Below are 47,552 nucleotides of genomic sequence, written 5' to 3' on the forward strand. Positions count from 1 at the left end.
CTGATAGAACTAAAGTATGTAAAGAAGAGTGAAAAAGACAAGGTAGACAAGATAAAAGAAGAAGGAATAAAGCAGCTTAAGAAGTATAGAGAAAGCAGAGGGCTTAAAGAGAGAGAAGACGTAAAGCAAGCGCTACTTATATTCATAGGAAAAGATGAATACCAAGTAATTGAAGTGTAGAGCAAAACGTATGTTCTACAGTGATGTATGGCTGAACCTTGAGAAGTCAGCAGAGGTCATAGTACTTATCTAGACATGAAGAGGTCATACCCAAAAACTTTTTTCTCAAATAAAAAAGCATAGCAAAAATATTGCTATACTTTAATACTGGCTTGAAGATTTCAAACGCCAGTTTATTTTTTATAGAAAGATGCTGAATTAATAATGTAGTTTTAAAAAATTTCATATAAAATATAAAGTATACTTCATATTTTTTGTATAAAAACATAAAGTATATGTTATAATATTATATTAGAGGTGAGAAAAATGCCTATTACAAGCTCAGAAAATATATTAAGGATTTTGTACTCGTATAACCCATGGTGGAGAGAAGGATATTTACCTCAGGATTTGTCAAAACCCGTAAAGAGAGTAGTCTATCATCAGGCATTTGAGTTACTAATGCATCCAACTATCAGAAGATATGTTATACTTTCAGGTGCACGTCGTGTAGGTAAAACTACAATTTTATATCAAATGATAGAGACTCTTTTAAAAAATCAAGTGCACCCAAAAAAGATATTATATGTATCTTTTGATCATCCTTTATTTAAATTAAGTTCTTTTGACCAAATTATTAACCTATATGAAACCACCATAAATGAAGAAAAAGAGGCTTATATATTTTTAGATGAAATTCAATATGCAAGTGATTGGGACAGATGGTTAAAAGTATATTATGACACCAAACCAAACTGGAGAATTATTGCTACAGGTTCAGCTTCTCCTGCACTTATTGAAGGTACAAAAGAAAGTGGTGTTGGCCGCTGGACTGTGATTTCTGTACCTACTCTTTCTTTTTATGAATTTTGCGAAATACTTGGTGTTCCAGAAAGACCAAGCAATCTGCCAAATTTAAACTTAAATGAAATTTCAAATTTAAATGACTCTCAATTAAATGAGCTTATGTTTTTACTTATGCCATTGCAAAAGTACTTTAATAAGTATTTAACAATAGGAGGATTCCCTGAATTTGTGTTTTCAGAAGACCAATTTTTAGTGCAAAGAATGTTAAGAGAAGATGTGGTTGATAAAGTTATTAAAAGAGATATACCTTCCTTGTTTAATGTAAGAAATTTAGCAATGTTAGAGAAGGTTTTTTTGTACTTATGCTTTAATTCTGCAAATGTTATAAGTATTTCAACAATAAGTAAAGAAATTGGAGATGTTTCAACAGTAACAGTAGAAAACTATATTCATCTTCTTGAAAATGCAAATTTGATTTATAAAAGTTTACCTATAGAATTAGGCGGGAAAAAAGTTCTAAAAGCAAAACCAAAAATTTACGTTTCCGATCCTGCCCTAAGAAATGCAGTTTTAATGATAGACAATATACTCTTAGACAGTAAAGAACTTGGAATAACGGTTGAAACAGCTGTTTTTAAACATATCTATAATTTTTACCTGCAAACAAATGCTAGGATAGGTTATTTTAGAAAAGCTAGTGATAATCAAAAAGAGATTGACGTAGTGGTTGAATTACCACATAGCAAATTCTTAATCGAAGTGAAATTCAGAGAAGATACGACACTTTCCGAGAATGATGCCATTGTTGAGATGAGCCAAAAAGAAAAAAATATTGATTCAGCAATATTAGTAACAAAAAGACCAGAAGATTATGGGAAATTTAATATTTCGACAAAGGTACCAATAATAAAAATTCCTGCTTATGTATTTTTGTATTTGTTTGGAAGACGCTAACTTATTTTTCTTGAAAGAATATGAGAACCATTTAAGAGATAGCTCGTAGTACGTTTGTCTCTTGAGGTGCGGACAAAAGTGACAAATGCATGGTAGCTTGAACAAAGTGAAAGCCAGCGTCTAAAGACGCTGGCTCAGTATTTTTATCAATACTACTGGATCTATGCTTGGTCTGCCGTGATCTTCGGAATATTTGTCCTTTACTAAATCATATATGAAACTAAATTCTATTACTCTTTCTATCTTTCTTAAAAGGTGGTCTTTTGGTACTAATTGATCTATGCTTACAAATTCTATTTGATGTCTTGCATCCTGTTTCTTTGTTAACATCTTCCTTCTCCTCTCCTCTTTTGCTTTATACCACTAAAATAACAAGGAACCCTTCTCATCATAACGGGTTCCCGATATTTTGTCAATAGTCTGAATATTCCACCAGGTGTGGAATATTTTTTTTAAAGCTATGAAAAGTTTCCTCAGAAAAGAAGGAAAATGTTGTTTTATGTCGAATATTATCAAATAGTCGATAATTTTTTGACATATTAGAGGCAGGCTTATAAGATTTGATGCTTCCTCAAGCAATAAAGGAAAATATTAAAAGAAAATATGTAGTTGTAAAGATAGATAATAAATTGATAAGGTAAGCATGTTATAGGAGGTACAGAATATAAAATGATTAATGTAGGAATTGTCGGCGGCGGTAAAGGTGGCACAGCATCCTAAAAGCAATACATGGGTTACCGGAAGTTTCTATTGTTGGAATTGCTGATATAGATGAAAATGCGCCTGGAATAAAATTAGCAAAAGAAAAAGGGATAAAAACCTTTCACGATTGCGTGGATTTATTAAAAATACCAGAACTAGATTTGGTTATCGAGGTAACAGGTAATCCTAAAGTACAAGAAATACTGTATACACAAAAACGCCAAGAAACAGTAATAATTGATGCCAATGCTGCTAGGCTGATGATTATTGTTGAAGCTAAAGAAGATATTGCAAAAAAGCTTTATATACAAGCGCAGGAATTAGCTGGTACAGCTGAAGAACTAAGTGATACTATTAAAGAAATAAAAAATGCAGCTAAAGAAGTCGCTGATGGTGCTGAAGAACTTGCCGCGAGAGGCTCAAACTTAAACGATTCTGCCACAAGTGCCAGAGATTATGCTAAAAACATAGGCGATGTTCTTGCATTCATCAAAAGAGTGGCTAGCCAGACCAAGCTTTTAGGCTTGAATGCGGCTATTGAAGCAGCACGTGCAGGTGAACAAGGAAGGGGCTTTGCTGTTGTTGCTGATGAAGTTCGTAAATTAGCGGAAGACAGTGCACAAGCTGTGGAACAAATTAGCAATATTTGCAAAATATTGAGCAATCGGTTGAAAAAATTGTCGAAGAAATTAGTAAAACTGCTCAGGTTACCGAAGTTCAAGCAGGTGCAACACAACAGATTGTAACTGAAATTGTACAATTGGAATATGCTGTCGAAAATTTACGGAAAGTAGCGCAGCAATTAGTAAACTTAAGCTGATGGCTATTTAACCACAAAAAATTATAAAAAATTTCCTTAAAAAAGAAGGAAAATATTATTTTATGTCGAATATATACTAATTGGATTGGTTTATCCATTTTTTTGACATGATCCGATAGAACTTATGAGGCTGTTTCGGCGCCATAAGTTCTATGGGTGGTAATATAGATACAGAAGCGGAGGCGGTGCTTTTTAAGCACTTGCGCCCGTAGGGTGTGTTTTTATCTTTTTTATTTCCTACAGTAGTTAAGAATGATTATGATATAATATAGGTGTGAGATATGATGGAAACTGATAAAAATAAAAAGAATTTAAATGCCCTCATGATAAAGGCTATAAATACCTACTTTCTCATAAAAAAGTATTTATTGAGCTTTTAAGAAGTTTTGTCAAAAAAGATTGGGTAAATGAAATAGACGAATCTAAAGTAATACGAATAAACAAATCCTTCATATTGCAAGATTTTAAAAATAAAGAGGCTGATTTGATTTATCAAGTAAAAATGGAGGATAAAGAAGTTTTCTTTTATATATTGTTGGAATTACAATCAAAAGTTGATTTTCAAATGCCATACAGATTGTTATTGTATATAATTGAAGTGTGGAGAGAAATTCTTAAAGATACATCATTAAACCAGCAAAAAAGGAAGGACTATAAATTACCAGCGATTATTCCTATTGTGTTGTATAATGGTGTTAATAGATGGACTGCTTCTTTGAGCTTTAAAGAAACGATAGATTCATATCAATTATTTGGAGAAAATATAATAGACTTTAAATATATTCTCATTGATGTAAATAGATATAGTGAAGAAGAACTTTTACAATTATCTAATCTTATAGGTAGTGTCTTTTTGCTAGACAGAAGGATAGACAGAGAAGAGTTAATAGAAAGATTAAAAAAATTAACAGATGTACTCAAAAATTTGTCTGAAGAAGAATTTATATTATTGAGAAACTGGTTTATGTCTATTATATCCAGATTTCTACCCGAAGGCAAAAGAAAAGAGGTAAAGAAAATATTCGAAAAGAGTGAGGGGGTGGAAAAAATGATTTCCAATTTAGAACGTAGTTTAAAAGAGGAATTTAAAAAAACTAGAAAAGAAGGAAGAATAGAAGGAAAAAAGAAAGGAAAAATAGAAGGAATACGAATGGTGCTACTTGAACAATTGAAAGAAAAGTTTGAAGACATACCTTTTGAATATATAAATGGACTTGAAAAGTTAGATGACAAAGCATTACTTGCTTTAGCAAGAGATATTTTGAAAATTGAAAAATTAGATGACTTAAGGAAGTATATAAATTAGTTTTACGAGGCATGGCCTTTTATTTTTTGGCGTAATAATGAACTAATTGTACGAAATCATAATTTAGTACAATTGTAAGGTGGTAGAATGTAAAGTGATTATAACACCATTAGGATATATTTTAATACCGATGGGTTTTTTTGTATTTTTTTCATATCCATCATATTTGTTAGGATTGTTGGTATTTTTTTCACCATTTCAGGCGGCATCGGTTATTAACTTTAAAAATTTAAATTTTGGTTTACAACCGGGTTATTTTTTTGCGATATTGTGGATTATATTTGAAATAATTAATATTCTTAGAGGGAAAAAATTTACGATAGTAAAAGAACAGAAAACGATAATTATATTATTAATTAATTTTTTTGTTGTATCAGCGGTGAGTATTGTTATGCCGTTGTTTTTGAGCGATAAAAATATAATTGTTCATAGTCCGAAAGGGTATGATATATTACTTTCCTTTAGTAAGACAAATATTACACAATTGTTATATTTATTAACAAATTTAACTGTAACAGTATTAATATTGTTAGAGTTAAGGAATTTATCAGAAGTGAAAAAATTAATAAAAATATTACTATATTCTTCTTTTTTTGCACTGATATTTGGTATATATCAACTAATGTGTTATCTTTTAAAGCTACATTTTCCGTATTGGCTATTTAATAATAATATTGGATATAGTCAAGGTTTTAATCAAACGGTCGAAAATATAAAAAGAATTAATTCTATAGCCACTGAGCCTTCTATGTATGCGTTTTTTCTGCTTATGATTATTCCGATAATTTTAAGTATGAGAATAAGTAAGAATAACATAATTAGTAAGAAAATGGTTAATATTTTATTGTATTTAACCATTGCAGAAATTATTTTAGCTACAAGCTCTACCGGTTATATTGGTTTACTATTTTTTATTTCAAGCTATACTATATATAATTTTTTACATGGTATAGGAGGAGAGAGAAAATATCGAGAAAATTTTTATTACATAATTAGAACGATTAGTATCATTACAGTGTTGAGTACTATTTTATTAAGTATATATATTCTTGTGTTTGGATTAGATAATTTGATTAATGCATTTGTATCATTGACAGTTGACAAGTTTAATAATCTTTCTGGGCAGGAAAGGCTACAAGGTTTTTTAAATGGTTTAAATTTATTTATTAATTACCCTGTCTTAGGTGTAGGATATGGTTCAAATAGGACATATGATTTAATGACAACGCTATTGTCAAATACTGGTATAATAGGGTTTGTTTCATTTTCAATGATAATTATTATTGCGATAAAGATTTTAATGAAATATATTAAACTTACTGAAAAGGGAGGTAAATCTATAATGATTGGTCTATTATTTTCTTTATTAAATGCAATATTTGCATTTATGATATCAATACCTGATTTAATTTTTCTTTATTTTTGGATAATATTAGGACTTATTTTTACTATACCAAAAGTTGTGGAGGTTTCAAATGAAAATAGCGATAAACGCTTCGATTCTTGATGACAGGCCGTCAGGCTTAGGGGTATATACTTTAAATGTAATAAATTATTTATGCCAGATTATTGAAAAAAGTGACCAATTAATCATATATACTTCTGTTCCACAATATTTTACCGAACAGAGTAATATAAAAGTAAAAAAAATACCTGATATGACACAGCCTAAATATGGTAAACAAGCGGCAATTTATAGATTTATTTGGACGAATACTTCATTGTTAAATTATCTTAAAAAAGAAGAAGTCGATTTGCTTTACTCTACTACTCACCATGGACCATTATTTTATAAAAACCAAATAATAACTATTCATGATTTATTGCCAATTCATTTTAATTATAAGGATTCTTTACAGAGAATATTGCAGACAAATTATTTTAAATTTATATTACCTCAAATAATTGGAAGAGCAAAAAAATAATAACTATTTCGGACTGCACTAAAAGTGATATAATAAAATATTTCAACGTGCAAGAGGAAAAAATTGTAAAGATATATAATGGATATGATAAGAATTTGTTTTTTCCAAGAAATAGTGCAAGAAGTTATATTTATGGAAAATATAAGATAGAAGATTATATATTAGCTGTTGGCGCATCTTATCCTCATAAAAATTATGACAATTTAATTAAAGCTATCACTTTAGCATTAGACAAAAATATTAAATTGATCATTGCTGGTGGTAAGGATGAATATAGAAACTATTTAAAAAAATTAGCAAAAGAATTAAACTTAGTAGACAGAGTTTTGTTTATTAATTATGTTCCCCAAAAAGATTTACCATATCTTTATTCTGCTGCAAAATGCTTAGTTTATCCATCGTTATACGAGGGCTTTGGGTTGCCTCCTTTAGAAGCAATGGCTTGTGGATGTCCAGTAATAACTTCTAATACTTCGTCATTACCAGAGGTTGTAGGCGATGCTGGTGTTATGGTTAACCCTTATAATGTAGAAGAAATAGGTAGGGCTATTGATTTAGTGCTGTCGAATGAAAATTTACGGAGGGAAATGATTGAAAAAGGATTAAAACAAGTTCAAAAATTTTCGTGGAGGAAAACAGCAGAAGAAATTTATAAAGTGATAAAAGAAATAGGTGAGAAGAAATGAAAATATCGGTTATTATTCCTACGTTAAATTGTGAAAATGTTATCGGTTTATTATTAGAAAAATTATGGAATCAAACAATGAAACCGTTAGAAGTTATAGTAATAGATTCTGAATCTGATGATAAAACACGGGAAGTTGCTAGAAAAGGAGGAGCGAATGTTATAAAAATCAAAAGAAAAGATTTTAACCATGGGGGTACAAGGAATTTAGCTGCTGAACATTCAGCTGGAGATATATTAGTATTTCTAACACAAGATGCGTTACCAAGAAATGAATATTTTTTAGAGAACCTAATTAAACCCTTGGAAGATCCTATGATTGCAGCTTCATATGTAGGCAGGTCCCTAGAGATGAGGCAATTCCAACAGAAAAGTTTTCAAGACTGTTTAATTATCCTCCAGAAGATAAAATTAAATCAAAAGATGAAATAAAAACAACGGGTATTAAAACATTTTTTTTTCACAAATGTATGTTCTGCAATTAAGAAAAAAGAATTTTATGAGGTTGGAAAGTTTCCCGACAATACGATATTAAATGAAGATATGATACTAGCTTCAAAACTGATTTTAAAAGGATACAAGATAGCTTATGTTTCAACTGCTGAAGTATTACATTCTCATAATTATGGTTTAAAAAAACAATTTCAACGGAATTTTGACATAGGCGTTTCATTAATAGAAAATGATTTTATATTAAAATATGTAAGTGCTGAAAGCGAGGGTATTAGATTTTTAATAAATGAGCTAAAATATTTAATTGAAAAAAAACAATTTTTTTGGATACCGTATGCCATTACAGAAAATGGAAGCAGATTTATAGGTTATAGATTAGGGTTAAAACACAAAAGTATTCCATTATTTTTAAAAAAGAAATTAAGTATGAATCCAAATTATTGGGTAAGAAGAAATGATTAATATAAATAATTTCAACATTGGAATTAATATTGCAATTTGCAATTGCATTTTCAATCGCAATATTAATTATAGATAAACATAAGGTTTCATAAATTTTTGTATTTTGAGAATAGCGAAAGGAATGAATGTTGACATGCATGGTGAAATAAATATTGCTTATTTAAGTGATTATCCTTTTGGAATAGGTTTTGGTGGTAAAGAAATACAATTATTATCATATATGAAATATACTAATGAAGGGGAATACAATTATAAAATTAAATTATTGGATTTCTGGGATAAAAATTCACTAAATGATGTTAAGATTTTACATTTGTTTGGCTTCAGCAATTGGTTTTATTTTTTGATCAAAACATTAAAGGCAAACAAAAATTTAAGAATAGTGATAAGTCCTACAATGTATTTTGAAAAAAATATTAAATTTGAAGTGGCATCGTTTATGGGCTTTATTTGTCCAATCCCAAATTTTTTTAAATATACTAAATTTATATTTGAAAATGTTGATGTGATTATAACTAATAGTTTTGCTGAAAAAGATTTTTTAGTTCAAAATTATGGACATAACATAGAAAATAAAATTGAAATTGTATATAATGCTATTGAAGGGGATTTTAATGTATTTTCTTCTGACAAAAACGTTAGTTCTTTTGTTGAAAAATACAATATAGATAGTGATTATATCTTATCTGTTGGATTCTTTGATGAGAGAAAAAACACTATTTCTTTAATTAAAGCATTTATAGAAGTATATCCATTAATAAAAAAGAAGTTGGTTTTAATTGGTGATTTCAGGTTTGCTAAAAAACAGAATAAAATATTTTGTGAGCAATTAATAAACAATAACAAAGATAAAATTATTCATATACCTTACATAGACAAAACAAAAAATATAGATTTACTAAAATCCGCTTACTACAATTGTAGCTATCATGTTTTGCCAAGCAAAATAGAAACTCCAGGAATTTCAAATTTGGAAGCGGCTTCTTTTGGGAAAAATATTATAGCCGGTGATTGTAAACCTGTAAGAGAATATTTTTTAGATAAAGCTTATTATTGTAATCCGAAGTCTATTGAAGATATTAAGGAAAAACTCATCGAAGTTAATGGTAAGCCCCAAAATAACAAGGAAATTAAAAAATTAGTTATAGAAAAATACACTTATAATGCTTCTGTGCAGAAACTTATAAAGATTTATGAAAAACTTTTAAATAATTAATATGATATATAACAATTTTTTCAATAATTTACTGGAATACATAAAAGCATGACAGAGAGAAAGCTTGATGTTCGACAAAGCCAGATAATCCTTTAAGATATTTCATTTAATCAACTACTTACTAAACTTATATTTACACGAAAATATATTTTCATTCCTGGTTGTGCTTGCTTAAGCATGAGTGTTTAGTCGGAAAATACTCTAAATTTTTTACTTTGTACGCTTTGCACGTATTTTTATTAAATAACATCATAAAAAACTTAATCAATCTATTGGTGTGCATTCCTGATATAGGGAAACACAAAGAAACAAAGATGGTGTGTGCACCGCATGACATTGAAGGCGAATAGTATTTTGAAGCTTGTAGAAAATGAAGAATTACTAAGAAAAATATCATTTAATGGGCTCGAGAAAATTAAAAGTTATACATTGGATAAATCTACAGATTTACTGGATAAAATTTTATTAAAACAAGTGAGGTGCTTACATGAAAATATTAGTTACAGGTGGAGCAGGTTTTATAGGAAGTAATTTTATTAAGTATATGCTTAATGTGTATAAAGACTATAAAATCATCAACCTTGATAAGCTAACATATGCAGGTAACCTTGAAAATTTAAAAGATGTAGAAAATAATCCGAATTATACGTTTATCAAAGGAGATATATGTGATAAAGAACTGGTAGAAGAGATATTTTCACAAGACATTGATTATGTAGTTAATTTTGCAGCAGAATCTCATGTAGACAGAAGTATTATGGACCCTGAAATATTTGTAAAAACTAATATACTTGGAACAGTGACTTTGCTTAACGCAGCCAAAAAGGCATGGGAAGAGGGAGATAGTTTTAAAGAGGGGAAAAAATTTCTTCAAGTTTCAACAGATGAAATTTATGGCTCTTTAGGTGAGACAGGCTATTTTACAGAAACTACACAACTTGACCCTCATAGTCCCTATTCATCGAGTAAAGCAGCTGCAGATTTAATAGTCAAAGCCTACTATGATACATATAAAATGCCTGTAAATATAACAAGATGTTCAAACAACTATGGACCATATCAATTTCCTGAAAAACTGATACCATTAATGATAAACAATTGTTTAAATAAAAAACATCTTCCTGTTTATGGAGATGGGCTTAATGTAAGAGACTGGCTTTATGTAGAAGACCATTGTAAAGCAATAGATTTGGTTCTTCATAAAGGAAAAGCGGGAGAAGTATACAATATTGGTGGCAATAATGAAAAGACAAATATAGAGATAGTGAAGTTAATTGTGTCATATATTCACGACAATGTAGATCCAACTGTAGATGAAAGCTTGATTACGTTTGTAGCAGATAGAAAAGGGCATGATAGAAGGTATGCTATTGATGCAACAAAGATTAGGACGGAATTAGGATGGTATCCTGAAACTAAATTTGAAGACGGCATCAAAAAAACAATAGAATGGTATCTTCAAAACAAAGAATGGCTTAAAAATGTTACATCTGGAGAGTATCAAAAATATTACGAAAAAATGTATTCCAATAGATAGGAGGAAATGCAAATGAAAGGTATAATTCTAGCAGGCGGGTCAGGTACAAGGCTTTATCCTATTACAAAAGCGATATCGAAACAAATTTTGCCTATCTATGATAAGCCAATGATATATTATCCTTTATCTGTTCTTATGCTTGCAGGAATTAGAGAAATACTGATTATATCCACTCCAAGGGACATAAACACCTTTAAAGAGCTTCTGGGAGATGGAAGGCAGTTAGGATTGCGCTTTGAATATGCTGTACAGGAGGCACCTCGTGGTATAGCTGAAGCCTTTATCATTGGAGAAGATTTTATTGGCAAAGACAACGTTGCTCTTATATTGGGTGATAATATTTTTTATGGCTATGGATTTACTGAAAGACTTGAAAGAGCAGCGAGCAGAAAAGAAGGAGCTACTATATTTGGCTATTATGTGAGCAATCCGAGTGATTATGGTGTTGTGGAATTTGATGAAAACTTTGATGTTATATCAATTGAAGAAAAACCAAAACATCCCAAGTCCAATTATGCTGTACCTGGGCTTTATTTTTATGATAATGAAGTGATTGAAATAGCCAAAAGTATTAAGCCCTCTGCAAGAGGAGAACTTGAGATTACCTCGGTTAATAATGAGTATCTGAAAAGAGGAAAGCTTAAAGTTGAATTATTGGGCAGAGGGATGGCATGGTTTGACACAGGCACGCCGAGTGGGCTTTTAAATGCTGCTAATTTTGTTGAAGCGATTCAAACGAGACAGGGGCTATATATTGCCTGCATTGAAGAAATTGCCTATAGAAAAGGCTTTATAGATAAGGAACAGCTATTAAAACTTGCTGAACCTTTAAAAAAGGTTGGATACGGGAAATATCTTTTAAAATTAATAGATGAAGAGGAAAATGATGCAATTAAAGAAGTAGCGGCTACAAGTGAGATCTTTTATTAAAAGGAGTTGATTTGGCAGAATGAAGATACTTATTACAGGGGCTAGAGGGCAATTAGCTTTACAACTTCGTTCAATTATAGAAAAAGGCAGAAGTGAGATTGGAGAAATAGATCCCATATATAAAGAGGCTGCAATAAAGTATACATCTCATGATGAACTGGATATTACTGATTTAACAAGTGTTTTAAGATTCGTGGATGAGTATAGACCAGATATTATAATAAATTGTGCAGCTTATACTAATGTAGACAAATGTGAGAGTGATGTTGATACTGCCTTCAAGGTAAATGCTATAGGACCAAGGAATCTGGCAAGAGCAGCTCAGAGAGCTGGAGCGAAATTATTACATGTATCTACAGATTATGTTTTTAATGGAACGGGAAATGTTCCTTTTAGGGAATATGATGTTCCACAACCGATAAATGTATATGGAAAAACGAAACTTCTTGGGGAAGAGTATGTAAGAGAGTTTTGTGATAGGTATTTTATAGTAAGAACAGCATGGCTCTATGGGAAATACGGGAAAAATTTTGTATACACTATCCTGAAAGCAGCAAAGGAGAAGGGATATTTAGAAGTTGTGAATGATCAGAAAGGGAATCCAACAAATGCGGAAGATTTAGCCCATCATATTTTAAAACTGGTACTCACGGAAGAATATGGAATATATCATTGTATGGGAAAAGGCGAGTGTAGTTGGTATGATTTTGCTTGTAAAATTGTAGAATACGCAGGAATAAATTGCACTGTAGTTCCTATTACTTCTGATAAGATAAATAGACCTGCCAAAAGACCTTTTTATTCCTCTCTGGATAATATGATGTTAAGATGTACTATTGGAGATGAAATGAGAAACTGGGAAGATGCGTTAAAAGCTTTTATTGAAGATTTGAAAAATACGGGGCAGGAGGATTTGTATGGGAAAGTTTAAGTTTATAGAAACAGAAATAGAAGGACTGTACATAATAGAGACGGGAGTTTTTGAAGATAATAGAGGATATTTTATGGAATCGTACAATTACAGAGATTTCAAAGATGCAGGGATTGATGCAGTGTTTGTACAGGATAATCAGTCAAAATCCAAAAAAGGTGTTTTAAGGGGGTTGCATTTTCAGAAAAAACATCCGCAGGGCAAACTGGTGAGAGTTTTAAAGGGAGAGGTTTTTGATGTAGCAGTTGATTTAAGAAAAAACTCCAAAACTTACGGGAAATGGGTAGGAGTTATTTTGTCTGACAAAAACAAAAGGCAGTTTTATATTCCAGAGGGCTTTGCCCATGGTTTTTTAGTTTTGTCTGATGAAGCAGAGTTTTTTTATAAATGTACCGATTTTTATTATCCTGACGATGAGGGTGGGATAATATGGAATGACCCTGATATAAATATACAATGGCCTGTAGATGGCAATGAAGAAATAATTTTATCAGAAAAAGATAAAAAATGGCCAAGGTTAAGAGATTTAGCGTTTTAATATTATTGAAGGGGTGGAATAATGTGGTATAGAAGATGGAGTATTGCGCTTGACATTGGGGCACTCATTTTAGCATTTGCACTTGCTTTATATATTAGGTTTAATAATTTGAGCATGTTATCAAGGTCTTGGTATGTTACTACTTTTATAATTTTGCTTACAATTGATTTTTTGATTTTGTATTTTAAGGGATTATATGATAAAAAACAGAAGCCTTTGTTTAATCAAATAGGAATAGTGATAGATGGTCTTGTTTATTCTGTATTTATATATTTGCTTATCTCCTATTTTACCAAAATGACATATTTTTCAAGGTTAACGCTTATATACATATTTATTATAGGATTAACTTTGCAAATTACATTTAAGACAATCTTATCGTATTTGCAAAAAAGAAGATACAAAAAAGGATTGGATTTGAGCAATGCATTAGTAATAGGCGATTATACAAAGACACCAAAAGAGCTAATAGATAAACTTAAAACACGTGAATATGGAATAAATATAGTGGGATATTTGTCTAATGATATAAATAGTAACGGTTTGAATAGATTAGGGAGTATAAAAGATTTTAGTGAAGTTGTTGATAAATATAACGTGGAGATGATATTTATAGTTTCTAAGGTAGAAAATGTAGAAGAAGTTATAAATATTGGTCTGGATAAGTACATAAGTATATATTCTATAAATAACAGTATAAATCTTCCAAATTATCCTATGGAAATAGAAATTATTGATGATATGCCTATTTTGAAATTGAAGGATGTATTTATAAGTGGATTTGAAGGACGTATGAAAAGACTTTTGGATTTCACTTTGTCACTTATTGCACTGATTATATTATCACCATTGTTTGTTATAATATCGCTTTTAATAAAACTAACTTCTCCTGGACCGGTGTTTTTTGTTCAAGATAGAATAGGATTAAATGGAAAGTTGTTTAAAGCGTACAAGTTTAGGACAATGGTCATAAATGCCGAAGAGATTTTATTAAAGTGGCTAGAGGAAAATCCTGAAATTAGAGAAGAATATTTGATACATCATAAACTTAAAAACGATCCAAGAGTAACAAAAATAGGCAAGTTCCTAAGGAAAACAAGTCTTGACGAGTTGCCGCAATTATTTAATGTGCTAAAAGGTGATATGAGCTTGGTAGGTCCCAGACTTATCTTGTAAGAGAATTGAATGATACCAAACATTATGCAAGGTTCTTATGGAGAGTTCCACCAGGAATTACAGGCTTATGGCAAATAAGTGGGCGGAATGAGGTAGATTTTGAAGGCAGATTAGAAATGGACATGCAGTATATATCTAATTGGAATTTATGGCTTGATATAAATATTCTTTTTAAGACTATTCCTGCAGTACTTAAAAGAGATGGTGCGTATTAACAAATTTAATGAGAATAAAAATAATAATCCACAATATGGTGCTGTATAATAGACCATTTAAAAGACCTTTATAAAATTTTTCATTAAACATATGCTTACATTCCTTATTTTTTATTATATTTTGCCTTTTTCATTAAATTTTATTCGGGGTTGATGGAAGGTATTAATTAAAAACTTTTGCTTGGGTACTAAGTGAGCTAAGTTTAAATTAATTAAAAAGGATGATGCAAATGATAACAGGTGTTATTATGGCAGGTGGCAAAGGCGAAAGATTTTGGCCTAAAAGTAGGATAAAGATGCCAAAGCAGTTTTTGAATCTTTATGGAGATAAAACAATGATTCAACAAACTGTGGACAGGCTTAAGAAAATTATGCCTGTAGAGAATATCTTTGTTGTAACTAATATTGATTATGCGGGAATAATTAGTGACCAGATTCCTGATTTGCCAACAGAAAATATTTTAATAGAGCCTATGGCTAAAAATACTGCAGCATGCATTGGCCTTGCAGCACTTCATACAGAAAGACTTGATAAAGAGTCTATAATGGTTGTTGTTCCTTCTGATCACGTTATAAAGGATGAAGAAACGTATATTGAAGTATTAAAAACAGCAATAGAAAAAGCAAAATCAGGGGATAATCTTGTTACAATAGGCATAAAGCCTACACATCCTGAGACAGGATATGGTTATATAAAATTCAAGAAGGTAACGAGAGAAATAATAAATAAAAATCCTGTACATAAAGTGGAAAGATTTGTAGAAAAACCTGATTATGATACAGCAGTAAAATATGTAGAAAGTGGAGATTATCTTTGGAATAGCGGTATGTTTATATGGAAGACATCATCAATATTAAACGCTATAGAAAAGTACATGCCTGAGTTACATAAAGCATTGGAGAATATAAGGAAAAATTTTGATGCAGACGATGTAGAAAAAGCGTTATACGATGAATACTCAAAACTTGAAAGTATATCAATAGATTACGGCGTAATGGAAAAAGCTAAAAATGTCTATGTCGTGCCAGGAGATTTTGGCTGGGATGATGTGGGAAGCTGGACGTCTATAGAGAGATTATACGAAAAAGATGATAATGGCAATGTCATAAAAGGGAATGTAGTAGCTGTAGATACAAAGAAATGTATTATAACAGGTGGTGAAAAACTCATTGCAACCTTAGGCATAGAAGATGTAGTTATAGTTGATACTGAGGATGCTCTTTTAATTTGTTCAAAGGATAAGGCACAGAATGTGAAAGAGATATTGAAGGAATTGAAGGAGAAAAAGAGGGAGTATTTGTGAGGAGTTAAAGTAAAGGGTTATTTCTGTTTTTATTTTTGTCGAGATATGTCGAAATTTTCATAATATTTGTGTTATTTTTGGGAAATAAAATGATAAAATGAAAATGCAGAAAATTTATTTTTGCTTTTTCTGTGAATATTGTTTTGTTAATTTCAGTTTGTAGGAGTAAGAGTAAAATCGAGATTCAATTTGAAAAGATAATATTTGAGAGGAGGGTTATCTATAAAATGGCTAAAAAATCAAATATCTTGCAAAAAGTAATAGAAGACATAACAAAAGAAGAGAAAAATAAAATTAATCTTTTTGTGGAATATATAATGACTTTATATGACGATAATTATGGATTGAATGGCAATACAAATTATCTAGCGAATAAATATGATGATATTCTTAAATTTTATGAAGAAAGGATCGGGAATGAAAATGAGGATTAAGCAGGTTAAAATTAATGGTATTAGAGGTTTTTACTATTTAGAAGATAGTCCTCATATTATAGAATTGGACGGAAAGCATCTTTTTTTATATGGAGAAAATGGAACAGGAAAGTCTAGCTTTCTGGATGCAATTGAGTGGTGTTTGACTGGAGAAGTGGAAGAATCGAAAACAAGGAGGGTAGATAAACGTGAATTTCTTATAAATAAATTTTGTGATAAAAAAGATGCTCCTTTTGTTGAAATTATATATGTTCATAATGGTCGAGAGGAAAGTTTTTGTAGAAAAGTAAATAGCAAAACTAAATTTGTATTTGAAGATTTAGCGGGTGACCATTTCATAGATACCAAACGTATAGAAAATTTTGTTATTGATACAAAGCAATCTTTATGGGATCGATTTTCAACCCTATTAGGATTTGAGGACCTGATTGAGTTTGATAGGCGTTTACGAAAATTAAAAAATACTGCCGAAAAGAAATATCAGGAAATTACAGAAAAACTCAGACAGCAAGAAAAGGAATTAGAAGGATTAGAAAATAGAATGGCAGAGCTTAGGGGAAAATTCAAGGATAGTGTAGAGGAAGATTTGGAAATCAAGCTAAATGAGGAAGAAAATCGGAGTAGGAGTGAAAGGTTTAAAAAACTTCAGGAATTTATTATTAATCTTGATGGAATTATTAAGGAATTAGAAAAAAAGATGAATTTAGATGAAAAACTAAAAGAATATAAAAGCAAACTCGCAAATGCTCAAGAAATGATAACAGAAGTAGAGATTTCCGAGGTAGTGAATACGGCTTATGAATATTTTAAAAAAACTGAGGAAGTAACTACCTGCCCTGTATGTGGTCAACCTATTGAATATTATGATGTGTTAAGAAGACTTGAAAATTTAAAAGAAAATTTAAGTAAAATAATTAACTTGAAGAGTGAAATTCGAAAAATAAACAATAGCATCGAGCAAAAACAGCAATCCCTTTTAGAAACTGCGGAGAAAGTAAAGAATTTATATTTCCATCTCTATAAAAAAGAATTAAACATTGAAATTAGCAAGGAAGAATTTTGCAGGAATTTAATTTCGGATTTAGAGACTATAAAAGAAGATGCAAGAAGGGAAAGTGATGCTATAAATGAAATATTGAGATTGAGTCAAGAATGGGGCCGATATAAAGAAATTAAGCAAAATAGCGAAAAGTCAAAAATTTCTAAAAAGACTTTAGAAACAAGAATGAAAGTGGTCAAAAAAATCTATGATGATATATGTGACTTTTATGAAATTTATAGAAGGAAATATGCTGAAAGAATTGCCAAGGAATTAGAAAACATCAGTAAGAAGGAGGTAACTTTAATTTACAACAAAATTAACCAATCAGAAAATGAGGTAGTAGACACTTTTATTATAGAACCAGATATTGGTAATATTGAAGAACCAAAAATTGGTTTTCGTGCGGTTATAAAAGGAACTCAAAAAGTGGTAGATGCTCTTAGTATTTTGAGTACAGGACATTTAAGATGTCTTGGATTTGCATTGTTGGTAGCAAGGATAAAGTCAAATCCTAATAGTTTAAATTTTATTGCAATTGATGACCCTATTTATTCTATTGATCATGAGCATAGATATAATTTAATTACCTATTTAAGGGAATTAGGCAGTCAATACCAGCTTATTATTACAACGTCTGACAGAGTGTTTTATGATATTATAAAGCATCAATTTAATGGGAATAGTTTTAAACCGTACAATACTTCTTTTGGGAGCATTAGTAACTGCCAAAATACAGAGGTTGTTTTAAGTATAGATATTAAGCCTTGTTATAGAAGTTATATTGAAAAAGCTGAAGAATATTCATACATAAATGAAATACGTGCAGCTTCTTTGTATGCAAGATTAGCTTTAGAAACTGTATTATTTTCGTTGGCGGAAAAAGTAAATCTTAAGATTCCTTACAAGAGAATTCATAAAATAACTATTAAGGATTTAATGGGGGCAAAATTAAAAAAGGAGCTAAAAAATTATTTTCAAGACAGAAGTAATGAAATAGAGATGGAATTTCAAAAACTATCTCATCATAGGTATTTCAAGTCACTATTAAACGGATTTCCTCTAGACGAAGAAGTTCATTATCCTCACGAAGAACGAAATAGCTATACAGTAAATGAAGTGAAAGAGGTTATTGAGACTATAAAAAATTTTGCACAGTTTGTAGAAAGTTTGGCTTAAAATTAAAAGATTTATTTGGTACTTTACAATTTTTCTAAAATTTTTATTCATGAGAGTACATTTGGAAATTAATTCAAAGCAAGATTGTAGAAATTTCTTAGAAGGAGAGACAATGATGCAGTTGAATATGTGGGGTAAACCTTTTATTAAAAAAAGGGAATATTTTGTATATCATGATGAAAGTATTCCTAATAAACAATAGTTGTTAATTGGGTTACTTTTTGTTCCAAAAGAAAAAAAGAATATGTTGCTTGACGAATTAACATATTATCGAGAAAAAGAAGACTATAAAGGTGAAATACACTTTTCAGCTTTGCCCAAAAAATTTAAAGGGAAGTTTGAAGCAAAAGCAAGGGTAGCACGTGCCTGGATGGAAGCCTACGAGAACGTTTTACACGAAATGGCATATTTTAGCGCTCTAGCAGTTTATCGAGCAGTCTTGCTTTTGAACATCATCGTTTTAGCAAAGAGTTTCACGAATATAATCGTTTTACAGCAATGGTACTTAAAGCAGGAATTGCATGGCATTTGGTACCGAAAAATTATGATTTTGTAACTATTACGTTTTTTCCTGATGCGAAAGAGCGGAGTACCTGGCCAGAGGTTGGTTGTAAAGATAATTTTGAGGAATATATACTTTATAGAGCAGAACTAGACTCTTATCTTAGTAGATGTGCAGGAAAAGTATATCCTAGAGTATTTATACAAAACATTAAATTGGTTGATTCTGCTAAAGAAGACTTGATCCAATTAACTGACCTTTTGCTAGGTACTGTACAATCAGCTTTGGTTGCAGGTTCTAGACAAGAAACAAAAATAACACTCGGAGAAATGCTGTTGAAGTGGCAAAAGGATCTAGAAAATCCACCGTTGAAACAGAATTATAAATTACATCGTAAATTAAATATATGGGCTTTTCCTGACGAGAATGGACAACCTTTTATTCCGAAAGATTTTGCATTGGAGAAAATTTTAAATGAAAATCAAATTAGCTTGTTTTAGTTAAGATTATTTTGGAAACGATGAATTCAAAAACATTTATTTATGAATTGTTTTTGCAGATTAAGACTGGTTGGAGGTTAATTAAACAATATGGAAAGAACAATAAAAGAATTTCTTGATATTGTTCATGAAGAAATTAAAGATATTATAGACATAAGTGTTCAAGATAATCCTAGTTACCATACGATAAGGAAAGTAAGTGTTAAATTACGTTTTTTGCTGCTAGAAGGAAATTTACAGAAAGCATGGAAAATAGTTGGTTTTCAAAAAGAACCTCAAATTTTAGTGCATCCTCTTCTTGCCGGGAAGGCAGGTCATTTAAAAGATGGAGTGATATTTATAGGAGGGGGAGCTCGTATTAGTGGAATACAAATTATGGAGATTCATATTCATCATAGGGCTTTAAGTGATGAGGAAATCAAAGCTAATTATGAGAGAGAAAAGGCGATTATTAATACTCCTCCTGTACCTATTGGGCTTCGGGCTTTTTTAGATGGTACGCCATTAAAAATAGGTAACCATGAACCCATGACTAGGAGACAAATTATCAAATATATTGTCAATAAACTTGGTGGTGTTCATTTTGATGAAAAAGATAGAGACCAAAATGTAGAGTCACTTAGAGAACAAATTAGAATATTGGGGTAGGATCCAATTTACTTTGAAGTACTAACATATGTTCAGCAGATTGCTGAGTCGCCTGATGTAAAACGATTATTAGAAAAAATAGAAGAATTACTAGCTGGCTGTTAATTTTTAAGAGTAATAAAAATACAAGAATTTTGCTTCTCAAGAAAGGTAAAAGTAGAGATGTAAAAATAGAAGAAATAAAAGAGCGTAATTTAAAGAAATTTAAGGAATAATTTTGTTAATTTAATAAAATAAGATTTCATAAAATTACCAAAATATAAAAAGGGGAGAAAAATGTTTGCCCGTTTTATCGAACAGGATAAAGAAATAAAAAAACTTTTTTATCAAAAAATCAAAGAAAAAGAAGAAAGAGAAAAACAAAAGCATTTAGATAAAATTAGCGAATGACTATTTGGATGGCTTTTAGAGCCTATTGCGGATGTTGCTTATACATGGAGGCGTATTTCCGAAAAAGAACAGGGAAGTAGTGGTGAAAATTCAGTAGGATGGGCATTACATCTATGGCTTCCAGGTAGTGCAGTTATTATAAATGATCTTGTTTTAGAAGTAGAACATGACGAATTTATACAAATTGACCATCTTGTGTTAAATACGAACGGAATTTTTGTATTAGAGATAAAATCATGGGATGGGGCTTTTTTAGGGGCAAAAGATAAATGGCGTATGAAACAAGGAAATAAGTGGGTTGAAGTTCAGAGCTACTAAACAAAACGAAAGACATGTCAAACTGTTTAAAAAGTGGCTAGAAGAAAATTTGCCTGATTTACATGAGAGAGTTAAAGATCATATATATCCAATTGTAATATTTAAACGGGCTAAATGGGTAAAAACCAAAGATTGCAGCATGCCTGTTGTTATTGGAGGAATGGAGGCTGTTGGAGAAATTAGAAAAGTAAAAGGGGGAAATATATCTGAAGAGGATATTAATTTGATTATTGAAGCTGTAAAAAAATGCCAAACCGTTAGATCATGGTGAATGGAAAAAGAAGCATAGTAGAGAAAAAGAAAGAGGTGGAGAAAGATACCAAGTTACAACAGGTAATACTTCAAATGGTAAAATGTATGTAAGAATTGTTGGTACAAAGGAAGATGCTCAAAAAGTTGCAGAGGAGTACAAAAACCAAAATTATACAATAAGCGAAATAAGGCAGGATAAAAAATACAAAAATGTGTTGTTTTTTTATTATTCTTAAAGCTTGAAAAATAGTAAAGATGTTAGGTGAAGCTAAGTAGTTAAATGTTTATTATTAAGGAATTGTCAAATATGTCAATAGCGGATTAGAATTGACCCATTTTTAACGGTTTTAAATTGACCTACCCCCGTTTTTTAATTTAAGCTTTGCCATGGCTACCGTAATATAAAGACCAGCCTTTAACCTATCCTTTAAACGATAGTTATTACCTCTTATATTGACTATCTGAACATGGTGCAGCAATCTCTCCAAAACCGCAGTTGTAAGAATCGGATCCCTCATTAGTTTACCTTATTCCTCAAATCCTTTGCTGGTTGTAAGTATAAAGAGGCAAAGGTTTTAAGTTTTCACTCTTTAATATGTAAATCTGTCAATTAGTAGAGTTAAAATTTGAACTGCTCTTAGGATGGGTTTTCTTTAGGGGGTTCTCTCTGCTCTGAGATACTTTCTTATTGTGTTTTGAGAATGCCATATTTCTCGTGAAATTGCATGAATATTCTTGCCTTTTACTATGAGTTTATGTATCATGATGATAGACCTGTTACCTAGTGTTTTTTATCTCCCTCCGATAAGTGACAGTTATTGCTGTTGCTACTTTTTGCCTTATTCATAAAAGATCATAGTGATGTATGATAGTCCATTTTCTGAATATGATCCATTTGTAAAAATACGTGAAGACGACAAGAAAGTATTTAGAATGCTCGTAGAAAAAATACTTGATTCAATATAATACCTAACTAAAATGAATTGACAAAAATTAGATTAAATTAATTAATTGAATAGTTAATGAGAAGGAAGTCTTTTGTACCAAGCGGAAAAGCTATTAAGACCTTTGCAATAGATTTATTTACAGAAGAATAGGGTTGTCATACAAGATGAAGGGAGTATTTAATGTAGTATGGATGAAAACTACAATGTCAAATACGAAATAAAAAAGGATTGGTGGTTAATTGGCATTATCATATTAATATGGATTTTTACATTTGCCATTTTTGAACGTTTACCGGCTAAAATTCCAATGCATTGGAATATTTATGGCCAAGTAGATAGGTTTGGATCAAAAATTGAGATATTTATTTTGCCTGTCATTATTGCAATAATATACCTTATGATGCTGTTTATACCGCTTATTGACCCTAAAAGAGCTAATTACGGCAAATTTGCTGGAGCGTATAGACTGATAAGAGCAGTTGTAGTAATTATTTTGTCAGCAGAAAAACACTGTTAAAAATTTATGCACCCAAATAGCTTATATCCGGTATACGATTCTTTTTTATAGGGGCTGTAGCATTTTTTAAATAGCCAATATATTATAACAAATTATTTTTAATTAATTTTTGTTGTATTTAGTGGAATACTATTTAGGAATTACCGTAGAAGAGGGGGAACCTGCTAATTCATGGTGTGGAGAGTGCACAACAGTTATACTATTCATTATTATCTCTATCTCTTCCTCATTATCTTTTATCTTTTTTCTAAGCTCAACTCTTGGGACTACTACTGTTACTTCATGTGGAATATTGATATTTGTCTTTCTCTCTACACTTATATTAAGACCATAAAGGCTCAGTGTTATTTTATCGATGCCCTCACTTTTATTTTTCCAAATACCTTTTATGATGTTTGCTAATTTACCAAAACACATTATAGATATCCCCCTATATACATATTATGCATCAATATATATATGTGCTTCACATAGGGGTCAAGTCTAAATTTTTGTAAAAATTTCTCTGGATAAAAGTAGGTAAAACTTTACGCTTGGCAAAATACGGATTTTACTTTGTATTGAAGGAACTGAAAGAGAGAATTTTTATTTTTAATAAGATATGTCGGAATATTTTTGATATTCATATTGGCTTTTAGAGGACAGAATGATAAAATTTTATTAGCTTTAATGAGAAGAGTATGGGAGGTCAAAACAGTTGGAATTAGTAGTAAAAAATGATATTATTTTAATTGGGTGAGATGAATGTTATTAACTATAAAAAAGGTTAAATAGCTATATGATATAAGCAGAATTACATTAATAAACTGGGAAAAGGAAGGATTAATAACCCCAGTTAGAACAGCAAAAGGAAGAAGAAGGTACAAAAAAGATATAGAGAAGTTATTAGGCATGCTGGAAGAAAAACCGAAACCCAAAGTAGTTTTATATGCAAGAGTATCCACAAAGAAACAAGAGGAATATCTTAAGAATCGTAGATGACGCAATAATGAAAGCAAGAGGTGTATTAGAATCATCCAAAGAATTAAGGAGTAATCCAAAGAAAGTCATCTTTGGAGGAAGAGACTTATTTGGAAAACTTCAAAAGCGCCATATAAATGGGAAAGAATATCAAAAGCTAAAAACAAAGTGGCAAGAGAAAAGAAAAGGAAATCTCTACTCAAGAGGGGATAAAAGCAAAAAAGGAAATCTCAACACAAGAATAGAAGTAAAAGAAAATGGCACTTTCTTAAGGATAAATGTAGGAGAAAGAAAATATGTATATGCCAGAATACAAGCAGGATATAAAAAGAATAAAAGAAGAGAAGAACTCCTTCAGGAAATCGCCGAATCAAACATGCCTTACTCTGTAGAATTAAAACTCAAAAATGGCAATATATACGCCTATTTTGCTGTGGAAGAAGAATATCCGGAAGTAAAAATAACAAAAGAAAAAGGAGTCATAGGAATAGACATAAACGCATATCCAGACAACATATCATGGGTAGAAGCAGATGAAAAAGGCAATCTAATAGTTTTGGAAATGTTCCGGAAGAATATGTAAAGAAAATAGAAGGTGCAAACAGAGAAACATTGATGGCTATTGTTGATAATATATTTGAGATAAATAAAATAGAGGATTTAGAAAGGTTTGTGAAATAAAGGTACTAGATTAGTACCTTTATTTTTGTCGATATATTGATATAATTTTGCAAACAGAATTATTCCTGTTTTTATTTTTGCCGAGTAATGTCGAAATATTTTTAATGTTTATGTTGCTTTTTGAGGGATGAAATGGTAAAATAGAAATGGATAAAAACATATTTTTGATTTTAAAGAAGAATTGTAACAGTTCTGCATAAGGAGGAGAATTTTTCGACGGTAGGTAAAGGTACTTGAGGACTTTTACTGACCTCTGCTATAGAAAATATTGTTATATCTAAGATTATTTTGATATAAACCTTTATATGAGCTTATATTTATATAACGAACAAAAAGGAGAGGGGACTATGAAGGTTATAAAAAGGGATGGTAGATTACAAGAGTTTGATTTGGACAAAATTATGAGAAGTATTGGGGCTGCATCAGATGATGCTGGAAAACCTTTAAATACATCAGATTTACATAATATAGCAAGGGATATAGAAAAAAGCATTAAAAAACTTGGAAAAGAACAAATTTCTTTTGATGAGATTAGGACAATTGTTATAGATACGCTTGAAAAAAATGGATTTAAAGATGTTGCAAAGGCATATATGAATTTTTAATGTTTTATAGTGCTTGTAAGATAAGTGGGGCTATTTTTTATATTTTAAAAATCTTTTACGAAAATTTTAAATATAAAATGCTCAATTTTTATTGTTGTTAGGATATGTATAACCCTGGCTCTTTTGCCAGGGAACTTTTATATAATTTATTCTTTTTTTTAGTTTTGCCTAAATATATCGGAATATTTTTAATTTTTGTATTGGATTTTAGGTAACAGAATGGTAAAATTAAAAAGAGAAAAAAGTGGAATTAATCTGAAAACATGGGGGGTGAGTAAAAGCCATCCTAAATATGTAGACTTTATAGTATGGGGAACAATAGGGGGATATAGGGATTTTGATATTGAGATGATAAATAGAGAATTAAAAACACTGTGGCCTTAGAGGGGACAAATTTTGGGTAAGATATCAAAAGCATTGGAGGTGATATTTTATGAAAATTGGTGTTATAAGTGATACTCATGGAGATTATAAGTCATGGATAAAAGCATGGAATTTTTTAAAAGATTCGGACATTATTTTACATGCAGGAGATGTATTATATCATGGACCACGTAATCCAATTCCCGAGGATATGACCCTAAAAAACTTGCTGAGGCGATAAATGCTTGTCCTGTTCCTCTTTTGATTGCGGAAGGGAATTGTGATGCTTATGTTGACCAAATGATGCTTGAGGTGCCTATACAAACACCCTATGTCTTTGCTTTCATTGAAGGGAAGAGATTTATGATTAATCATGGTCACAGTATTTCTGACGAAGATATACATAAGTTGATTATGAAGTATAAATTGGATTATTTTATAATGGGACATACACACATTCCTTTAATAAAGAAGATTGAAAATTGTGTGGTGATTAATCCGGGTTCTACATCTCTTAGCAAAAGGGAAGATAAGATTAATTCAGTAGGGTTTATTGAAGTTGAAAGTGGAAGTGTTCATATAATTGATTTGGAAACTGGAGTAGTTATATAAAATTTTTCCTTTTTTAGATAATAATATTAAGAATGGGGGATGAAGTATCATGATAATTTTGCATATTGCAAAACGCAAAGACTGGGAAGATGGCTTAGAAAAAGGCGAATATAGTCCTAGAAGTTTATCTTTCGAAGGTTTTATACACTGTTCCACAGCTGAACAAATAATAAATATAGCAAATGCTAATTTTAAAAACGAAAAAGGACTGGTTTTATTATGCATTGATTCGTCCAAAGTTAAAGCTGAAATTCATTTTGAGAAAGGTGGGCGTGAATATTACCCGCACATCTATGGACCACTTAATCTTGATGCAGTTGTAAAAACGTGTGAGTTCGAGCCTGGTTTGGATGGTAATTTTTCTCTTCCAGCAGGCGTAGAAGAACTTGTTAGATTATTCAAATAACGTAATTGTATTAAAAATGAAAATCACATAGAGAAATTACTGTACCTGTTACTCAATTTGTGCCTCTTGCAGTTGTAAAAGGTGCAGATTAAAATTTTAAGATGAGGTGAACAAATGATTACAAAAGTCAAAAATTTATTTAAAGGTAATCATCGCCCTAAACTTATGGCTTTAGATTTTATTAAATACATAGGACCCGGATTACTGGTTACTGTTGGTTTTATTGACCCGGGAAATTGGGCTTCTAATGTTGCTGCAGGGTCATCCTATGGTTACAAGCTCTTATGGATGGTAACTTTATCGACCATTATGCTTATTATACTTCAGCACAATGCTGCGCATCTGGGAATTGCTACTGGATACTGCATGTCTGAAGCTGCAACTAAATATTTAAAGCCTTTTACTTCGAGGTTAGTTCTTGTCTCAGCTGTCTTTGCAGCTATTTTGACAGCGATGGCGGAAATTTTAGGAGCTTCTATAGCTCTTCAAATGCTTTTTAATATTCCTATAAAAATAGGGAGTTTGATTACTCTTGTTTTTGTTTCATTGATGCTTTATACAAACTCCTACAAAAAGTTAGAAAAATGGATTATAGGTTTTGTATCTCTTATTGGCATTTCTTTTATATTTGAGCTTTCGCTAGTTGATGTGAAATGGGCAGAGGTAGCTTCAAGCTGGGTGAAACCAGAATTTCCAGGAGGTTCTATGCCTATAATTATGAGTGTACTTGGTGCTGTTGTTATGCCCCACAATTTGTTTTTGCACTCGGAGATAATACAAAGCAGGCAGTGGAATTTAGAAGATGAAAAAGTTATTGTAAAACAGCTTAATTATGAGTATTTTGATACTATCTTTTCTATGATAATAGGGTGGGGAATAAACAGTGCTATGATTATTGTTGCAGCATCGGCTTTTTTTACCAATAATGTAACTGTAACGGAGCTTAATCAGGCACAGCAGATGTTAAAACCTCTTTTGGGAAATGCATCAGCAGTGGTTTTTGCTTTGGCTCTTCTTTTTGCAGGAATTTCTTCGTCTATTACAGCTGGTATGGCAGGAGGAAGTATTTTTGCGGGGATATATGGAGAACCTTATGATATACACGATGCACATACAAAAGTTGGTGTAGGAATTACATATATTTTTGCAGTGCTAATAATATTCTTTGTAAAAAGCCCCTTTCAAGGACTGGTTTATTCGCAGATGTTTTTAAGTGTACAGCTTCCCATTACAATTTTTTTGCTCATTTATTTGACTTCTTCAAAGAAGATAATGGGAAAGTTTGCAAATACATTGCTTTATAAGGTATTGTTGTGGACTATAGGAATAATAGTGACGGTTTTAAATGTGATGCTTCTTATGAGTTTTGTTGGATGATTGATATAAATGCTATAAAATGGTGGAATATATGTAAAGAATTTTGTGGGGTGAGGAAGATGAGTATTACTGATGAAGAGAAAAAAGAAAATACGTGAAAATTGGCGGTTAAAGAGTGAAAAAGAGAAAGAAATGCTAGAAATACGAAAAAAGGATGCATTAGATAAAGCGCATAAGATTGCTAAATTTTTAAAAGAAAAATATAATGTGAGTAAAGTTGTCTTGTATGGATCACTGGCAAGGGGATTTGATTTTTGGGAATTTTCGGATATTGATATTTTTGTAGATGATTGGGATGATGATAAGTTTAACTACTGGACAATGTTTGTTGAGATAGAGAGGATTGCAAGGCCTTATAAAGTGAGTATAGTTACACAACGGGATGTTACGGGGGGCTTTGTTAAAGGAAATAGAGAAAGAGGGGAGGGAAATAGGGTAGTGGATGTGGGTAAGGTAAATAATACTAATTGTGTTAAAATAATAATTTGGTGGGGTGATAGTATGAAAGTTAAGTTTACTGTAGTTATTCAAAAAGAAGAAAATTGGTATGTAGCAAAGTGTATTGAAAACAGTGTTGCATCTCAGGGGAAAACTATAGAGGAGGCCTTAGATAATCTAAAAGAAGCGTTAGAGTTGTATTATGAAAATGGAGAGCTTGACCTGGAAGAAAAGCCGCTATTTATAACAACAGTGGAGGTAGCAATATAATGGGATCGAAATATCCAGTTAGTTATTGTACCGTTCCATTATGAGATAGCCAAAGGAACGTTAAAAAGTATTCTCGAACAGGCAGGAATATCATTAGAGGAATTTAAAAAACATTTATGATGGTTTATTATTGGAAAGGAGTGAGATTTATGCCAATTGTAAATTTAATTACAAAAGAAAAAATTGTGCCAGAAAATAAGGAAGTTTTAAAGAAAGAATTTGCCGATGTGATGTATGAAGTTGCAGGGAAAAGTGAAAATTGGCTTATGGTAAGATTTACTGAAGAAGAGGATATATTTTTCCATGGACAACCTCTTGAAGAGGGTGGCATTGTAGAGATAAAGCTTGTTGGCAAACTTCAAAGGGGACAAAAGGAAGAAATATCAAAAAGGATTTGTGATGTTCTAAATAAGGTTTTGGGTTATAGAAAAGACAACATTTATATAGTTATCCAAGAGGTAGAAGGACAGAATTGGGGTTATAATGGAGTTACTTTTTAAGAATGGAATCTTAAAAGTGAAAATGATGTGAAGATTTTTTGAATCCTTATTATTTCCATAAATTTGGGAAGTGATAAGGATTTTTGTTTTAAAGAGTCAAAAAATAAATTGAAATGATGGAGTATTAAGTTTACAATATATTATGAAATATAGATGCAAGGTGAAGTGTTATGGAAGATAAACTTGATTTGAATGTGATAAAACCGATTGAAGAGGTAAAGTATTTGTCTGCGGAAAATGCTTCGCGATATCGCCTCATCATGAGGTATTTTTATGAACAGTACCAGAAATTTAAGTATTGGCTGTACAAAGAGGATGTATATGAGTATGTAAGTCAATTTGATGTGTTTTCCGACTATACAATGGAAAAATGTGAGCAGGATTTAAAAGCACTTACTGAATGGAAAAACCTTATTGCGACACAAGATACCAGTAAAGCTTCTACGATTGACGAATTTAAAAACAAAAAATTCAGGTATCAATTAAGTCCATATTCTATTGAGATAGAGAGAATGACTATAAGGCTGGAAAGCATCGTCGGTTATGGTGGGTCACTACAGCCGTCTTTATTTGAAAGGATTTACCGCAATTTAATAAAGATAAATGAAATGGCGAAAAAAGAGGATTTACAGGAAATAAACAGATGGTGGGAAGACCTCAATACCGACTTTGAAAATATAAATCACAATGCGACAGATTACATTGCAAGTCTTCAAAGCTCTAACGCTGATGAACTTATGAAGTCAGAACAGTTTATCATTTACAAAGACAAACTTATAGAATATTTAAGAGATTTTATAAAAGACCTTCAGAGATTTTCTGTTGCCATAGAGAGCTTTTTGAAAAAGGTGAGTCCGGAGGTTGTCAATTCCGTTGTAGATAAGTTATGCCAATATGAAATGAGTATCCCAAGAATTGACAGGGTTTTAAATGAAGAGAAAGTAAAAGAAGATTTGATGGATAAGTGGAATAACATATCTTTTTGGTTTACAGGTCATAATTTTGAAGACAGCGAGGCAGTAAGGCTTCTTAATATATCAAACGAAATAATCAGAAAAATAACAATGTATGCGGCGAGAATAGCAGAAAACAGGATGAAAGCTGCCAGTAGAAAGAATGAATATATTGCTCTTTCTAAAATGTTTGCAAAAGCAGGTAGTATTAAAGAAGCACACCTTTTGTCTGCGGCGGTTTTCGGTTGCTTTTACACAAGGCACATAAAGGGTGATTTTGAAAGAAAGACAGAAAGTGTAAACCAGAGTGTATGGGAAGAACCGCCCTTTAAAGTGATTATAAAGCCAAAAACAAGGAGCTACGGTAATTATGTTAAGACAAATGCGATTATTGATAGAAGTGCTGACAAGACGGAGATGCTGATGGAGTATCTCAATCAGAAAAATATAGAAGATGAAATAATAGCAAGTTGCATTGTTGGCAATAGAATAAGGATAAAGGATTTACCTGTTGTAAAACCTTTTGTGAGGGCAACGATACTTAAATGGATAGGAAAAGCGATGGCAAGAAATGGCTTTACAGGAAAAACAGAAGATGGAAGAACATACAGGCTTCATATACCAAAGAATGGAGAGAGAGCAATACTAAAATGCACGGATGGTAATCTTGATATGCCTGATATTGTAATTGAATTTGTGGATTGAAGGTGAAAATATGGAAGAACTTCAGATGCTTCTTGAAAATTTTTGGATATTGAGAGACGATAGGGAAAATTTCAACAAAATAAGAGATGCTGAGAATAAAATAAAACCTTTTGTTGAAGAGAAGTTAGGATATAGATTGATTATAAACCCATATATTATTAAGTTAGAAAAAGTGCCGTCAGATGTTGAAGAGTGGATGGGGATAGATGCATTTCAAATGCCTATGGATTATGCATTTTTGTGTTTGCTCTTAGCTTTTTTGGAGGATAAAGGACCTGAAGACCAGTTTGTACTGTCTAATATAACGGAATACATAGAGGCGCAGTATGATGGACCTGATAAAGTAGATTGGACGCTTTTTCAGCACAGAAAGTCACTTGTGCGGGTGCTCAATTTTGCTGTAGATATTGGCATAATTAAAATAGATGATGGTGACCACGAGAGGTTTTCAGAAAGTGAAGATACTGAGGTTCTTTACGAAAATACAGGTATTTCAAGGTATTTTTTGAGGTCTTTTAACAGAGAAATTACTGAAGACATGAAGATTGAGGATTTTTTGCAGGAGGATTTAAATCTTTCAAACTCCAAAGATGCGGTTATACAGAGAAGACACAGGGTGTACCGAAAACTTATTCTTTCACCTGCTGTGTATAGTGAAGGACCTGATGACCAAGACTTCATGTATATAAAAAATTACAGAAACACCATAGCGAAAGATTTAGAGGAGTATCTTGATGCAAAACTTCACCTCCACAAAACTTCTGCTTTTGTCCTCTTTAATGACAACAAATATTTAATGTCCTATTTTCCCGACAAAAACAAAAACATATCTGATATAATGCTGCAGGTAAGTAAAATTATAAGGGAAATGATTGAAGAGGGAAAACTCGCATATAATCCTGATGATACTATAGATATAACTGAAGCAGAATTTATAAATATTATTTTGAAAGTAAAAGAAAGATTTAGTGATGGTTGGTATAAGTCTTACAGAGAGATGAGTGAAAAGCAGCTTATAGAAGAGGTCATTGAAAACATGGAAAGCTTTAAGATGATAAAAAGAGTTGAGGAATTGCATTCTATTAAAATATTGCCTATGGCGGCAAAGTTAATTGGGGAATATCCTCCAGATTTTGAAAAAGGAGAAGATGCAGATGAGTGAAAAATTAGCCGAAAGATGGATGATTAACAGGATTGGGCTTCTTAATTTTTGGTATTATGATGATGAAATATTTGAGTTTGCAGACGGAAGGCTTCTTTTAAGAGGTGCTAATGGTTCTGGAAAGTCAGTGACAATGCAGAGTTTCATACCTTTAGTATTAGATGGCAACAAAAGTCCTGAAAGACTTGATCCCTTTGGCTCAAAGGCGAGGAAGCTTGAGGACTATCTTCTTGGGGAAGAAGAGGTAAGTGGGCTTGATGAAAGAACTGGCTATCTTTTCATGGAATTTAAAAAAGAAAAAAAAGACAGCTACATTACAATAGGCATGGGACTAAAGGCGAAAAGGCATCAAAATATGGACTTTTGGGGCTTTGTAATACTTGACGGCAGGCGTATAGGTATCGACTTCTTTTTATACAAAATGGAAATAGGCGATGACGGCAAAAGAGTAAAAGTCCCACTTACCAAAAAAGAACTTAAAAATAGAATAGGTGAAGGCGGAGAAGTAGTTGAAAGCCAAAAAGAGTACATGGAAATGGTCAATAAATACATTTTTGGCTTTAGTTCTATTGAGGAATACGACGAGCTCATAAAACTGCTGATACAGCTTAGAAGTCCAAAGCTTTCCAAAGACTTCAGGCCTACTGTGATATATGAAATTATGAAGCTTCACTGCCTTCACTCACAGATGATGATTTGAGGCCTCTCTCAGAAACCATAGAAAACATGGACCAGATTAAGATGCACCTTGATGTTCTTTACAGGAATATGGCTGCAGTAAAAAAGCTTAAAAACGAGTACGACAACTACAACAAATACATTCTTTATGAAAAGGCTGGGGATTTAGTAAAGGCATACAGCGATTTATACGCATCAAAAAAAGAATACGATAATTTAACTAAAGATATTGAAAATTACAGAAGTACAATAGCAAACTTAGGAAATGACATCATTTCTCTTGAAAGTGAAAGAGAAGCTTTAAAGAAAAAGGAAGAACAGCTTTCAAGTGGTGATGCTAAAAGAACCCAAAAAGAATTATTAGAAGAAGAGGATCGATATAAGCAGTATTTGGAGGATAAGTCTAAAAAAGAAGAAGAACTCCGTAATAAACAAGATAAATATTATGGTTTAGAAAGAAAGATAAAAAACATTGAGGAACAAAAATACAAACTGGAGAAAGAACTACAAGATAGATTAGAGGATATATCTTCAATTGCACAGGATATAGATTTCATGGAACATGAGTTTTCTGTAAGTGAACTTAAAAAAGTGTATGGAAAAGAATTTGATTTTACTTATTGGAAAAATGAATTAAAAAAGCATAAAGATAAAATAAAGCGTGCAATGAGTGCATTGAGAGAAGAAATAGAAGCAAATAAAAGGTATGATGCCGCACTTAAAGAGCAGGAAAGGCTTAAAAAAGAAAGAGAAGGAAGGGCTAAAAAGCTTAATGAGGCAGAAAGGCTTTTTGACGAACAAAAAAGAGAATACGTTGAAAGAGTTTATAGTTGGTCACAGGGCAATGCAGAGCTTAAGCTTTTAAGTAGCCAATTGGAAGGCTTAAGCCGTGTCATACTGGCGTATGGAGAGGATAAAGGATTTGACGATATTTTGGCTTTTGTGAGAAAACCCTATGAGGAAATACTAAATGGAATTCAGCAAGAAATTTTAAGATTAGAAAATCAAAGAGAGGTAAAAGAAAATCAGCTTCATGAGAAAGAAAAGTTATTGGAGGAATGGAAAAACAAAAAAGACCCTGAGCCTGAAAGAGATGAACAAGTCATAAACAACAGAAAAAGGCTTAAAGAAGCTGGAATTCCTTACATTCCTCTTTACATGGCGATTGATTTTAAAGAGGATGTGGATGAAGAGACAAGGGGCAATATAGAAGCTGCGATAGAAGACATGGGTCTTTTGGACGCTCTTATCGTGCCAAAAGAATATTTTGAAAAAGCTCTTCAAATGGACAGCAATATGGCGGATAAATATGTTATGCCTGGAAGCTTTAATATGATGTTAAATGTATCTCAGTATTTTAGAGTAGTTGACAATGAAGAAGGAGTCTCACCAGAAGATATTTCAGATGCTTTAAGCAATATATTTGTATCAGAAGAAGGCGGGACAACTTATATCGATTCAAATGGCGCATATGGAATAGGAGTAATAAAAGGGAAAGCACGGGATAAAGTTAAATCAAAGTACATCGGGAGTGAGTCTAGAAAGCGCTACAGAGAAGAGCTTATTAAATCTATACAAGAAGAAATACAGGCTATAAAAGCTGAAATATCTGCAATCGATGAGGAAATAAATGCAAAAAAATTAAGGATACAGAGGCTGGATTACGAATATTCGGCATTTCCCGGGAAAGAAGATATTGAAGAAGCATATAGATATTTAAAAACGGCAAAGGCTGATTACGAATACACCTCTCATAAACTGGATGAACAGCTTTTCACAGTTAAAAACTGTTTTGAGGACCTTCAGAAAAAGAAAGCTGTTGTAAGAGAATTGACATCTGGCATAAACATACATCCAGATATTGATACCTATTCTTCTGCCTATGAATATGCGGAAGAATACGCTTCAGGGCTTAATGAAGTAGAAATACTATACAATAAATATGTTTTGCAAATTTCAAACGAAGAAATGTTATTGCAGCAAAAACAAGATTTAGAATACGATATTGATAACTTAAAGTACGAAATAGACGTACTGGAAAACAAAATACAGAGTTCTGTTAAGAAAATTGAGATGCTAAAAGAGACATTAAAAGAACTTGGACTTGAAGAAATTGAAAAAGAACTGGAGATTTGCCTAAAAAGGCTGGAGGAGATACCTAAAGAGATTACAAGTAAATCAGCCGAAAAAGCAAAACTTGAGGAGAGGCTACAGAGAAGCTTAAAAGACCTTTTAAACATTGAAGAAGAGATTAATCTTAAAGAGAAAATTTACAATATTGTTGAAGAGGGTTTAAAAAAGGAATTAGCACTTGGCTTTGTCAAGCAAGACGTTGAAATGGAGGATATGTTAAAATTAAGCAAAAGCATTCTTTCTGAATACAAAGGCTTTTTTGACAAAGCGGGCTTTGACAGAGAAAAGTTTACAGAGAGACTTCAAAATGTGTATTTTGAAACTCGCAACGAACTTCTAGAATATGGGCTTTCAATTGGCAATATCTTTGACGAAGCTTGTGAGGGAGACAATGAAAGAATAAAAGAGGCAAAGAATAAGCAGAGAAGGCTCAATATTACGGCAAATATAAATGGTAAAATTGTGTCTTTATATACGCTTTATTCTAATATTGAAGAAGATATAATGGCGAATGAAAGCTTTTAAGAGAGACTGATAAGATTCTTTTTGAAGAGATTATAATGCACAATGTGGGAATTAAGATAAGAGCAAAGATTTTTAAAGCAGAAGAATGGGTAAAGAAAATGAATAAACTCATGTCTGAAAGGGATACTTCCAGCGGACTTAAATTCTCTATTGAGTGGAGAAGCATTCCTGCTTCTAATGAAGAAGAACTTGACACAAAAGAGCTTGTGGATATTTTAAAATCTGATGCTGATATGCTGAAAAAGGAAGTCTTCGATAAAGTTGTAAATCATTTTAGGTCAAAAGTAGAAAGAGCCAGGAGGGCAATGGAGGAAAAAAACAATACAGAAACTTTTCACAAGATTATGAAAGAAATATTAGATTACAGAGATTGGTTTGAATTTAAGCTTTACTACAGAAAAGAAGGGGAAAGCCGCAAGGAGCTTACTGATAATGCTTTTAATAAGTTGAGCGGCGGAGAAAAAGCGATGGCCATGTATATACCTTTGTTTTCCGCGGTTTATTCAAGATATGAGGGAGCATCGCCGACTGCACCTCGCATAATATCTCTAGATGAAGCATTTGCAGGAGTTGATGACACAAACATAAGGATATGTTTAAACTGATTGAGGATCTGAGGTTTAATTATATAATGAATTCGCAGGTTTTGTGGGGAGATTATGATACTGTTCCCAAGCTTTCAATTTATGAACTTGTAAGGCCAAAAAATGCAAAGGCTGTATTGGTCATGAAGTATTTGTGGGATGGAAAAGTAAAGCATCTTATACTTCCTGAAAAAGAGGAGGTTGCTGCTACAAAAGTGGGTGCTATAAATGAATAAAGAAGAACTTAAATATTTTAAAGAAAAAAAGGGATACAAGAGGATTTTTGAAGGTATACGGGAAAAGTACAGAAGTTTAGGACGGCTTGGAGGCGTTGTAAAGCTTGATAATCTTACGGAAGATGAAAAAGAAGTACTTACAAACCATTTTAAAAAAGACTATAGGACAAAAAAATCTGCATCCATTGATGTAGCAAAGTTTGAAGAGTCGCTAAAAAATACGCGATTTGAGGAGTATACGCTAAAAGACATACTGGAATACTATTTTGGCGAAAAACTCACCAGCAAAAAAGAGGATATGGAAATATTGGCAAAAGAAAGAGAAGAGTTCTTTAAAGAGCTCTTCTCTAAATACCAGGAATGTAAGTGCATTGATTGGCTAAAAAGTTTGTATGAAGGAACCGCTGTAGGGGTAAGGGCAGTAAATCAGAGGTATTTAAATGATAAGGACGGATTAAAAAAAGATATAATGTACGTATGCGATGCCATAAACAATTTGCCTGTTTATAAAGGAGAAAAGAAAAGACTGCCGGTGTTTTCTTCCCAGATTGCACGTAATCCTCACTATTTTGATTCAAATACAGAAGCGGGAAGTATGTTTATAAACGCTTTATGCACTTTAATGGGGCTTAATGAAGTGAAAGGAAGTGAAGAAATATCAGAACTTTATTACAACGTTGGTATTTTGATAGATGAAATATCCAATTATGTCACACTCTCAGGACTTTTGGCATATGAGGGCGATACGGAAAATCAAGTATTTAAGGCTGCTTATGAAAGCAATCAAGTCTTGCAAGTTCCTCTTTTAAATTTGAGCAAAATTGAGAGAATCGTAAGCCCTTCTAAGAAAGTGTATGTTGTAGAGAATCCTTCAGTTTTTACATCTTTAATAGATGCCACAAGCAAAGTATTTCCTGTTGTATGCACATATGGCCAGCCAAAACTTTCTTCTCTCCTGCTTTTAGATATGCTTTATAAAGAAGGGACAGAGATATATTACTCGGGAGATTTTGACCCAGAGGGGCTTATGATAGCAGATAGATTATACAAAAGGTATAAAGACAAGTTTCATTTTTTAAGGTACGATGTAGAAGATTATTTAAAATCTCTTTCAAATGAGGTCATAAATGATGTAAGGCTTAGTAAGCTAAATAAAATTGAATCACCTTTACTTTTTGATGTGGCAAATGAGATGAAAATAATAAAAAAAGCAGGGTATCAGGAGCTTATAATAGATGATATTATAAATGATATAAAATTGATTGAAGAAGGTAAGGGGGAGTGGTAAAATTAAGGTAATAAGTATGCCTTCTTAAAGAGGTGTCTTTAGTGGTTCAGAGTTGCGGTACTTTTAGGGAATGGATATGATCCTATGGACAAACTTGCTTTAATTGGCGATTTGGTTTCAATATTTAAAAGAAATGATATAGATTTGGTAGTATTAAATTCTGCAAATCCAGTGCTTAAGCATCAAGTAATAAAGCACGGCAAACTTATTTTTGAAGAAAATGAAGATGTAAAGGTGGAATTTGAGGTTAAAACTCTAAGAGAATATATGGACATGGAATATTTTAGAAAAGTGCAGATGGATGTTATTAAAGAATGGGTAAAAAGTGTTGTAGGTGATAATAGAATTTAAGGTACAAACGGGAGATATTTATATGAGGTCATTTCTAATTAGAAGTGTAAGAAAGAAGGGGATAGAAGTGTATAAGGCAAGATTAAAATGTGAAGTAATAACGCCTGTGTTTATGGCGGGGGCAGATGGAAGGACACCAGAATTAAGGCCTTCTGAGTTTAAGGGGATGATGCGCTTTTGGTGGAGAGCGGTAAAAGCAGAGGATGATATTGCTAAACTTAAAAAAGAAGAAAATGGAATTTTTGGTGGGACAGGAGAAGGAGAGGGAAAGAGCAAGGTAACAGTAAAAGTTTTCTGTGACAAAATTTTTTGGGAAAAGGCTTTACGAGTGAAAGAAGCAGGTATAAAATATCTTTTATATTCTACTATATTGCCAAATAGGGAGAGAGGATACATAAAAGAAGGCTCTACTTTTTATATTGAGATTAGTACCTTTGAAGAAAAGTATTTAAATCATGCTTTGGCTTCACTATGGTTTGCCATATATTTCGGAGGTTTTGGAACACGAAATAGAAGAGGAGGAGGCAATATCATAGTAACAGAGGTGGACGAGCACGTTTCTATTGATTTTATTCCTAAAGGGAAAAATTCTGATGAAGTGGCAGAATGGTTGGTAAAAAATTTCGAGATAGCGAAAAAGATTATCAATGGTTCAGACAAGACCTATTTTGCTTCAGAGTATAGCAATCTAAGTATCTCGCGGCTTATAATAAGTAACATTGGCTTTACTTCATGGAAAGATGCACTTAATGATATTGGGACTATATTTAAAAATTTCAGGGTAAGGACTGAGGGACAAGTATTTGAAAGCGCTGTTTTTGGTCTTCCTGTAAGGCATCGCAGTGTGGAACAGTTATTGGTGTAAAAATTGAGAAGAAGTCAAAAGAAAAATTCCAAAGAAGAACTTCTCCCATTATAATAAAGCTTATTAAGGTGGAAGGAAAGTATTATTGGAGTGTAATAAGGCTTGCTGGTCAGTTTTTACCAGAGGGTGCTGTGTTAAAATTTAATGATAAAACTCAAAAACCAGAGTATGCTCTTATTGAGGAGTTTTGGGCTCAATTGAAGGAGAGAGGGGAAGAAAAAATATTATCTATTCCCGATTCTATGAAAGAGATAGTAGACAAGATAAAGGAAAACATTGATCCCGAAAAGATATATTTGTATGGATCAAGAGCAAGAGGAGATTTTAATAAGAAGTCTGATATTGATATAGCAGTTGAGTCAGACAAAAGTGTGGAGGCCATGGATATGATTGGACCTTTTGACATTGTCAATCTGAAAAAAGTCAATAAAGAATTTAGAGAAAAGATATATAGAGAAGGAGTTTTACTTTATGAGAGAAAGGGTTGAGAAATTTTTAACGATTTTGCAAAAGCTTTTGAAAATCTTAAAAAGCGACGGAAGTAGCAAAGGATGACTTGGATATAGATGGAACTATTAAAAGATTTGAGCTTTGCTATGAGTTGGCTTGGAAGTTGATGAAAGAGTATCTTGCAGATTTAGGAATAATCGTAAAAAGCCCTCGTGAGGCCTTTAAACAGGCTTTTATTAACGAATCTTATTGAAAATGAGGAAGTTTGGCTAAAAATGATTGAGGATAGAAATTTACTTGTTCACACTTATACTCATGAGCAGTCAAGGGATATTTTTCAGCGAATAAAAGATGAACACGTCGCTGAATTGGGGGAATTTTACAAATCGATACAACAAAAAATTGAAAATGATGAATTCTAAAGGTGATTTTTGTAGAATAAAATGGTATAATTATGAATATAATAGCAAAATTGTTTTGTTCTTGCAAAAGGAGAGAGGGAGATGGAAAGCGAAGGGATATTGTCAAATAGTGAAATCGAAAAGAAAATAAAAGAAAAAGTAGAAATTTGGGAAACGAAACCAGCAAAAGAAGCAGAAGATTATTATTACCAGGAAATATTTCCTTTGGTAGTAAAAAAGTTTCATTTAGAAACTGATGTTTCCTTTAAAGAAAAATATGAAAATTTGATTTTGTCATTAGGATTTTCTTTTGAACCTCTCGTGCTTACAATTTCTTTTATTAAGCCCAAGCAAGTCTTGTTTTTATACACAAAAGACTCAAGAGAGAATCTTGACAAAGTAATCCAATGGGCGGGATTGCTTCCTTCCCAATACGTTGCCGAAGAGATTGAAAAAGACAATCCGGTAGAGATCTACCGAGTTTTAAAGAAAATTTATGTAGAAAAATGGAATAAACCCGATAAAACTGCCATTGATTTTACAGGTGGTACTAAAGCTATGTCTGCGGGGATGGCAATGGCAGGAGCCTATTTGAAAATCGATTTGATTTATGTTGCTAGTGAATACAATAATAAAATGCGAAAGCCATGGCCAGGTACAGAAAAGTTAAAGGTCGTAGAAGACCCTTATGAAGTTTTTGGGGACTTGGAAAAGGACAAAGCTATAGCACTTTTTAATAAAGGCGATTTTGCTTCAGCGTATAAAATTTTTTCTGAGTTAGAAGAAAGAGTTGCTTATAGAGATTATACTTTCTACAAAATGTTATCACAAATCTATTCTTGTTGGGATAACCTTTCTTTTAATGAAGCCATTGAGGGATTTGAAAAACTCTTTAAAATTTTAAAAAGTTGGAAACCAATTGATAAAGATATAATTGGCTATAAATATGAAGAAATATTGTACAAGCAGCATGAACTCATTAAACCACTAAAGGAGATTGACTTAAAAGATAAAAATAAGGAATGGGAGTACGTTACAAATAAGCATGTATATATACCTCTTCTTTTTTCAATTTATACTAATGCTTTAAGGCGAAGTTATGAAGGAAAATATGATGTGGCAATTCTACTATTGTATCGCATTTTAGAGCTAATCGCACAGGTCAGACTTGCAAGTTATGGTTTTTCTGTTTCTCTTCCAGATTATTCAAAATTGCCCGTTGGTGGAAATGAATTATTAGAAAAAATGAATGAAAATATTAAACCTTTTAGAAAGCGTTCCAAAAATTTTAAAAACTATTCCGAACTTCCACAAAGCAGTATTTCATTATTTGATGCTTATGTTTTATTAAAAGCTATTGAAGACAAATTGGTAGAAGATATAGAACTAGGTTTGATATATCGTAAAGTTAAACTGAGGAATAAATCAATTTTTGCTCATGGATTTGGCATTTTAATGGAGAAGGACTTTAATGATTTTCATGAAACAGTAAAAAAGATTCTTATTCGTTTTTGTGAAATAGAGAGAATAGAATTTGAAAAGGTATGTAAGGACTACAAATTTGTTTTATTAGAATGAATCAAATTTAAAGGAAAGGGTGGTTATATATGTTTAAAAAAGCTAAGCCATTTTTTATTTACACTGAAACTCCTACCATGTGGGAAGTGGTTCGGAGTTAGGATATGTTGACCTTCCAATTCAAAGAGAGAAACATTCTGGATTCCCTAAAATTGAATCCTCAGGGTTAAAAGGGGCTTTGAGAAGCGCTTTTAAAGGGGATGAATCTTTAAGAGAAAATGTTGAGCATATATTTGGGCCAGAAGATGGTGACCTTTATGCAGGAGCTATAGGCTTTTTAGATGCTAGAATTTTGTTGTTTCCTATAAAGTCGGCAAGAGGAATTTTTGGTTGGATTACTTGCCCTATGTTCTTTCAAGGTTTAAAGAGGAAATAAGTTTGTGCGATAGAAATGTGCTAAAGGAATTAGAAGGTATTGAGACTATAGAGCCTAATTCTATAGTTGAAGGTTCTAATCTTAAGCTCCAAAATAAGGGAAATAACAATGTAGTTATATTAGAAGAATATTCTTTTAAAGTAAAATCAAATAATAAATTGCAACAATTTTCTGAATGGCTAGCAGATACTCTTTTTCCCAAAAGTCAAAATGGACAAAATGATTTCTACAGTGTTTTTAGAGAAAAGATGAAAAAAGATATAATAGTAATTTCAGATGATGATTTTAGAGATTTTACAGAAATGTCTACAGAAGTTATAACTAGAACAAGAATTAATCCAGGCAAAGGCACTGTTGAAAATGGAGCTCTTTTTAATGAAGAATATGTTCCGGAAAATACACTATTTTATTCGTTGGCATTGGCTTCTATGCTATTTATAGATGAGGCCGAAAAAGAAAAAATAAAAAAAGAAGAGAAATCAAAAACCAGATGAGGATTTTATACTGGATTATTTCCTTAATGGAATAAGGAAACATGAAATTATTCAAATTGGCGGTAATGCTACTATAGGAAAAGGTATTGTCAGAATTGGTGCCTTAGATAGGAGTGATATTGAATGACCGACAAGGATTCTATAAAGACAACAGTAAATGAGAGGGCAAAGTTTGCCTATGAATGTGTTAAAAAAGTAGCTACTTATGAAAAAGAAGAGTTTAAAAATAATTATAAATCCTATGCCAAAAAATTAATGGCAATAATAAAAACAAATGGTCTTGGTGCTACTTTGGCATTTATGAAAGCAAAAGGTAGTAGTGCATATCAAGAACTATATAACAATATAGATAGTTGGCTTAAGTCTGAAAATTGTCCAGTCAGTAGTTTGTATAGTAATTCAACAGCAGATATGGTAGAAAAAATTATATCACTTGAAAGTGATGCCTATCGAGCTATTACAAAAGAAGTCATGGAATTTATAAATTGGATAAGAAGGTTTGCTGAAGGGATGATTCCCGATGATAAATAGTAATAGATTAAAAATACCTTTCGATACGAGCTATTACTTGAAAAATGCTATGGAAAAGGTTGAAAATTTTAACTTATTATTCAACAAATACATAGAATTTAATAAAAAGAGCGAAGTAGAGAAAAAGAGAATACCTGAAGCAAAAAAAGAATTTTTTGATAGCTGTATTCAATTTACAAGGAAGCAAAAATACATTATAGATAAATATAAATTGCAAGGGTATGAAGTAGCTACTTATGAGTTTAGACCTTATGATAAAATTGTTGTTGGGCTAGGGCAAGAGTCTGTCAGAGAGGTTTCTATGACTCTTCACTGGATATATGGAATTCCTTATATTCCGGGACAAGCTATAAAAGGGGTAATATCTAACTGGATTAAGTTCAGTGATGAGGAAAATAGTAATGATGATAATTTTAAGAAAATTTTTGGTACTGAGGGTGAAAAAGGAAAAGTAATTTTCATGGATTCATATCTTGTAAATGATGATTTTTATTTAAAACAGGATATAATGAATCCTCATTATTTCGAATATTATTCGCAAAGCAAAAATCCTTCAGCTCCTTCTGATTGGCAAAATCCCAAACCTATTTTCTTTTTAATAGTTGAAAATGCCATTTTTCATATTTCCCTAATTTTTTTAGAAAAGGAAACGAAGGATTTAAAAATAGCAAACAAGACTATGGAAGAATGGATGATAGAGGCATTTAGATATGGGGGAATTGGAGCAAAGACATCACTGGGTTACGGCACAGGAGAATTAACTTTAATTAGGGAAAACGAGAGAAATGCATAGAGTGGAGTTATGATCTTAATTGGAGATTAATTTGGACAATTTTAGAAGTAGAGCAAGAAGAGGAGCAGATAAAATAGTTTTTGGATAGAAATAGCAAAAGATAATGGTGGTGAGTGCTTTTTTAATTTTGGTAGGAGGGAATTACCAATGAGTAAGAAAGAAGAGTTATTTGAAAATAAATTGAAAGCATATTTTCATGATTCTCCAGATAAGCCATTTATTTTGTTAACAGGTGAAAACCATGAGAAAAGAGCTAAGGAAATATCTAAAAAAATAGATATTCCTTACCACAAAACTATTGCTTCAGATGTTTTAGCTTCATCTATGGAAAGATATTATATACCTAAAGATGCCAGTAAAAATAAAAATTTACAAGTTGTTTTTGAAGAACAACCTGAGTTTGTTCATCCTCTTGCAGCTAATCGATATAATAATTTTGTTATAGAAAAAGAAGTGTTTAAAAAGGCTGTAGATGAAGCAGTAGATGAGTTATCAAACTAGACTTTAAAGATAGTTATAAAAAATTTGTGTATTTATGGCGTTATTTGAAAGAGCTTTTAAAGAAACATACGCCAAGTGAATATAGAAAATATTGGGATTTAGCTCCTGCTGATACTCGATTTCCTAATCACACAATATTTCAGCATTTAAAATTGGCATCTGCGGTGAATGCATATTTTTATAATGAATTGAATTTAAACAATATGACACTATTTATTTTTACAATAGGTCCTGTTCAAGAATATATCGTGCAGGCAAGGAAGACACAAGACTTGTATTGGGGAAGTTATATTTTGTCTTATTTAACGTGGGTGGCAATAGAAAAAGTTATAGAAGCTTATGGACCAGATTCTATAATATTCCCTGAACTTAAAGAACAGCCTTTGTGCGATTTTTGGATAGCAAAGCTATTTAATAACAGTGCAACTACGACTAAAGACCTTAAAACTCCTACTCTTCCCAACAGATTTTTTGCAATTTTACCAACAAAAAATGTAGAAGAAATTAGGTTACTAAATCTTAAAAAAACAGTAAAAGATGAATATATAAAAATCGGGGAATATGTTTTTAGTCATCTTGTAAAAAGCAATGATGAGCAAAAAAAATTGCTTTTACGCCAATTATCAAACTTTCCAGATGTGTATTGGGTGGCGTTGCCTTTAGAAAATGGGGATGTAAACAGGCCTGATTGGGAAATCCAATTGGATAAGATAAAGGATTATTTTAACAGTGATGAGGTGGAAGAGATAAAGGATTTATTGAGATATATTAAAGATAAAGGTGAATACGGGCCTAACATTGGTAATATTTATGGGTTACTTTATTCTTTTATGGAGAAAATGATGGGGACAAGAAAAGGCATAAGAAACTTCAATCAATATGAAGAAATAGGGCGAAAATGTTCTATATGCGGTGAGCACAATGTTATTATCTACAGGTGTACGAGAGAAGAAGATGAAAAGATAGAAAAAGGGAAAGAAAGTTATAAGATTAAACTTCTTAGAGAACAAAATGCAATAATCAAAAAAAGTGATGATAAAAGTATTACTTATAAGTATTTAGCACAAGGAGAAGGGTTGTGCAGCAGATGCCTGACAAAAAGGGCGGCAGAAATATATTTTAAAGATATGTTTGGGAAAAACAACATAGAAGAAAGTTTTCCCTCTACTGCAGAGATAGCATTACTAGATATAATTAACAATTCAGATAATGACCTAAAAACAAATATAAAAAGATACAAAGAAGTATTCAAAAAGTGGTGCGGTGATAACTTTGATTATGAATTGTTGTATGAGGAAAATCTCAATGAAAATTATTTTAAAACTTATGATTTTAATTCAAAAAGATTAGGCGAACTTAAAGAATTATTAAAGAGTATTGATAAAAGAATTAAAGACATAAGACTGAATAAAAAGAAATATTATGCCGTTATAAAGCTTGATGGCGATAACATGGGGAAATGGTTAGCAGGAGAATTGGCACCCTATATGTTAGAAATGTACCACAGTAAATTGCAGGTTTTTTTACCAGAAGATTTTAAAGAAAAAATCAAGGATAAAAAGCGACTAATGACACCAGCTGTTCACTCTTTAATTAGTGAGGCACTTAAGAACTATTCTTTGAAATATGTAAAAGAAATAGTGGAAGAGACAAGAGCAGGAAAAGTAATATATTCTGGCGGAGATGATGTATTTGCAATAGTAAATCTTAATTATTTATTAGATGTTATGGTAAAACTTAGGGCGGCTTTCAGTGGCACTTAATTGTTAATAATGAGATAATTCCAGATTTTACAATAGATGCCGGATTTGTGGAACGAAAAGAGGAAATTGATGTGATGATGGGAAACAAAGCCACGGCGTCAATGGGGGTAGTTATAGCTCATTATAAAGAAGATTTAAAAAATGTTATAGCTTCTGTAGATGAGGTAGAGGAAGAATATGCAAAAAAAGTAGAAGGAAAGGATGCCTTTGCAATAAAACTTATTTTGCATTCTGGTGAGAATTACATTGCCAGAGCCAAGTGGAATTATGATGATGCAAGAAATAAAGAAGGAACAATAGGTTTATTAAAAGATATAAATTCCTTTTTTAAAGAAGACAAATTAAGTATTTCTTTTGTTGGAAAATTAAAAGCAGCTTTGGAAAGGCTAGATGTAGATTCTCTTCCACAAGGCATTTTTATTAGTGAGCTCAAAAGAAATATTAAACGTTCATTGAATGAGAACTTAAGTAAAGATGAAAAAGAAAAAGTTGAAAGAGATTTATACATTTTACTATATTCTCTGTATAAAGAGGTAAAATACGACAATTTTATTAGCCTCTTAACGATATTAGCTTTTTTGAATCGAGGAGGTGAGAAATAAATTATGCTTTTTGAAGTATCCCCTTTGGATAATGTATATTTTGGCAAAGGACATCCTTTTAGTGCCGGATTTGAAGGTATCGGTAGAGGCATATTTCCTCCAGCACCTTCAGTTTTTTATGGCGCTTTTGCTACTTATTACCTTTCGTTGAATGGTATAAATCCACAAAATTTAGAGTTTGTTCAAAAAAATTTAAAAATAAAAGGAATATATTATAAAAATGGCGAAGCGTGGTATACATTAGTACCAATGGATTTAGTAAAAAATAAGGAAGATAAAGAGGAGAATAAACTTGAATTTCTTAGGGTAGGTAAACCTCTTGTTGAAACTGATTTAGGCGATGGACAAATAAATTTGTTATATTCGCCGAATAAAGTGGAAAATGTCAAAGGGCTAATTGATGATTTAGCTATGAGTAATTATTTAAAAGGAATAAAAGAAAACATATTTTTTAAACCTTTCAATGATTTTGTTACAAAGGAAAATAAAATAGGAATAAAAATAGATTATGATAAACGTTCCAGTAAAAAGGGATATTTATATAAGACAGATTATATAAAAATGGCGAAAGATATAAAGAATTCATTGGAGTTTGTTGTGGATGTGGAATGCAAGGATTTCTCTTTTCCTGATACAGGGCTGGTGAAATTAGGGGGGGAAGGTAAAGCTGCGAAGGTAAGCCGGGTAAATGATATACCAAAGTTTTTAGAAGAAAAGTTTACTGAGGAGGTAAAAGAAATTATTACAAAAACAGGAAAATTTAAGTTGATATTAGTAACTCCTTCTATATTTCAAAATGGATGGAAACCAGACTTTTCTAAGTTGAATATAAAGGTAAAGCTTATTGCTGCTGCTATAGGTAAACCAATTAGTATTGGTGGATGGGATATGAAAAATAAAAGACCTAAAGTCATGTCAAAAGCAGTTCCTGCTGGCAGTGTATATTATTATGAGATATTAGAGGGGCCAATCGATAGCCTAATAGAAAAAATATATGAATGTGGAATTTCTGATGCCAGGGCTAATGAAGGATTTGGAAGATGTTTGATGGGGGAATATGATTGGTTAAATTAATTACTACTGTTGCTATATCACTTTTTAACAACTATAGCAAGGAAAAAAGTATATAGATGTGTTTATTGAAGTGGAGCCATATATTGTAATAACAACTATAGGATTAGCGAAAAGTACATTTTATGCTGTGTTTATTATCTACAACAATGGTAATAAATTTGTCGTCGATCCCTAATAGTGCAAAAACATCTAGGGATAGACGACATTTTTATTTTGCAAGTTTTCATAAAATAATTGATTTCATTAGATATTATGGTATAATAAAGTCAGGAAACTTGACATGAATTAAAAAAGTGTAAATTATTAATGTGCTATTTATGCATGTTATAATGGGTTTTTAGCCTACCTATAAGGAATTGAAACCCGCCCTGCAATTCGTAATAGCAAATCCACTACTACCCCGTTTTTAGCCTACCTATAAGGAATTGAAACGAAATAATGAAAGAAGCAA

The 47,552-nt window shown here is 31.7% G+C and carries 45 protein-coding genes and 13 pseudogenes; 55 read left to right on the forward strand and 3 right to left on the reverse strand.

Annotation, left to right across the window (positions count from 1 at the left end; all coding sequences use genetic code 11):
* Both JCM7501_RS07270 and JCM7501_RS07275 read left to right on the forward strand, forming a co-directional pair.
* Nucleotides 1-180, forward strand: a pseudogene (locus JCM7501_RS07270) (ATP-binding protein); the annotation flags it as partial.
* Between the two features lie 306 nt (nucleotides 181-486).
* Nucleotides 487-1,920, forward strand: a complete 1,434-nt coding sequence (locus JCM7501_RS07275; RefSeq protein WP_028992022.1) for an ATP-binding protein — start codon at nucleotides 487-489, stop codon at nucleotides 1,918-1,920.
* A 135-nt stretch (nucleotides 1,921-2,055) separates the two neighbouring features.
* Here the strand turns inward: JCM7501_RS07275 and JCM7501_RS07280 are convergent.
* Nucleotides 2,056-2,250: pseudogene (locus JCM7501_RS07280) on the reverse strand (transposase); the annotation flags it as partial.
* Nucleotides 2,251-3,119: 869 nt separating this feature from the next.
* Here JCM7501_RS07280 and JCM7501_RS16625 point away from each other — a divergent pair.
* The 22 genes and pseudogenes from JCM7501_RS16625 to JCM7501_RS16225 form a co-directional block, all read left to right on the forward strand.
* Nucleotides 3,120-3,243 (forward strand): annotated as a pseudogene (locus JCM7501_RS16625) (methyl-accepting chemotaxis protein); the annotation flags it as partial.
* A 521-nt stretch (nucleotides 3,244-3,764) separates the two neighbouring features.
* Nucleotides 3,765-4,748 (forward strand): annotated as a pseudogene (locus JCM7501_RS07290) (Rpn family recombination-promoting nuclease/putative transposase); the annotation flags it as partial.
* A 94-nt stretch (nucleotides 4,749-4,842) separates the two neighbouring features.
* Nucleotides 4,843-6,255 (forward strand): O-antigen ligase family protein, encoded by a 1,413-nt coding sequence (locus JCM7501_RS07295; RefSeq protein ID WP_028992025.1) that lies wholly within the window; start codon nucleotides 4,843-4,845, stop codon nucleotides 6,253-6,255.
* Nucleotides 6,224-6,673 (forward strand): glycosyltransferase family protein, encoded by a 450-nt coding sequence (locus JCM7501_RS14685; protein WP_256201265.1) that lies wholly within the window; start codon nucleotides 6,224-6,226, stop codon nucleotides 6,671-6,673. The genes JCM7501_RS07295 and JCM7501_RS14685 overlap by 32 nt, the downstream gene beginning before the upstream one ends.
* Nucleotides 6,674-6,768: 95 nt before the next feature.
* Nucleotides 6,769-7,359 (forward strand): glycosyltransferase family 4 protein, encoded by a 591-nt coding sequence (locus JCM7501_RS14690; RefSeq protein ID WP_256201266.1) that lies wholly within the window; start codon nucleotides 6,769-6,771, stop codon nucleotides 7,357-7,359.
* Entirely contained in the window at nucleotides 7,356-7,790 is a 435-nt protein-coding gene (locus JCM7501_RS14695; protein WP_256201267.1) for a glycosyltransferase family 2 protein, read from the forward strand. The genes JCM7501_RS14690 and JCM7501_RS14695 overlap by 4 nt, the downstream gene beginning before the upstream one ends.
* A 111-nt stretch (nucleotides 7,791-7,901) precedes the next feature.
* Entirely contained in the window at nucleotides 7,902-8,273 is a 372-nt protein-coding gene (locus JCM7501_RS14700) for a hypothetical protein (RefSeq protein ID WP_256201268.1), read from the forward strand.
* A 121-nt stretch (nucleotides 8,274-8,394) separates the two neighbouring features.
* A complete protein-coding gene (locus JCM7501_RS07310) occupies nucleotides 8,395-9,489 on the forward strand; it encodes a glycosyltransferase (protein WP_162199503.1) in 1,095 nt (364 codons plus the stop codon).
* 487 nt (nucleotides 9,490-9,976) lie between these two features.
* The gene (gene rfbB, locus JCM7501_RS07315) at nucleotides 9,977-11,026 is read left to right on the forward strand and encodes a dTDP-glucose 4,6-dehydratase (RefSeq protein ID WP_028992029.1); all 1,050 of its coding nucleotides are present in this window, start codon (nucleotides 9,977-9,979) and stop codon (nucleotides 11,024-11,026) included.
* Nucleotides 11,027-11,038: 12 nt separating this feature from the next.
* Nucleotides 11,039-11,956: a glucose-1-phosphate thymidylyltransferase RfbA gene (gene rfbA / locus JCM7501_RS07320; RefSeq protein WP_028992030.1), complete on the forward strand. Its 918-nt coding sequence runs from the start codon at nucleotides 11,039-11,041 to the stop codon at nucleotides 11,954-11,956.
* 19 nt (nucleotides 11,957-11,975) lie between these two features.
* The gene (gene rfbD, locus JCM7501_RS07325) at nucleotides 11,976-12,887 is read left to right on the forward strand and encodes a dTDP-4-dehydrorhamnose reductase (protein WP_028992031.1); all 912 of its coding nucleotides are present in this window, start codon (nucleotides 11,976-11,978) and stop codon (nucleotides 12,885-12,887) included.
* On the forward strand, nucleotides 12,874-13,425 hold the full coding sequence (gene rfbC / locus JCM7501_RS07330; RefSeq protein WP_028992032.1) for a dTDP-4-dehydrorhamnose 3,5-epimerase: 552 nt from the start codon (nucleotides 12,874-12,876) through the stop codon (nucleotides 13,423-13,425). The genes rfbD and rfbC overlap by 14 nt, the downstream gene beginning before the upstream one ends.
* 21 nt (nucleotides 13,426-13,446) lie before the next feature.
* Nucleotides 13,447-14,601, forward strand: coding sequence for an exopolysaccharide biosynthesis polyprenyl glycosylphosphotransferase (locus tag JCM7501_RS07335; protein WP_256201269.1), 1,155 nt, complete (start codon nucleotides 13,447-13,449; stop codon nucleotides 14,599-14,601).
* A gap of 5 nt (nucleotides 14,602-14,606) precedes the next feature.
* On the forward strand, nucleotides 14,607-14,816 hold the full coding sequence (locus JCM7501_RS14705; RefSeq protein ID WP_256201270.1) for a sugar transferase: 210 nt from the start codon (nucleotides 14,607-14,609) through the stop codon (nucleotides 14,814-14,816).
* A 230-nt stretch (nucleotides 14,817-15,046) separates the two neighbouring features.
* Nucleotides 15,047-16,120: a mannose-1-phosphate guanylyltransferase/mannose-6-phosphate isomerase gene (locus tag JCM7501_RS07340; protein WP_028992034.1), complete on the forward strand. Its 1,074-nt coding sequence runs from the start codon at nucleotides 15,047-15,049 to the stop codon at nucleotides 16,118-16,120.
* A 227-nt stretch (nucleotides 16,121-16,347) separates the two neighbouring features.
* Nucleotides 16,348-16,554: a hypothetical protein gene (locus JCM7501_RS07345; protein ID WP_022588855.1), complete on the forward strand. Its 207-nt coding sequence runs from the start codon at nucleotides 16,348-16,350 to the stop codon at nucleotides 16,552-16,554.
* The gene (locus tag JCM7501_RS07350) at nucleotides 16,538-18,772 is read left to right on the forward strand and encodes an AAA family ATPase (protein WP_028992035.1); all 2,235 of its coding nucleotides are present in this window, start codon (nucleotides 16,538-16,540) and stop codon (nucleotides 18,770-18,772) included. Before JCM7501_RS07345 ends, JCM7501_RS07350 begins: the two co-directional genes overlap by 17 nt.
* Nucleotides 18,773-19,016: 244 nt before the next feature.
* Nucleotides 19,017-19,328, forward strand: coding sequence for a hypothetical protein (locus JCM7501_RS07355; protein ID WP_162199504.1), 312 nt, complete (start codon nucleotides 19,017-19,019; stop codon nucleotides 19,326-19,328).
* The gene (locus tag JCM7501_RS07360) at nucleotides 19,301-19,774 is read left to right on the forward strand and encodes a hypothetical protein (RefSeq protein WP_054644838.1); all 474 of its coding nucleotides are present in this window, start codon (nucleotides 19,301-19,303) and stop codon (nucleotides 19,772-19,774) included. Before JCM7501_RS07355 ends, JCM7501_RS07360 begins: the two co-directional genes overlap by 28 nt.
* Before the next feature lie 90 nt (nucleotides 19,775-19,864).
* Complete coding sequence (locus JCM7501_RS07365; protein ID WP_028992037.1) at nucleotides 19,865-20,422, forward strand: hypothetical protein; 558 nt, start codon at nucleotides 19,865-19,867, stop codon at nucleotides 20,420-20,422.
* 444 nt (nucleotides 20,423-20,866) lie between these two features.
* Nucleotides 20,867-21,130: a nuclease-related domain-containing protein gene (locus tag JCM7501_RS16220; protein ID WP_256201284.1), complete on the forward strand. Its 264-nt coding sequence runs from the start codon at nucleotides 20,867-20,869 to the stop codon at nucleotides 21,128-21,130.
* A complete protein-coding gene (locus tag JCM7501_RS16225) occupies nucleotides 21,111-21,401 on the forward strand; it encodes a hypothetical protein (protein ID WP_256201271.1) in 291 nt (96 codons plus the stop codon). The genes JCM7501_RS16220 and JCM7501_RS16225 overlap by 20 nt, the downstream gene beginning before the upstream one ends.
* 328 nt (nucleotides 21,402-21,729) lie before the next feature.
* Here the strand turns inward: JCM7501_RS16225 and JCM7501_RS12665 are convergent, their stop codons facing one another.
* Nucleotides 21,730-21,900 (reverse strand): ATP-binding protein, encoded by a 171-nt coding sequence (locus JCM7501_RS12665; RefSeq protein ID WP_256201272.1) that lies wholly within the window; start codon nucleotides 21,898-21,900, stop codon nucleotides 21,730-21,732.
* A 616-nt stretch (nucleotides 21,901-22,516) separates the two neighbouring features.
* Between JCM7501_RS12665 and JCM7501_RS07375 the strand changes: the two are divergent.
* Nucleotides 22,517-22,828 (forward strand): annotated as a pseudogene (locus tag JCM7501_RS07375) (DUF1648 domain-containing protein); the annotation flags it as partial.
* Nucleotides 22,829-22,975: 147 nt separating this feature from the next.
* Here JCM7501_RS07375 and JCM7501_RS07380 read toward each other — a convergent pair.
* Entirely contained in the window at nucleotides 22,976-23,263 is a 288-nt protein-coding gene (locus JCM7501_RS07380; protein ID WP_028992038.1) for a hypothetical protein, read from the reverse strand.
* Between the two features lie 366 nt (nucleotides 23,264-23,629).
* On the opposite strand from JCM7501_RS07380, the pseudogene JCM7501_RS12670 reads away from it, so the two are divergent.
* The 30 genes and pseudogenes from JCM7501_RS12670 to cmr3 form a co-directional block, all read left to right on the forward strand.
* A pseudogene (locus tag JCM7501_RS12670) lies at nucleotides 23,630-23,821 on the forward strand (MerR family DNA-binding transcriptional regulator); the annotation flags it as partial.
* Nucleotides 23,814-24,359 (forward strand): annotated as a pseudogene (locus tag JCM7501_RS07385) (IS200/IS605 family accessory protein TnpB-related protein); the annotation flags it as partial. The pseudogenes JCM7501_RS12670 and JCM7501_RS07385, both read left to right, overlap by 8 nt.
* Nucleotides 24,359-24,487: pseudogene (locus tag JCM7501_RS14720) on the forward strand (Rpn family recombination-promoting nuclease/putative transposase); the annotation flags it as partial. The pseudogenes JCM7501_RS07385 and JCM7501_RS14720, both read left to right, overlap by 1 nt.
* 347 nt (nucleotides 24,488-24,834) lie before the next feature.
* Nucleotides 24,835-25,092 (forward strand): ATP cone domain-containing protein, encoded by a 258-nt coding sequence (locus tag JCM7501_RS07390; protein ID WP_028992039.1) that lies wholly within the window; start codon nucleotides 24,835-24,837, stop codon nucleotides 25,090-25,092.
* Between the two features lie 219 nt (nucleotides 25,093-25,311).
* The gene (locus JCM7501_RS13095; RefSeq protein ID WP_154653783.1) at nucleotides 25,312-25,476 is read left to right on the forward strand and encodes a hypothetical protein; all 165 of its coding nucleotides are present in this window, start codon (nucleotides 25,312-25,314) and stop codon (nucleotides 25,474-25,476) included.
* 49 nt (nucleotides 25,477-25,525) lie between these two features.
* A pseudogene (gene yfcE, locus JCM7501_RS07395) lies at nucleotides 25,526-26,067 on the forward strand (phosphodiesterase).
* 49 nt (nucleotides 26,068-26,116) lie between these two features.
* On the forward strand, nucleotides 26,117-26,473 hold the full coding sequence (locus JCM7501_RS07400; RefSeq protein WP_012994783.1) for a DUF952 domain-containing protein: 357 nt from the start codon (nucleotides 26,117-26,119) through the stop codon (nucleotides 26,471-26,473).
* 114 nt (nucleotides 26,474-26,587) lie between these two features.
* Nucleotides 26,588-27,850 carry an Nramp family divalent metal transporter gene (locus JCM7501_RS07405; protein WP_028992041.1) on the forward strand — a complete coding sequence of 421 codons (1,263 nt, stop codon included), beginning with the start codon at nucleotides 26,588-26,590 and terminating at the stop codon, nucleotides 27,848-27,850.
* A gap of 59 nt (nucleotides 27,851-27,909) precedes the next feature.
* Nucleotides 27,910-28,289 (forward strand): annotated as a pseudogene (locus JCM7501_RS15890) (nucleotidyltransferase family protein).
* Between the two features lie 95 nt (nucleotides 28,290-28,384).
* A pseudogene (locus JCM7501_RS15895) lies at nucleotides 28,385-28,558 on the forward strand (type II toxin-antitoxin system HicB family antitoxin); the annotation flags it as partial.
* A 24-nt stretch (nucleotides 28,559-28,582) separates the two neighbouring features.
* Nucleotides 28,583-28,678 carry a type II toxin-antitoxin system HicA family toxin gene (locus JCM7501_RS12675; protein ID WP_256201285.1) on the forward strand — a complete coding sequence of 32 codons (96 nt, stop codon included), beginning with the start codon at nucleotides 28,583-28,585 and terminating at the stop codon, nucleotides 28,676-28,678.
* A gap of 29 nt (nucleotides 28,679-28,707) precedes the next feature.
* Complete coding sequence (locus JCM7501_RS07420) at nucleotides 28,708-29,058, forward strand: phenylpyruvate tautomerase MIF-related protein (RefSeq protein WP_013150021.1); 351 nt, start codon at nucleotides 28,708-28,710, stop codon at nucleotides 29,056-29,058.
* 170 nt (nucleotides 29,059-29,228) lie between these two features.
* Nucleotides 29,229-30,716 (forward strand): TIGR02677 family protein, encoded by a 1,488-nt coding sequence (locus JCM7501_RS07425; RefSeq protein WP_028992042.1) that lies wholly within the window; start codon nucleotides 29,229-29,231, stop codon nucleotides 30,714-30,716.
* Nucleotides 30,717-30,726: 10 nt separating this feature from the next.
* Nucleotides 30,727-31,878, forward strand: coding sequence for a TIGR02678 family protein (locus tag JCM7501_RS07430; RefSeq protein WP_028992043.1), 1,152 nt, complete (start codon nucleotides 30,727-30,729; stop codon nucleotides 31,876-31,878).
* Nucleotides 31,871-36,034, forward strand: a pseudogene (locus JCM7501_RS07435) (TIGR02680 family protein). Before JCM7501_RS07430 ends, JCM7501_RS07435 begins: the two are co-directional and overlap by 8 nt.
* On the forward strand, nucleotides 36,027-37,322 hold the full coding sequence (locus JCM7501_RS07440; protein ID WP_028992045.1) for a TIGR02679 family protein: 1,296 nt from the start codon (nucleotides 36,027-36,029) through the stop codon (nucleotides 37,320-37,322). Before JCM7501_RS07435 ends, JCM7501_RS07440 begins: the two are co-directional and overlap by 8 nt.
* A gap of 51 nt (nucleotides 37,323-37,373) precedes the next feature.
* Nucleotides 37,374-37,673 (forward strand): annotated as a pseudogene (mntA, locus tag JCM7501_RS07445) (type VII toxin-antitoxin system MntA family adenylyltransferase antitoxin); the annotation flags it as partial.
* Between the two features lie 22 nt (nucleotides 37,674-37,695).
* Entirely contained in the window at nucleotides 37,696-38,538 is an 843-nt protein-coding gene (gene cmr1 / locus JCM7501_RS14730) for a type III-B CRISPR module RAMP protein Cmr1 (protein WP_256201273.1), read from the forward strand.
* A gap of 68 nt (nucleotides 38,539-38,606) precedes the next feature.
* Nucleotides 38,607-39,026, forward strand: a complete 420-nt coding sequence (locus JCM7501_RS14735; RefSeq protein ID WP_256201274.1) for a nucleotidyltransferase family protein — start codon at nucleotides 38,607-38,609, stop codon at nucleotides 39,024-39,026.
* A gap of 68 nt (nucleotides 39,027-39,094) precedes the next feature.
* Entirely contained in the window at nucleotides 39,095-39,241 is a 147-nt protein-coding gene (locus JCM7501_RS14740) for a nucleotidyltransferase substrate binding protein (RefSeq protein WP_256201275.1), read from the forward strand.
* A gap of 22 nt (nucleotides 39,242-39,263) precedes the next feature.
* Nucleotides 39,264-39,410, forward strand: coding sequence for a nucleotidyltransferase substrate binding protein (locus JCM7501_RS14745; protein ID WP_256201276.1), 147 nt, complete (start codon nucleotides 39,264-39,266; stop codon nucleotides 39,408-39,410).
* An 81-nt stretch (nucleotides 39,411-39,491) separates the two neighbouring features.
* Entirely contained in the window at nucleotides 39,492-40,967 is a 1,476-nt protein-coding gene (locus JCM7501_RS07460; RefSeq protein ID WP_028992047.1) for a TIGR02710 family CRISPR-associated CARF protein, read from the forward strand.
* Nucleotides 40,968-41,046: 79 nt separating this feature from the next.
* A complete protein-coding gene (gene cmr4 / locus JCM7501_RS14750; RefSeq protein WP_256201277.1) occupies nucleotides 41,047-41,343 on the forward strand; it encodes a type III-B CRISPR module RAMP protein Cmr4 in 297 nt (98 codons plus the stop codon).
* Nucleotides 41,298-41,837, forward strand: a complete 540-nt coding sequence (locus JCM7501_RS14755) for an RAMP superfamily CRISPR-associated protein (protein WP_256201278.1) — start codon at nucleotides 41,298-41,300, stop codon at nucleotides 41,835-41,837. The genes cmr4 and JCM7501_RS14755 overlap by 46 nt, the downstream gene beginning before the upstream one ends.
* A 123-nt stretch (nucleotides 41,838-41,960) precedes the next feature.
* Nucleotides 41,961-42,368: a type III-B CRISPR module-associated protein Cmr5 gene (cmr5, locus tag JCM7501_RS07470; protein ID WP_012994795.1), complete on the forward strand. Its 408-nt coding sequence runs from the start codon at nucleotides 41,961-41,963 to the stop codon at nucleotides 42,366-42,368.
* Nucleotides 42,358-43,161: a type III-B CRISPR module RAMP protein Cmr6 gene (gene cmr6 / locus JCM7501_RS07475; protein ID WP_013150030.1), complete on the forward strand. Its 804-nt coding sequence runs from the start codon at nucleotides 42,358-42,360 to the stop codon at nucleotides 43,159-43,161. The genes cmr5 and cmr6 overlap by 11 nt, the downstream gene beginning before the upstream one ends.
* 147 nt (nucleotides 43,162-43,308) lie before the next feature.
* Nucleotides 43,309-43,662: a hypothetical protein gene (locus JCM7501_RS14760; RefSeq protein WP_256201279.1), complete on the forward strand. Its 354-nt coding sequence runs from the start codon at nucleotides 43,309-43,311 to the stop codon at nucleotides 43,660-43,662.
* A 26-nt stretch (nucleotides 43,663-43,688) separates the two neighbouring features.
* On the forward strand, nucleotides 43,689-45,425 hold the full coding sequence (gene cas10 / locus JCM7501_RS14765) for a type III-B CRISPR-associated protein Cas10/Cmr2 (RefSeq protein ID WP_256201280.1): 1,737 nt from the start codon (nucleotides 43,689-43,691) through the stop codon (nucleotides 45,423-45,425).
* 47 nt (nucleotides 45,426-45,472) lie between these two features.
* Nucleotides 45,473-46,027: a Cas10/Cmr2 second palm domain-containing protein gene (locus tag JCM7501_RS14770; protein ID WP_256201282.1), complete on the forward strand. Its 555-nt coding sequence runs from the start codon at nucleotides 45,473-45,475 to the stop codon at nucleotides 46,025-46,027.
* Nucleotides 46,028-46,030: 3 nt separating this feature from the next.
* Nucleotides 46,031-47,101, forward strand: coding sequence for a type III-B CRISPR module-associated protein Cmr3 (gene cmr3, locus JCM7501_RS07485; protein ID WP_028992050.1), 1,071 nt, complete (start codon nucleotides 46,031-46,033; stop codon nucleotides 47,099-47,101).
* The last annotated feature ends 451 nt before the right edge of the window (nucleotides 47,102-47,552 follow it).

The organism is Thermoanaerobacter thermocopriae JCM 7501, assembly GCF_001310975.1.
GTDB lineage: Bacteria > Bacillota > Thermoanaerobacteria > Thermoanaerobacterales > Thermoanaerobacteraceae > Thermoanaerobacter > Thermoanaerobacter thermocopriae.

Coding starts and splice junctions, on each gene's coding strand:
- JCM7501_RS07405 (WP_028992041.1), top strand. CDS start 26,588: ATGATTACAAAAGTCAAAAATTTATTTAAAGGTAATCATCGCCCTAAA.
- JCM7501_RS07310 (WP_162199503.1), top strand. CDS start 8,395: ATGAATGTTGACATGCATGGTGAAATAAATATTGCTTATTTAAGTGAT.
- JCM7501_RS07345 (WP_022588855.1), top strand. CDS start 16,348: ATGGCTAAAAAATCAAATATCTTGCAAAAAGTAATAGAAGACATAACA.
- JCM7501_RS07430 (WP_028992043.1), top strand. CDS start 30,727: ATGGAAGAACTTCAGATGCTTCTTGAAAATTTTTGGATATTGAGAGAC.
- JCM7501_RS07390 (WP_028992039.1), top strand. CDS start 24,835: ATGAAGGTTATAAAAAGGGATGGTAGATTACAAGAGTTTGATTTGGAC.
- JCM7501_RS14700 (WP_256201268.1), top strand. CDS start 7,902: ATGATACTAGCTTCAAAACTGATTTTAAAAGGATACAAGATAGCTTAT.
- JCM7501_RS07275 (WP_028992022.1), top strand. CDS start 487: ATGCCTATTACAAGCTCAGAAAATATATTAAGGATTTTGTACTCGTAT.
- JCM7501_RS07380 (WP_028992038.1), bottom strand. CDS start 23,263: ATGTGTTTTGGTAAATTAGCAAACATCATAAAAGGTATTTGGAAAAAT.
- rfbA (WP_028992030.1), top strand. CDS start 11,039: ATGAAAGGTATAATTCTAGCAGGCGGGTCAGGTACAAGGCTTTATCCT.
- JCM7501_RS12665 (WP_256201272.1), bottom strand. CDS start 21,900: ATGAGGGATCCGATTCTTACAACTGCGGTTTTGGAGAGATTGCTGCAC.
- JCM7501_RS07335 (WP_256201269.1), top strand. CDS start 13,447: ATGTGGTATAGAAGATGGAGTATTGCGCTTGACATTGGGGCACTCATT.
- JCM7501_RS07340 (WP_028992034.1), top strand. CDS start 15,047: ATGATAACAGGTGTTATTATGGCAGGTGGCAAAGGCGAAAGATTTTGG.
- JCM7501_RS07400 (WP_012994783.1), top strand. CDS start 26,117: ATGATAATTTTGCATATTGCAAAACGCAAAGACTGGGAAGATGGCTTA.
- JCM7501_RS07355 (WP_162199504.1), top strand. CDS start 19,017: ATGTTGCTTGACGAATTAACATATTATCGAGAAAAAGAAGACTATAAA.
- JCM7501_RS14685 (WP_256201265.1), top strand. CDS start 6,224: ATGAAAATAGCGATAAACGCTTCGATTCTTGATGACAGGCCGTCAGGC.
- JCM7501_RS07350 (WP_028992035.1), top strand. CDS start 16,538: ATGAAAATGAGGATTAAGCAGGTTAAAATTAATGGTATTAGAGGTTTT.
- JCM7501_RS07425 (WP_028992042.1), top strand. CDS start 29,229: ATGGAAGATAAACTTGATTTGAATGTGATAAAACCGATTGAAGAGGTA.
- JCM7501_RS07440 (WP_028992045.1), top strand. CDS start 36,027: ATGAATAAAGAAGAACTTAAATATTTTAAAGAAAAAAAGGGATACAAG.
- rfbB (WP_028992029.1), top strand. CDS start 9,977: ATGAAAATATTAGTTACAGGTGGAGCAGGTTTTATAGGAAGTAATTTT.
- JCM7501_RS14760 (WP_256201279.1), top strand. CDS start 43,309: ATGAGTAAGAAAGAAGAGTTATTTGAAAATAAATTGAAAGCATATTTT.
- rfbD (WP_028992031.1), top strand. CDS start 11,976: ATGAAGATACTTATTACAGGGGCTAGAGGGCAATTAGCTTTACAACTT.
- JCM7501_RS07460 (WP_028992047.1), top strand. CDS start 39,492: ATGGAAAGCGAAGGGATATTGTCAAATAGTGAAATCGAAAAGAAAATA.
- cmr3 (WP_028992050.1), top strand. CDS start 46,031: ATGCTTTTTGAAGTATCCCCTTTGGATAATGTATATTTTGGCAAAGGA.
- cmr1 (WP_256201273.1), top strand. CDS start 37,696: ATGAGGTCATTTCTAATTAGAAGTGTAAGAAAGAAGGGGATAGAAGTG.
- cmr5 (WP_012994795.1), top strand. CDS start 41,961: ATGACCGACAAGGATTCTATAAAGACAACAGTAAATGAGAGGGCAAAG.
- JCM7501_RS07365 (WP_028992037.1), top strand. CDS start 19,865: ATGGAAAGAACAATAAAAGAATTTCTTGATATTGTTCATGAAGAAATT.
- cmr6 (WP_013150030.1), top strand. CDS start 42,358: ATGATAAATAGTAATAGATTAAAAATACCTTTCGATACGAGCTATTAC.
- JCM7501_RS07420 (WP_013150021.1), top strand. CDS start 28,708: ATGCCAATTGTAAATTTAATTACAAAAGAAAAAATTGTGCCAGAAAAT.
- rfbC (WP_028992032.1), top strand. CDS start 12,874: ATGGGAAAGTTTAAGTTTATAGAAACAGAAATAGAAGGACTGTACATA.
- JCM7501_RS13095 (WP_154653783.1), top strand. CDS start 25,312: ATGGTAAAATTAAAAAGAGAAAAAAGTGGAATTAATCTGAAAACATGG.
- JCM7501_RS14745 (WP_256201276.1), top strand. CDS start 39,264: ATGATTGAGGATAGAAATTTACTTGTTCACACTTATACTCATGAGCAG.
- JCM7501_RS14695 (WP_256201267.1), top strand. CDS start 7,356: ATGAAAATATCGGTTATTATTCCTACGTTAAATTGTGAAAATGTTATC.